We start from the raw sequence: 55,188 nt of genomic DNA on the forward strand, positions 1-55,188 counted from the left end.
CGGCATCTTCATGGCCGCACTCCCTTCCTGAATTCCGCAACGGGTATTTTCGACGCAATAGCCTCTGCGAGGTCGGCGAGCAACCGTGTGGCGTCTGCTTTGCCGACTGACTTAGCGGCAGCTGCCATGGCAGCCATGCGCGCAGGGTCGTCCATGGCGCCACCAACGAGCCCGGCGATCCGCTCGACGGAAAGCGTCGACTGCGGGTGAACTTCGCCGCCGCCGGCCGCCGCCAGGCGCGCTGCGTTTGCGGCCTGGTCGTGGTCGAGCGCATGCGGGTACGGCACCAGAAGTGCCGGACGGCCGATGACCGCGATCTCCGAGACAGTCGACGCGCCCGAGCGCGACATCACCAGATGGGCAGCGGCCATGCGCTGCGCCATGTCATTGAAGAATGGCGACACGTCGGCCACAATGCCGAGCCTGGCATAGGCCGCCTTGACCTTGTCGGCATCCTCGACGCGGGCCTGCTGGGTGATGCGCAGGCGCTTGCGCTGCACTTCGGGCAGCAGGGCTATGGCGCCGGGCACCGCATCGGAGAAAAATTGCGCGCCCTGGCTGCCGCCGAAAACCAGGAGATTGAACTGGTCCGAGCCGCCGGATGCCACATAAGGGGTCTTCGACGCTTCGATCACGGCCGGCCGTACCGGATTGCCTGTCACAACGATCTTGGCGCTGTTGGCGCCGGAGTTCTCCGGCAGGAAGCCGCCCGCGATCGCATCGACCCTGGTCGCCAGCGCCTTGTTGGCGCGGCCCATCACGGCGTTCTGCTCGTGCACCATGGCCGGCACGCCGCGGCGGGTCGCGGCATAGAGCGGCGGCAGCGTCGGATAGCCGCCGAAGCCGATGACCACGGAAGGCTTGATCTTGGCGATCACCTGCGAGGCCTGGCGCACGCCGCGCCAGATGCTCCAGAAGGCCCTCATCAGCGCGATGGGATTCTTCGAGCCGATCGTCGACGAGGAAATCGGATGAATGGCGGCAGCCGGAAACTTGCCGGCGAAACGTTCGGCGCGGTCATCGGTGGCAAGATGCACCTGCCAGCCGCGCGCCGTCAGTTCATGCGCCAGCGCCTCGGCCGGAAAGAGATGGCCGCCGGTACCCCCGGCGGCAAGCATGACAGTCCCCTTGGCCATGTTATTCCGCCGGCACTGCGTGCCGCGGCATGGCGGAAAATCCGGTCGGCCTGAGCTTTTCGGGCTTCTTGCGGGTCAGCGCCAACACCATGCCCATGGAGATGGCGATGGCGATCAGCGACGAGCCGCCATACGAGATGAACGGCAGCGTCATGCCCTTGGCCGGCATCAGCTGCAGGTTCACGCTCATGTTGATGATCGACTGGAAGCCGAACACCACGACAAGACCGGCAACCGCGTAGCGGGTGAAGTCGTCATGTTCCTTCAGCGCGGTACGCAGGCCGCGCAGCACGATGAAGGCGAAGATCGACATGATGATCAGGAGCAGTACGATGCCGAACTCCTCGCCCGCCACCGAAAAGACGAAGTCGGCATGGCTGTCGGGGATGACCCGCTTGACCATGCCCTCGCCCGGTCCGACGCCGAACCAGCCGCCGCTGATGATCGCTTCGCGGCCCATGTCGACCTGGAACGTGTCGCCCTCGCCAGTGAGGAAGCGGTCGATACGGCCCGCCACGTGCGGGAACACAGTGTAGGCAGCAAAGCCGCCGCCGAGGCCGACGGCACCAAGGGTGATGATCCAGAACCACGACATGCCGGCCATGAAGAACATCACGCCCCAGGTACCGAGAACGAGGATCGTCTGGCCGAAGTCCGGCTGCGCCATCAACAGCGCCAGGACCACGCCGAGCAGGATCATCGCAAACAGATTGCCGGGGATGTCTGGATGGCGCTCGTGCTGGGCGAGCAGCCAGGCAGAGATGACGACAAAGGCCGGCTTGAGGAATTCCGACGGCTGGATCGAAAGGCCGGCCAGCGAGAGCCAGCGTCGGGCACCCTTGACCTCGACGCCGACGAACAGCACCGCAACCATCATCACCAGCATGATGCAGAGCATGACCAGCGCCACGCGCCTTATCTGCCGGGTATCGAGGAACGACACCGCGATCATTACTGCCAGCGCCGGGATCGTGAAGATGATCTGGCGCGTGGCGAAGTGGAAGCTGCCGAGCCCGATGCGTTCGGCAACCGCCGGGCTTGCGGCAAATGAAAGCACTATGCCCAGCCCCATCAGCGACAGGAATGCCGCGAGGAACCATCGATCGACCGTCCACCACCACAGGGCGACGGGACTTCTGTCGAGACGGCTGGCCATTATCTTGCCCCTCCGATAGCGCTGACGCCATCAATAGCATTCACAGCTTGCCTGAAGGCTTCGCCGCGAATCTCGAAGTTCTTGAACTGGTCGAAGCTGGCGCAGGCCGGCGAGAGCAGCACCACCGCCTCGCTGGTGTCGTCCTTGGCCGCGTCTTCGGCGGCGTGTTCGACCGCAGCCGCAAGCGTCCCCGAAATCTCATAAGGCACAGCCTCGCCCAGCGTCGCGGAGAATGCCGGAGCGGCCTCGCCGATCAGATAGGCCCGGGCGATGCGCGGAAACAGGCTGCGCAACGGCTCGATACCGCCTTCCTTGGGCAGGCCGCCGGCGATCCAGTAGATGCGCGGGAAGCTCGACAGCGCAGGTGCGGCGGCATCGGCATTGGTCGCCTTGGAATCGTTGACGAACAGCACATGGCCCTTGCGTGCGACCTGCTCCATGCGATGGGCAAGACCAGGGAAGGATTCGAGGCCCGCCTGGATCTCACCGAGATCGAGCCCGACCTTGAGGCAGGCCACTACAGCAGCAAGTGCATTCTGGGCATTGTGCTGGCCACGCAGCGAGCCGATGCCTTCGAGGAAGGCGATGCGGCTGTAGCGGCCGTCGGCCGCCTCCATCAGATCGGCACCGTCGGCGAAATAGCCATCGGTCAGCGGCAGCCGCTTGGAGATGCGCACGACGTTCTTGCCGGCCCGCTCGAGCCGGTCGGCGATCTGGGCGCAATAGATATCGTCGACGCCGATGACAGCGGTATCGCTGCCGGCCACCAACCGCTCCTTGATCGAGGCGTAGTGCTGCATCGTGCCATGACGGTCGAGATGATCCGGCGTCAGGTTGAGCAGGACGCCCGCCGTCGGGTTGATCGAAGGCGCAAGGTCGATCTGGTACGACGAGCATTCGACGACGTAGTGACGATCCGGCTGCGGCGGATCGAGCGTCATGACGGCGCGGCCTATGTTGCCGCCCATCTGCGTGTCGCGTCCGGCCGACTGGAGGATATGCGCCGTCAGCGCTGTCGTCGTCGACTTGCCGTTGGTACCGGTGATGGCGATGAACGGCGCAGCCGATGCCGTAGCGATGCGCTCGCGGGCGAACAGTTCGATGTCGCCGATCACCTCGACGCCGGCGCCGCGCGCCAGTTCCACCGTCCAGTGCGGCTTGGGATGCGTCAGCGGCACGCCCGGCGACAGCACGAAGGACGATATGCCTGCCCACTCGGCGCCGCGCAGATCGCCCGTGGCGATGCCTTCTGCAGCGGCCTTTGCCACGCTTTCGGGATTGTCGTCCCAGGCCAGCACCTCTGCCCCGCCTTCCGCCAGCGCGCGCGCAGTGGCGATCCCCGAGCCGCCGAGGCCGAAGAGCGCTACTCGCTTTCCCTGAAATGAGGTGGCGGGGATCATGGGAACCTCAGCGCAGCTTGAGGGTGGAAAGACCGATCAGCGCCAGGATGACGGCGATGATCCAGAAGCGGATGACGACCTGGCTTTCGGTCCAGCCAAGTTTTTCGAAGTGATGGTGGATCGGGGCCATCAGGAACACCCGCTTGCCGGTCATCTTGAAGAAGCCGACCTGGATGATGACCGACAGCGCCTCCATGACGAACAGGCCGCCGACGATCGCCATGACGATCTCGTGCTTGGTGGCGACCGCGACCGTGCCGATCAGGCCACCGAGTGCCAGCGAACCGGTGTCGCCCATGAAGATGGCCGCCGGCGGCGCGTTGAACCAGAGGAAGCCGAGGCCGGCCCCGATGACAGCACCCAGGATGACGGCGAGTTCGCCAGTGCCTGGCACGAAATGGATCTGCAGGTATTCAGCGAAGACCGCGTTGCCCGAGAGATAGGCGATGACGCCGAACGAGGCCGCGGCGATCATGATCGGAACGATGGCGAGGCCGTCGAGACCGTCTGTCAGGTTCACCGCATTGCCCGCGCCAACGATGACGAAGCAGGCGAACGGGATGAAAAACCAGCCGAGGTTGAGCAGGAAGTCCTTGATGAACGGGAAGGTCAGCGACGACGAGAACGGCGCCTGGCCGTTGTGCATGATGATCCATGCGGCGATGGCGGCAATGACGAACTCGATGCCGAGACGTGCCTTGCCGGACAGGCCCAGATGCGACTGCTTGGTCACCTTGAGATAGTCGTCATAGAAGCCGATGGCGCCGAAGCCGAGCGTGACGAACAGCACCACCCAGACATAGACGGAGGTGATATTGGCCCAAAGCAGCGTCGAGCCGATGATGCCGCACAGGATCATCAGGCCGCCCATGGTCGGCGTGCCGGCCTTCTTGAAGTGCGTCTGTGGGCCGTCGGCGCGGATCGGCTGGCCCTTGCCCTGCCTCAGGCGCAGGGCGTTGATGATCGCCGGGCCGAAGATGAAGACGATCAACGCCGAGGTGATCAGCGCGCCGCCGGTGCGGAAGGTGATGTAGCGGAAGACGTTGAAAAACGACACCTTGTCCGCAAAGTCGACAAGCAAAGTTAGCATGCGTATCCGTCCCCCGAGACCCCGTCAGGTCGCTGTGGTGTTGCCGGCATGCGCCGGGAATGTCTTGACGAGCGCGTCGACGAGCCTGGAAAAACCAATGCCCTTCGACGACTTGATCATGACGGCGTCGCCGGGCTGAAGCGTCTGCAAAAGGACAGCCTTCAACTCTTCGACACCGGTGCGATATTCCGCCCTGAACCCCTCGGGCAGCGTATCGGCAAGCGCCTTCATTTCGGGGCCCGCCATCAGCACCATGTCGGTCCTCGTCGAGCCGATCAGCTCGGCGAGCCCGGCATGCAGCTTGGCCGAATGGCTGCCGAGCTCAAGCATGTCGCCGAGCACGGCGATCCGCCGGCCGGCACCATGGATCGGCGTTGCATCGAGCAATTCGATCGCCGCCTTCATCGAGGCCGGATTGGCGTTGTAGCTCTCGTCGATCAGGGTGATCGGGCCGTTGGGCAGGAGCAGGACATGGCGCTGGCCGCGGCCGCTCTCGGCCGACATCGAGGCAAGTTCCGTGGCGACAGTCGGCACATCAGCGCCGCAGAGATGGGCGGCACCAAGCACGGCGAGCGCGTTCTGCACGATGTGTCGGCCCGGCGCGCCGATGCGAGCGGGCACGTCGCGGCCGCCGATGCGCGCCACGATCATCGAATGGTCGGCCTCGAGCGTGCATTTCAGCAGCCGGAAGTTGGCGCGCGCGTTCTCACCATAGCTCATCACGTTGTCGATGCCGGCGGCGCGGGCGAATTTCTCCAGCAGCTTGAAGCGGCCGTCGTCGCGGTTGAGCAGCACCGCCCCACCCGGCTCGACGCCTTCGAAGATTTCGGCCTTGGCCTTGGCGATCTCGTCGAGATTGCGGAAGAAACCGAGATGGGCGGCGGCAATCAGCGTCACGACGGCGATATGAGGCCGGACCATGCGCACGAGAGGGCTGATCTCGCCCGGATGGTTCATGCCGATCTCGAAGACCGCATAGTCGCAATCCTCCGGCATCCGCGCCAGCGTCAGCGGCACGCCCCAATGATTGTTGAAGGAAGCAGCCGAAGCATGCACCTTGCCGACCGACGAGAGTGCGTGGCGCAGCGCTTCCTTGGTCGAGGTCTTTCCGACCGAGCCAGTGACGGCGATGATGCGCGCCCGCGAGCGGGTCCGCGCCGCAACGCCAACCTTTACAAGGGCTGCGAGCACATCGGGCACGACGATCATCGGCGCGCTCAGACGCCCGAGCGCCGGCAGCTTGCCTTCGGCAACCACAAGCAGGCCAGCGCCTGCCTTGATGGCGGCGGTGGCGAAGTCGTGACCATCCATCGTATCGCCTTTGATGGCGAAGAAGGCTTCGCCAGGCTTCAGGCTGCGGCTGTCTATGGATATGCCCGATATGCCTTCAGGCATTTGGCCAAAGGGACGGCCGCCTGTCGCCTCGACAAGTGCCTCGGAAGTCCACAGCAGGCTCATGCCGAACTCCGGGCGAGCGCGTTGCGCACTTCCTCATGATCGGAGAAATGCAGCGTTTCCGCGCCGATCGTCTGACCTTCCTCGTGGCCCTTGCCGGCAACGATCAGCGTGTCGCCTGCATGGAGCATGCTGACCGCCTCGTGGATGGCCTGCCGGCGGTCGCCGATCTCGATGGCGCCCGGTGCTGCCGCCATGATTGCGGCGCGGATGGTTTCGGGCACTTCCGAGCGCGGGTTGTCGTCGGTGACGATGGTGACGTCGGCCAGTCGCGTGGCGATTTCGCCCATGATCGGACGTTTGCCGCGGTCGCGGTCGCCGCCGCAGCCGAAAACGACGATGACACGGCCTGTCGTGAACGGCCGAACCGCCGCCAGGACATTTTCCAGTGCATCTGGCTTGTGGGCGTAGTCGACATAGACGGGCGCACCGGCAGCCGTCGTGCCGACCAGGTCGAGGCGGCCCGGCGCGCCTTCGAGATATTCCAGTGCCCGGAGCGCCTTGGCGACATCGGTCCCGGTGGCAATCGCAAGACCGGCGGCCACAAGCGAATTGGCGACCTGGAAATCGCCGGCCAGCGGCAGGTCGATCTCGTAGATCATGCCATCGCATTCGATCTCGGCGCGCTGACGGTGACGTTCGTGTTCGACGCGCTTGAGGCTGAGGAAGTCGCCATGGCGGCCGACGGTAAGTACCTTGAGGCCGGCAGCACGCGCCGCAGCGATGGTCGGCTGTGACCACGGATCGTCGGCGAAGACGACCGCCGGAGCGCCCTTCGGTAGCAGCGCATCGAACAGGCGCAGCTTGGCGCGGTGATACTCCTCGACCGTCGGATGGTAGTCCATGTGGTCGCGGCCGAGATTGGTGAAACCGCCGGCGGCCAGCCGCACGCCGTCGAGGCGGCGCTGGTCGAGACCATGGCTCGACGCTTCCATCGAGGCATGAGTCACGCCGGCGTCCGCGAGTTCGGCAAGCAGCTTGTGCAACGCGACCGGGTCCGGAGTAGTCAGCTGTCCGTATTCGTTGCGGCCGGGCGCCACCACACCTGTCGTGCCGATGCTTGCGGCGGCATAGCCGGCATGCTTCCATATCTGTCGCGCGAACGCTGCCACCGAAGTCTTGCCGCTGGTGCCTGTCACCGCAACCATGGTTTCTGGCTGGCGGCCGTAGAATTTGGCGGCGGCCAGCGCCAATGCCTGGCGCGGATCATCGACAGATATCACTGGCACGCCGGCCGAGCCGAGCTGGGCCCCCTTGGCAGCGATGACGGCAACGGCGCCCCGCTTGGCCGCATCGCCGGCATAGGCGGCCCCGTCGGCCTTGCTTCCGGATACGGCAAAAAACAGCGTTCCTGGCATCACCTGCCGCGAATCCGACGAAACTCCACTCACCTCGACATCTCTGGGCAGAACCCCATCGACGGGCAGGATACCGGCAAGGTCAATCAGTTTCATCGAGTTCCGTTCGCTACATACAAAGCGGCGCGCCGCCGGCGCGCCTGCAGAATCAGGGATAAGAAGCCAGAGTTGCACCACCTTCTTGGCCGAATTCTGGCTTGACGCCAAGCAGAGGCGCCGAACGCCGGATAATATTGGCCACCATCGGTGCAGCGGTGAAGCCTGCCGTGGCTGAACGGGTTGACCCCTCCATCTTCGGCTCGTCGATGATGGTCAGCACCAGATATTGCGGATCGTCCATCGGAAAGGCGGCGATAAAGGCGTTGAAGTTCTTTTCCTTCGAGTAGCGCCCGTTGACGACCTTTTCAGCCGTACCGGTCTTGCCGCCAACGCGATAGCCAGGAACCGTGCCGCGCTTGCCGGAACCACCCGGCGCCGTAGCGTTCAGATTGTACAGATAGCGCATTTCTTCGCTGGTCTTTTCGCTTACCACCTGCCTTGAAACAGCCATTGCCTCTTCCAGGGTTCGTGGCAGGAAGGTCGGCGTCATGTAACGGCCGCCATTCATCAGCGCCACCGTGCCGGCCGCAGTCTGCAACGGCGTCGTCGAAAAGCCGTGACCGAACGCAGCGGTGATCGAATGCACCTTCTTCCAGACCTTCGGCTCGGTCGGACGAGCCGTTTCGGGAAGTTCAGTCTGCAGGCGGTCGAGCAGGCCCAGGCGCTTGAGGAATTCGCGGTGCCCTTCGATGCCGACGACGTCGGCCTCCTTGGCCGAGCCGATATTGGACGAATAGATGAACACCTCCGGCACAGTCAGCACCCGGCCCTTGCCGTGGAAGTCTCGGATGGTTTGGCGTCCGATGGTGATCGGACGGCTGGCGTCGACGGTGCTGTTGAGCGTCATCTTGCCCGAATCGAGCGCCATTGACGTGGTGAAGCTCTTGATCGTCGAGCCCATTTCGAACAGACCCGCCGACATGCGGTTCAGGCGGTCCTTGTCCTGGGCGTTGAACGGGTTGTTGGGATCGAAATCGGGAACCGAGCCCATGGCCAGTACTTCGCCGGTCTTGACGTTGATTACGACAGCACCTGCAGCGATGGCACGATACTTTTCGAGCGCGGTGACCAGTTCGTCCCGAACGATGTGCTGGACGCGCAGGTCGATCGACAGCTTGACCGGCTTGAGGTCCTTGGCGATCGCCAGCCCGGAGGCCTGCAGATCGGCGAGCCCCTGGTCGTCGATGTATTTTTCGAGACCGGAAATACCCTTGTTGTCGATGTTGGTCAGGCCAATGATGTGCGAGGTCGTCTCGCCGCCGGGATAGAAGCGCCGCTTTTCGGTACGGAATGCAATGCCGGGAATGCCTAGTTGCATGATCTCGGCCTGCTGCTTGGGCGTCAGCTGCCGCTTCAGCCAGACGAAGCCTGTGCCGCTTTTGAGCTTGAGGTAGGTCTGCTCGACCTCGAGGTCGGGCAGCACGGTCGACAGCTTCTCGATCGCCTCGTCGGCGTCGACGATGCGGCGCGGTTCGGCAAACAGCGATGCGGTCTTGATATCGGTTGCCAGGACCTCGCCATTGCGGTCGACGATGTCGGGGCGTGAGGCGGTGACGCGCGATTCAGGTCCGCTCGACATCTCGGGGTCCTGCATGGCGAGATAGACGAGACGGCCGCCGATCGTCGCGTAGATACCGAAGAACACGGCCATGGTCATGACGACGCGGTTGCGCGTGCGTCCGCCGGTGGCTTTCCGCGCGCTGTCGACGACGATGGAGCTGTCGCCCGCGCTGCGCTTCTTGCCGAACAATCCGATCATTGGGCGATCCCTCCGGTCGTGGTCTGGTCCGGCGCAATTTCGGCAACCCCGCCAAAACGCTCGCTCGTGATGTCTTCGATGGTCAGCGGGCGCACCGGCAGATCCTTGAGACTGACGATCTGGCGGGCATCCACGGACTGAAGCTTGAGTTCCGCCTCATAGGTCTGGGCCAGTTTCTGCAGCCGCGACGGCTGGGTGAGCAGGCTCCAGTCGGCCTTGAGCAGGTCGGTAGTGTCTTCCTCGAAGCGGATTTGCGCCTGGATCTTGCGGACGGCATCGAGCTGGTTCTCGGCCTCGTGCTTGGTCTGGTAAGTGAAGGCGGCAGCGCCGACCATTGCGGCGATCAGCACGATGTCACTGGTGCGGAACATGGGCTCACCTTTCTCCCGACTGGCTGACGTCGGGAAGCTTCGGAAGTCCGAAAATGGAAAAGTCTTCGCCGCGCGGCGCAACGCTCGTGCGGACCGCGGCACGCAGCTTGGCCGACCGCGAACGTGGGTTGATCGCGGTCTCGGCGTCGCCTGGCCCGACCGCATTGCCCGCCTTGGTGAAGGTCGTCGCAATCACTTCGAGTTCCGGCATGTAGCGCGAACGCGACGGCGCGCTGGAGCGATCGGCGATGAAGCGCTTGACGATCCGGTCTTCGAGCGAATGGAAGGTGACGACCACGAGGCGTCCGCCGGGCTTCAGCGCACGCTCGGCGGCAAACAACGCCCGCGCCAGTTCGCCGAGTTCGTCGTTGACGTAAATGCGCAGCGCCTGGAACACGCGCGTCGCCGGATGGATCTTGTCCTTGGGGGCGCGGCCGATATGCGTTTCGATCGCATCCGCCAGGTCGAGCGTACGCTCGAACGGCCGCTTTTCCCTGCGGCTTTCGATCATGCGGGCGATGCGCCCGGCATGACGCTCCTCGCCGAGGAAACCGAAGATGCGCGCAAGATCACCGGCCTTGAAGCGATTGACGACATCGGCGGCACTCGCACCCGCCTGGGCCATGCGCATATCGAGCGGGCCGTCGGCGCGGAACGAGAAGCCGCGCTGTGCCTGGTCGAGTTGCATCGAAGAAACGCCGATGTCGAGCACCACGCCATCGACCAGTTCGACATGTTCATCGAGGCTGGAGAACGGCGCCTGCACCAGGCGCAGCTTGCCGCCCGATTGCGCCTCCAGATCACGGCCGGCAGCGATGGCATCGGGGTCGCGGTCGATCGCCACGACGGAAGCACCGGTCGCCAGGATGGCCTTGGTATAGCCGCCGGCGCCGAACGTGCCGTCGATGACGACTTCGCCCGGCTGCGGCTTGAGCGCGGCCAGGACCTCGGCGAGGAGCACCGGAATGTGGCGGGCCGGTCCGCCGACAGCATGTTGGTCATCGCCGTGACCCGCCATCATTCCGGTCGCTCCCCAGGCTTCGTCCCCTGCCGAAGCTTCAAGAGCCGGGCGCGAACATCCGCGCCATGGCTGCGCAGCCGCTCCGGCTCCCACATTTGGAAAAACTGCCCACGCCCGACAAAGGCCACGTCGGTGGTGATCCCCGTATGCTCGCGCAGGAAATCCGAGACCGAAATGCGCCCGTCCTGGTCGAGTTTCAGGAAGGTGCTGTCGCCATGGATGAAAAAGGACATGTCGTCCGCCGTCTGCAGGAACGGATCTTCTTGTGCGATGCGCTGCTCGTAACGGTCGAGCAGGTCGAGCCCACCGACATCGAGCGCCGGAACGTCGAGCGCCCTCAACGCATAAAGCTCGGCGTATCCGCGCTTCTGCAATACGGCACGGAAATGCGCCGGAACGGAGACCCGTCCCTTCGCATCGATCCTGTTCACCGCATTTGACAGAAACCGATCCATCGCATGATCCGACCGCTTCCGCGGCCGCGCCCCTCGTCGTCATGTCGCCCGCGCCCCAATGGCGCGGCCCAACCGCAAATCCAGACTGCCTCCGTTGATCGACAATGCATCGCCATCCGCAGCCGCCGCGACTGCCGGATCGGCGAACGCCTCACCCTCTACTGGAACGAAATCATGGTTACCGATTTGGGATAACATGGGGTGATATGGGCGTCAACGGGAACAGGGTGCACTTCAATGCCTTGACGGACCTTTCGAGCCCTCTCATGGCATCCCGATTTTTATGATCCCTTAAGGCTAACGAAGGGTTACGAGCGGCTGGCACAAGACGAGTTCCCTTGCCCGGTCGCGCCACTGCCCTTAGCGTCGGATGCCACCTTCACCGAGAGCCCGCAAACCATGACGAATGCATCGAGTTCCCGCGCAGCAAAGCTAGCCCACCTGCGCCGCGCCAGGCTCTCCGTCGGCGACCCCATTCCCCTGCCCTTGACCATGGCGGCAATCTTCCACGCTCCCGGCGACGCCACCGGCTTCAACCAGTACGGTCGCTTCAGCAATCCGACCTGGGACGCGGTCGAAGAAATGCTCGGCCATCTGGAAGACGCGCCCTGCGTGGCGTTCCCATCGGGCATGGGGGCGATCTCGGCGGTGTTTTTCGCCTTGCTCAAGTCAGGCGATCGCATTCTGCTGCCGTCGGACGGTTATCACACCACCCGGATCCTGGCGGACCGCTTCCTCGGTGCCTTTGGCGTTGCCTGCGACGTCAGGCCGACATCGTCATTCCTCGACGGTGGTTTCGACGGCTATCGGCTGGTCTTTGTGGAAAGCCCTTCCAACCCGGCACTCGACATCTGTGATATCGCCGCGGTGGCGGCTGCGGTCCACAAGGCTGGCGGCCAGTTGGTGGTCGACAATACCACCATGACGCCCTTCGGCCAGCGGCCGCTCGACCTCGGCGCCGACATCGTCGTCGCCGCCGACACCAAGGCGCCCAACGGTCATTCGGACGTGCTGTTCGGCCACGTCGCCAGCCGCAACGCCGAAATCGTCACCGCCGTCGCCGAGTGGCGGCAGAATGCCGGCGGCATTCCGGGCCCGTTCGAAGCCTGGCTGGTCCATCGCGGCCTGGAGACGCTCGAATTGCGCTTCGACCGCATGTGTTCGTCGGCGGAAGTCATCGCGCAGAGGCTGAAGCAACATTCGGCTGTCAGCGGCCTCCGATACCCGGGCCTGGCCGACGACCCGTCCCACAATCTGGCGCGCGCCCAGATGGAGCGCTTCGGCTTCCTGATCAGCTTCGACCTCGGTTCGGAAGAAAGGGCCGAGGATTTCATCAACGGCTGCGAACTGATGCATGCGGCGACATCATTCGGCGGCGTCCACACGGTCGCCGAACGCAGGCTCCGCCGCGGCGATGCGGTCACGCCGGGCTTCGTCAGGCTTTCAGTCGGCTGCGAGCCGGTCGAGGAATTGTGGGCTGCGATCGAGGCGTCGCTGGACAGGGTCGGCGGCTGAACGCCTACGAAGCCGTCCGCCTGATGTGCACCGGTTGGCCTCAACGACCTGCTTGGCCAAGCCGCTTGCGCGCTTCGGCCTTTAGCTGATCCATGGTGTCGAACTGCCCCGGCCCGCTATCGATGCCTTCCTGGCAGTTCCTCGATGGTGTAGCCAAAGAGGTCGCGCCGTTCCTTCCAGAGCCGCAATGCGTCGCGAATGACTTCGCTGGCGGAGGCATATTCCCCGGCATCGACCGCGCCATCGACGGCGGCGGCAAGTTCGGGGGAGAGCGTGATGCTGCGTTTGTCGACATGGCCCATGGCTCTGCTCCCGTTTGCCGACAATGGTACGATCAAATCGCACCGACCCAAGAACAGCGGCGGGTTTTGCCCTGGCGGGCGACATCGGCGCCTTTGACTCAAGACACGCGAACATCGTCGCAAGTCGCTGAAGTCATGCGGCTAAAAGGCAGCGCCAGCTGGCCTGTAAGCCGGGTTCTGTATGGCCCCCGCGCCTTGCGGCACGGGAACGTGGCGACCATTCTTCTTGGGCGCATGTTGCCATGCGCCTCACGCAACCTACCCGGGCGGTGAGCCGGAAACAGCCCTGAGGGTCGCCCCTCGTACCGCCCCTATTCGGTTTTGCTCCCGGTGGGGTTTACCGTGCCGCTCCTGTTGCCAGTCGCGCGGTGGGCTCTTACCCCACCCTTTCACCCTTACCGCGGAAACCGCGGCGGTTTGCTTTCTGTGGCACTTTCCCTGGGGTCGCCCCCGCCGGCCATTAACCGGCACCGTGTATCCATGGAGCCCGGACTTTCCTCACCCGCTGCCTTTCGGCAATTGCGGGTGCGGCCGCCCGGCCAGCTGGCAAGGCGTATAGAATGGTTCGCACGGCAAAAGGCAAACAAAAACGTGCGCCGTCCCGGGAACCATCCCTGTCTTCGGGCCGTTAGCCGCCGATACGAGCCTGCACTTTTTTGCAATAGGCGGCAGAAATCGGGTTCATGCGCTTGGCGCCGTGGCCGGCGTTGTATTTGAGGATCGTGCCGCAGGTGGTGCCGCCCGAAAGCTCATGCGCCTTGGCCAGATATTTAAGACCGAACTTGATGTTGGTCTCGGGATTGAACAGGCCCTTCGCCGATCCCGAATAGCCCATCATCCGTGCCGTTGCCGGCTTGATCTGCATCAGGCCGATCTCGCCGGCCTTGCCACGCGCGTTCGGGCGATAGTTGCTCTCGACGCTGATGACGGCATGCGCAAGCGACACTGGGACGCCATAGGACGAGGCATAACGCGCGACGATTTCGCCGAACGGCGCATTCGACTTGGTTGCCCTGGCCGTCTTTCCGGCCTGTTCCTTGACGGTCTTGGCACCCTTGGCGCCGATCGATGCAGTCTTGAAATTGTCGATGGCAGCTTCTTTCTTGGAGCTGCAGCCGAAGAGATAGGGGCAATCGTCCGCCGCCTTGTTCATCTTGGCTTTTGTGGTGGTTTCGATGATCGCCTTCGAGGCCCTGACTGCTCCGTCCTGGGCGTGAGCGGCAAAAGAAGTCAGGCCGGCGGCTAACGCCACCGCAACAACGGTCAAATTCTTCATGTTATCCTTGTTCTCGAACAGGCCGCGCGACAGCCGAAAGCTGTCGTGCAGCATCCCTTCCTCGACGCCGGGGCCCTCTTCGGGGCATGGCAGGATTAGCCGGCGCCTTGCACGGAGATGCATGTGACGGGCGAACTGGCGGGAAAAATGGCCGGGCAAGTCACAAAGGGTGACAGGTTGTAATCTTTGCGAATCAGCTACCTAGGCTAGTCAAGGCTTCCTTCGAGGGACGAAAGCAGCCGCCGCAAGGTCGAAATTGTCGAGGCATCGGCCACCCCGTCAACACAGCTGGTGCGAAAATGTCGTTGAAAAGCTTGGACAGTTACCGCTGTCTGGGCATCGAAATGGCCGGTGATCTCGACACCGTATCCATAGAGCGCCAGCATCGACTGCAGTTCCTCGACAGCGTTGCCGACCTCGCCAGGTTGCATTTCCCGGCGCCCATTGCGCGGCGAAGGTGCGACCCAATGACCTATGCCGGCCTCGTGCAGCGTGCGCCACGAAAACTTCTCACCCGGGTCAACCTTGCGCCCCAGCGCCACATCCGAATGCGCCAGCACACGTTCGGGCGGCACATTGTGGCGCTCGGCAATGCCCTGGCAGAGCGCGATAACCGCCTCCATCTGCCGCCGTGGAAAAGAACGATAGCCGAAGGCATGGCCGGGATTGACGATTTCGATGCCGATCGAACAGGAGTTGATGTCCGTCTGGCCACGCCAGGAGCTCTTGCCGGCATGCCAGGCCCGGTCGCTTTCGCGCACCATCTGCACGATGCGGCCGTCCTCGTGCACAAGGTAGTGCGACGACACCTCGCTCGCCGGATCGCACAGCCAGGCCTCGGCGCCCTCGCCGGTTTCCATGCCGGTGTAGTGCAGCACGATCATGTCGGGCTTCACACCCTCACGCCGCAGCCCGAAATTGGGCGATAGCCGGACCTCGGCATGCGGGTGGTCGGGTTGGAAACCGCTCATGCGTGCCGCAGCCCCCTTTCGATCATTTCGTAGGCCGCATTGATTGCGGCGATGCGCGTCGTGGCGATTCGGATGAACTCTTCCGGCAGGCCGCGTGCAATCAGCTTATCGGGATGATTGTTGGCGACAAGCTTGCGATAGTGCTTGCGCACATCCTCGAACGATTTGCCGCGCTCGATCCCGAGCACCCGATACGGATCGGCCTCGCCGAGATCGAGATGGCGCGCCAGGATCGTCTGGTAGTGGGACTCCTCGATACGGAAGATCTCCGACACCCGATGCAGGAACGTGCTCTCGCGCTGATGCAGCATTCCATCCGACTTGGCGATGTGGAACAGCCCGTCGAGAATGTCCTCGAGCATGCCGCAGTTCGCATGGCCGGAGCCGCACAACCGGGCCATGCGCTGGGCATAGAGCTCGTAGCCGGCAACATCCTGCTGGGCGAGGTCGTAGAGGCGAGCCACGTCGCGCGCATGCTCGGGCGGAACCGCAAAGATCTCGTAGAAGGCGCGAACCTCGTCCTGGGACACCACGCCATCGGCCTTGGCCATCTTGGCCGAAAGCGCGATCATCGCCACCGAAAAAGCGACGCGGCGGCGCAATTCGGCATCGCCTGAAAAGACGGTTCGGACAGCCTCCACGACATCGGCCACGCCGTTTGCCGCCGAGGCCGAGATACGCGCAATGAAGTCGCCGAGGCGGTCCCAAATCGACATGGCCGCTTCTTAGGATGAAACATTCGCAAATGCGAGATGCCATTGCGCTCGACGCATAACTTTGTCGGCACTGCATGCCCTGGACTAAAACTCTGGACCAACGGAAAATCCACGACGAGAAAGCCCGCCCCCGCTAACGGTGCGCTATGGATGCGCGCAACACCACGCAGTCGACCCACAGGCCTTCCCGCGAGACCATCGGGCTCGCTCTGGGAACGCTTGGCGTCGTCATCTTCGGCGGCACCTTGCCGGCGACGCGCGTCGCGCTGACCACATTTACGCCCTGGTTCGTCACCCACGGCCGCGCTGCGATGGCGTCCCTTGCCGCGGCCCTGCTGCTCTTCATCCTGCGCAAGCGCTTTCCGAAGAGCGATGCGCCGGCATTGTTCCTGGCCGGCCTGCTTCTGGTGTTCGGCTTCCCGATCTTCTCTTCGATCGCCATGCAGACCGTGCCCGCTTCGCATGGCGGGGTGGTGCTCGGCGTGTTGCCGCTGACCACCAGTATCTTCGCTGCGATCATCGGCGGCGAGCGGCCATCGGTCTTTTTCTGGATCTGCGGGGTCGCCGGCGCCGTCCTCGTCGTCACTTTCGCCATAAGCGACAGCGGCATGCAGCTTTCGACCGGCGACCTGTTCCTGTTCCTCGCAGCCCTGTCGGCCAGCCTGGGCTATGTCGTCTCCGGCAAGCTTTCGCGCCACATGCCGGGCTGGGAGGTTATCTGCTGGTCCTTGATCCTGACCGCCCCCATCTCCGTCCCCGCGGCGATCTGGAGCTGGCATCCTGAATTCACCCAGGCCACGTCGTCAGAGACCTTCGCGTTCTTCTATCTCAGTTTCGGCTCTATGTTTCTGGGGTTCTTTGCCTGGAATGTCGGCCTCGGCATGGGCGGCATCGCCCGGGTCAGCCAGGTCCAGTTGCTTCAGTCTTTCGTCACGCTGGCCATATCGGCATTCCTGCTCGGCGAACATGTGGGCGCGCATACGGTGCTGTTCGCCCTCGGCGTCATCGCCATAGTCGCTCTCGGCAGGCGCGCGCGCGTCTCGCGCTGAGACCCAACGAAAAAGGCCGGAGCAGTTGCTCCGGCCTTTTCCTCCTCCCGCTCGCTTACTGTGCGGGGGCAGCCGGTTCGACCGGCTTGGGCTGCATCGTGTCGTGGTTCTGCATCTCACCGTCAGTGCCGGTCTCCGGCGTCGGCGTGATGCTCTGGGTGGTCGAGTTGTCGGTGGCCGGAGGGGTCGCCTCGGGCGTTGCGGGCGCCGGTGTAATCGGTGCCGGCTCCTCGGTGGCGGGCGGCTGCACGCTCTGCGTGGTCGTGTCGTCGGTGTCGCTGCAGGCAGCAACACCAAACAGTGCGATGGCAGCGACCGAACCAAGAATGAGCTTCTTCATGACAATCTCCTTTCGAAACGGCCCGTCAGGCGGGCGTCGGAGAGAAAATGCATGGGCGTGGCCGCGGTTTCATAACGTTCGGAGTCCGGCTGTCACATTCCCAGGCAGCCCGGCAATGTCGCACAGGCGTCATTTGGGCGTCACCGCGCTGTCACGCCGGTGCGCTACCCGCTGCGGCCAACAACGAAGCGGGGAATCGCATTTCCATGACCGACGTTTCCGGAGAACTTGTCTTTCGTCGCGGCAAGAAAGTTGGAAAGGCGGTCTACCAGAACCGCCCGCTTTCCAAGGAAGGGCTTTCAGAGCGCCTCTTTGCGCTTCTGTTTTCCGGCCTGGTCTACCCCCAGATCTGGGAAGACCCCGAGGTCGACATCGAAGCGATGCAACTGGCCGAGGGCCACCGCATCGTCACCATAGCCTCAGGCGGCTGCAACATCCTCGCCTATCTCACCCGTTCGCCCGCGCGGATCGATGCCGTCGACCTGAACGCCGCCCACATCGCTCTCAACAAGATGAAGCTGGCCGCCGTCCGCCACCTGCCGTCGCAGGCCGACCTGTTCCGCTTCTTCGGCATTGCCGGCACCGAGCACAACTCGCATGCCTATGACCGCTTCATCGCCCCTCACCTCGACACCGCCACCCGCGGCTACTGGGAGCGCCGCAACTGGCGCGGCAAGCGGCGCATCGCAACCTTCGACAACAATTTCTACAAGACCGGTCTGCTTGGCCTGTTCATCGCCGCCGGCCACCGCGCGGCGAAGCTCTATGGCGTCGATCCGGCCGGTATCATGGCGACTGGCAACAGGGCAGAACAGCGCCGCTTCTTCGACGAATACCTGGCCCCGATCTTCGACCGCCGCGCCCTGCGCTGGATAACGTCGCGAAAGTCGTCGCTGTTCGGCCTCGGCATTCCGCCGGCGCAGTACGACTCCCTGCTGACCTCGGGCGACGGTTCGATGGCGGGCGTGCTCCGGGCTCGCCTCGAAAAGCTCGCCTGCGATTTCCCGCTCGAGAACAACTATTTCGCCTGGCAGGCCTTCGCCCGCCGCTATCCGGAGCCCGGCGAAGCCGCACTGCCCGCTTATCTCGAGCAGGCCAACTATGCGACCATTCGGGACAACGTCGATCGCGTGGCGATCCATCACGCCAATTTCACCGAACTGCTCGCCGGCAAGGATGCCGGTTCGGTCGATCGATACGTCCTGCTCGACGCCCAGGACTGGATGAGCGACGTTCAGCTCAACGCCCTGTGGTCCGAAATCACCCGCACCGCAGCCCCCGGCGCACGCGTCATCTTCCGCACCGCCGCCGAGCCGAGCCTGCTGCCCGGCCGCCTCTCGCCTGCTCTTCTCGACCAGTGGACCTACGCGGACGAGATGTCGCGCGACTTCACCGCGCGCGACCGTTCGGCGATCTATGGCGGCTTCCACCTCTATGTGAAGAAGCCCTGATGAGTGCGCCCGAGCTCTCGGCCAGCCATTCCGGGCTGATGGACCGCGTCTACCGGCATCAGCGCCATATCTATGATCTGACGCGCAAATATTACCTGCTCGGCCGCGACCGGATGATTTCGGAGCTGTCCCCGCCGACGGGCGGAACCGTGCTCGAACTCGGCTGCGGCACCGGGCGCAACCTGATCCTTGCCGCCCGGCGCTTTCCGAACGCCCATTTCTACGGCCTCGACATTTCCGCCGAGATGCTGGCAACCGCCAGGGCATCGATCGCCCGGGCCGGCCTTTCGGACCGCATATCGCTGGCGCAGGCGGATGCAACCTCGTTCGACGCCGCTGCCCTGTTCGGGCGCAGCGGCTTCGACCGGGTGTTCGTCTCCTACGCCCTGTCGATGATCCCCGGCTGGGAGCGCTCGGTTTCCGCTGCGCTCTCGGTGTCAGATGGCTCGCTCCACATCGTCGATTTCGGCCAGCAGGAAGGCCTGCCCGGCTGGTTCCGCAAGCTGCTTCGCGGCTGGCTTGGAAAATTCCATGTTTCGCCACGCGAGAGTCTGGCCAAGGAGATCGCACAGCAGGCCCAGGCTGCCGGCAAGAGCTTTCGCTTCACCTCGCTGTACCGAGGTTATGCCTGGCTCATCGTCGTGGGCGGACCGAAGCCTATTTGAGCGCCGCCACCAGCGCCGCCAGCATGGCCTGTGGCTTGTAGTGCAGCTTCGACGGCGTCAGCCCCATGCGCACCACCACCAGATTGGCCGATGGCACGATCGCCACCGTCTGCCCGTCATGGCCCTGCATCCAGAACGCATCCGCAGGCAGGTCGAAGCCGGCGTCGGGATCTTCGCCTTCGGGCGAGCCGCCTTCGGGGCCGCGCAGCCAGAGCTGGCCACGGCCATATTCGCCGTTCGAGGCGGAAGCAGCCTCCCGCATCCACGCAACATACCCTTCCGGCAGCACGCGCGTGCTGTTCCACACCCCATCCTGCAGCAGGAATTGACCAAAGCGCGCCCAGTCATGCGCCGTGGCATAGAGATAGGACGAGCCGGCGAAAGTGCCGCGCGCATCGGCCTCCAGCACCGCACTTGTCATGCCGAGCGGCCCGAACAGCTTTTCGTGCGGCCAGGCAAGCGCCTTGGCGGGATCGCCGACCGCATCCTGCCACAGCCGCGACAAGAGCAGCGTCGTGCCGCTGGAATAGGAAAACACCTTGCCGACCTCGCCGGCCAGCGGCTTGGCTTCGGCGAAGCTCGCCATGTCGGGCTCCAGATAGAGCATGCGCGTCACGTCGGTGACGTCGCCATAATCCTCGTTGAACGCGAGCCCGCTCGACATCGCCATCAGGTCCGCCAGGCTGATCGCTGCGCGGCCGTCGGCCTTCCACCGCTCGAACAGCCCGGTCTTGTCGACCGACATCCTGCCCTCGCCGACCAGCGTGCCAATGATCGCCGCCGTCACCGTCTTGGTCATCGACCAGCCCAGCAACGGCGTAGCGGCGCTGAAACCCTCGCCATAGCGCTCGCCGGCGATCCGGCCGTTCTGCACCACGACGATGGCCCGCATGCCCGGGCCGGCAAGGCCGGCGTCGTCGAGGATCGCAGCAATGGCCGGGTTCTGCGAGGCATCGACCTTGTCGCCCTCCGGCCACAGCGCATCGCGCTTGGCTGCGGCCGTGGCCGCAACGGTGCCTAGCGCCGCCGCAGCGATGTCGCCATCCGGCACGTTGCTGCAGCCGGCGCCGTCATGCACCACGGCCAGCCCTCGGCCGAAGATGCCGAACAGCCCCGCCCGCACAGTTCCGGCGCTGTCGTCGACATCGACCGACATCAGCCTGAGCAGCGGATGCCCCGGCGCCTGGACATCGTCGGACAGCACCTGACTGGCATCCCGGCCGGCAATGAAGACGTTGGAGCAGACGATCTTGGCGGCATAGCCGGAGCCAACCCGGATCAAATCAGGCGGCGCGAAATAGAGCCAAGCGGAGAGCCCCGCAACCACCACGACGACAAGAACCACCAGCCACTTCAGGACCTTGCCGAGCATGCGCATTGCTGTCCCCGCCCCGCTGTCTTGCTTCCGCCTTGGAATTGCCGTCATTCCTCACGCAAATCTTTGAGGCTGTCGAGCGCAATCAACGGTTTATCAACCATGATCGGCGATCACAGAGGGGGATATGCGGTGTCTCGGGGAAACCGCCGATCCATCAGAACAGTATCTGGCCGCAGGGCCTGCCCCATAAACGATGTGCTCTGGCCGGTTCTGCCGGTCGCAAGGAGAAGTGATGCGCCGCGTTTCGGCTCTTGTGCTGCTCGCCTTTCTCGGCGCCTGCTCGACATCGGACACCCTGTCGCTTGCCCCGACGGGCAAGCCGGTCACCATGGCCAGCGTTTCGGTCAAGAATCCGCGCTTCAGCGACAGCGATCCGCACCAGTGGGAAAGCGGCGCGCCCTGGACCTATGCCGTCCACGGCACCGACGTTTCGAAGTACCAGACCTCGATCGACTGGCAGCAGGCCAAGGGCAGCGGCATCTCATTCGCCTTCATCAAGGCGACAGAGGGCGGTGACCGCGTCGACGACTATTTCGGCGAGCACTGGCGCGAGACCAAGGCTGCCGGCGTGCCGCGCGGCGCCTACCACTTCTATTATTTCTGCCGGCCTGCCGCCGAACAGGCGCGCTGGTTCATCCAGAACGTGCCCAATGAGCGTTCTTCGCTGCCGCCGATCCTCGACATGGAGTGGAACCCGCAGTCGCCGTCCTGCAAGCTGCGGCCACCAGCGGCCACGGTGCGCAGCGAGATGAAGATCTTCCTCGAAATGGTCGAAAACCACTACGGCAAGAAGCCGATCATCTACACATCGATCGATTTCTTCGACGACAACGATCTGTCGACCTTCCGCGGCTATCCCTACTGGCTGCGCTCCGTCGCCGGCCATCCGACCTCGAGATACGGCAGCCACCCCTTCACCTTCTGGCAGTACACCGGCACCGGTGTCGTGCCAGGCATCAGGGGCGACGCCGACATCAACGTGTTCAACGGAACCGAGTCCCACTGGAAGAAGTGGCTCGCCGCCAACACGAGGTAGTATTTTTCCCCGCAGCCCTGCCTGCACCGCCGGGCTGCGTATTTCGCATGGCAGATGCGACAAGAAGAGGGGGTGCGGCCCTCGCCCTGGTTCTGTAGAAGGCGCGGCAAAGACATCGACTTGGCCGTCTGCCTGCATTTCGCCATCCGGCGAAGGCAACAACCCGGAATGACGGGCCAAGCAGGAGACCTGCCCAATGAATCTGCTGAGCAAAGCGCTGGCCGCTGTTCTGTTCGCCACAGCCGCCGCGCCCGCTATCGCCCAGGACACCGCTGCCGTATCCCAGGTCGCGCCTGCGGCAACCTCTGAATGCGGCGACGATTTCGCCACCTGGAAGCAGAACCTCGCCAACGAGGCCCGCGCCGCCGGCGTCGGCGAAAAGGGCCTGTCGGCGCTGGCAAATGCCGTCATCGACCCGAAGGTGCTCGAGCGCGACCGCGCCCAGGGCGTCTTCGCCCAGACCTTCACCCAGTTTTCCGAGCGCATGATCAGCGACTACCGGCTCAAGCACGGCGCTGCCAACCTGCAGAAATACGGCCAGTACTTCGCCAAGGCCGAACAGGATTATGGCGTGCCCGGCCCTGTCATTGCCGCCTTCTGGGCGCTGGAAACCGATTTCGGTGCCGTGCAGGGCAATTTCAACGCGCTCAACGCGCTTGTCACGCTGGCCCATGACTGCCGCCGCCCGACGCTGTTCCGTCCGCAGGTCGTGCCGCTGCTGACCCTGATCGACCGCAACGTGCTGCCCGCCGACGTCAAGGGCGCCTGGGCCGGCGAGATCGGCCAGACCCAGATCCTGCCGTCGGACTATCTGGCGCGCGGCGTCGACGGCGACGGCGACGGCACTGTCGACCTGCGCAACACGCCGGCCGACGTCATCCTCACCACCGGCAAGAAGATCCAGTCGCGCGGCTGGAAGCGCGGCGAGCCCTGGATCGAGGAAGTCCGCGTGCCTGCCGAAATGGCCTGGGAAGAAACCGGCCGGACCAACAAGCAGCCGCTCGCCAGATGGGCGGCGATGGGCGTCACCATGCGCGATGGCACCCCGCTCAAGGACACCGGCCTCAAGGCCGGCATCGTGCTGCCGATGGGCCGCAAGGGCCCTGCCTTCCTGACCTACGACAATTACGACGTCTATCTCGAATGGAACCAGTCGGCGACCTACACGCTGACCGCCGCGATCTGGCGACGCGCCTCGCCGGCCAGCCAGCCTTCGATCGCGGCAATCCGGACGCGGGCCTGACCGGCGACGCCATGAAGCAGTTGCAGCAGAAGCTCTCCGACAAGGGCTACGATGTCGGCGGCATCGACGGCATTTTGGGCACCAACACCCGCGAGGCCATCCGCCAGGAGCAGATGCGCCTCAAGCTGCCGGTCGACGGCTGGCCGACGGACGAGCTGCTGGCGAACCTCTGAGGCGTAGCGAGTAGCGAGTAGGAATACTCGCGCTTCTTCCCTATTCGCTACTCCCTATTCCCTATTCGCTCTCTGGAACAACGAAGCCGCGTCTTGGTGGACCGGCTTCCAGCCAAGCTCGGCACGTGCCTTATGCCCACTCAGCCGCTGGCTGAGGGCATAGCCCCGCGCCCATTCACCCAGCCGCTCCGCCGCAAGGTCGGCGCTGACGATGTGGACTTCGGGATGCTCCGTCCCGATCAACCGCGCCACTTCCGGCACGATCTCGCCGACGGCAAGACCGTCGATGGCCGAGCCGTTGTAGACTGAACCGGGTTTTGCCTTTTCGAGCACCTGCAAGTACAGGTCGGCGAGATCGTCGGCATGGACCAGCGGCCAGACCACCTGCTCCGAGCCGATGACCTCGACCGGCTTGCCCTCGCGCATCGCTTCCATGAACGAGGAAAACACACCGCCTTCGCCCGAATAGACCATCGCCGGATGCACGACGCAGCTGTCGATCTCGCGGGCTTCGAGAACCCGCCTCATATTGGTGATCGTCTCGCTGAACGCCGGTAGCGGATCAAACGGGCTGTCTTCGGATGCCACCCTCTCTCCCGTCGCCCCGAACAGCCAGCAGCCGCCGGTGTAGACAAAGCGCGGCCGCTTCGGCATCGCGCCCAGCACCGGCAACAGCGCATCGAGCAGCGCCATGTCCACCGGCCCCATGTCATCGCCAAAGTCCGACGCGGCATGAATGACCCCATCCACAGTCGGTAGCTTGGCCGCCCATTCCGCCGGCGCGCGCAGGTCGCCGAGCAGCGGCGTCGCCCCGGCAGCCGTCAGGCGATCTGCCGAGGTCTCCGAGCGGGCCAGGCCAATGACCTCATGTCCGGCCTCGACCAGCCGCTGCAACACATGACTGCCGATGAATCCGGTGCCGCCGAGAAGAAAAATGCGCATGCGAATGGTCACTTGGAGAATAGCGAATAGCAGATCGGAGTTTTCGCGCGCCAATTCAAGCCGCTTATCCGCCTTCCCTTTCGCTCCCCCCTCAATCCGCCATCGTCTCCAGGCTGGCGAAGCCGACAGGCGCCTCGCCTTCGTCGAAAGGCGTCGTCACCTCGACGAAGGTGTCGGGATAAAAGCCGTTGAAGCGGGTGCGCAGCGACAGCGAATAGGCCCCAATATGGCCGATCTCGATCCAGTCGCCGGTGTCGATCGTCTCCGGCAGCCAGAACGGCCGCGACAGGATGTCGACGGAATCGCAGGTCGCCCCGCACACCTTGAACGGCACGATGCTGCCGGCATCGCCGTTGCGTGTGCGGATCGCCGGATCCGGGATGAAGCGCGCCGGCAGCGTGATCTTGCCGGTCCACGAATCCGACAGCGACGCCCAGATACCGTCGTTGATGTAGAGCCGCCTGCCCTTGCGCAGCAGCACCCGCACGATCAGCGACAGGCAGCGCGCCACGATCACGCGGCCAGGCTCGGCCACCAGCGGCATCTCGTCGAAATTGTATTCCTTCAGGTCGGCGCGGAAGCGCGACATGATCTGCCCGATTGACGGCATCGCCGGCTTCTTGCTGTTCGGATCATGGCCGTATTCGGCGGGGAAGCCGCCACCGACATCGAGCCCGGCAAGATCGAAGCTGATGCGGTTGCGCACCCAGTCGACCGAGGCAAGCGCGCGCTCATAGGTGTCGGGGTCCTCGATCTGGCTGCCGACGTGGAAGCACAGCCCGACCTTGTAGCCGTTGCGGTTCAGCCGCTCGGCCAGTTCGACGGCATTTGCAGGCCCGGCACCGAACTTCTTCGACAACTCGTAGGCCGCCGATCCCTTGGTCTGTACGCGCACGAACACGGTGATCGCGCCGGGATCGATGTCGAGCGCCCGTACCACGCGGTTGAGCTTGTTGATCTCGTCCTCATGATCGACGGCGATCACCCTGATGCCATAGGTTTCCAGCGCCAGCCTGATGTCGGACTGCGCCTTGACCGGGTGCATGTAGATCATTTCGGCCTCGGCCGTGACCTCCCTGACCGCCGCGAATTCGCCGGGCGATGCCACGTCGAACATCGTCACGCCGGCCTCGACCAGCGCCTTGAGCACGATCAGTTCGCCGTTCGTCTTGACGGCATAGGCCGTCCTGCCGGGGAACATCTCCATGAAGTTCCTGGCATCGGTCTTGAGCACTTCTGGCCGGAAACAATAGACCGGGGCATCCGGACGGAGCGCCAGTGCCGCTTCGCGCGCATTCTCGAATCGCTGCATGGAAGCTCCTCGTTACCGGCCGAAATCTAAACCAAGCCGCCGATGATGCAACCCGAGCGAGTTTGGCAGGAGCGTTGCGTCACCGTTTGGATTCGGGTGGCCCTACCCGAGAATCGCGCGTAGCTGTCGAATGTGACAAAGCGAAGAAGGAAGCCGAAATGAGCGCACGCGACTGGGCAAGACTGCTGCTTCTGGGCGTCATCTGGGGCGGCTCGTTCTTTTTCGTCCATATCGCGGTGGCCGAGATTGCGCCGCTCAAGCTCGTCCTGTTCCGGGTGATGATCGCTGCATGCGCGCTGCACCTCTATCTGCTTGTCCGCGGCCCCTCCTTCCGCCTTGCGCTGCCGCTGGCAGCAACGCTGTTCGGGCTGTCGCTGCTCAACAACGTCATTCCCTTCTCGCTGATCTTCGCCGGCCAGACCGAGATCGGCGCCGGCCTCGCCTCGGTGCTCAACGCCACCACGCCGTTCTGGACCCTGATCATCGCCAACATGATGACATCGGACGAGAAACTGAACTGGAACAAGCTCGCCGGCATCGCGCTCGGCATCGCCGGCACCGCCGTCATGATCGGACCCGGACTGGTCGCCGGCCTCGGCGGGCCGGTCTGGGCCAAGCTGGCGCTGATCGGCGCATCGCTTTCCTACGCCTTTGCGCTGATGGTGGCGCGGCGGCTCAAGGGCGTGCCGCCGGCAGTCGTGGCGACCGGCCAGCTCACCGCTTCCACCATCATCATGATACCGGTCGTGCTCACCGTGCACGGCACCGACGGCCTGTTTGTGGCGAGCAGTGGCGCGTGGATGGCTGTTTTCGCGCTGGCGCTCATTTCAACCGCCTGCGCCTACCTGCTGTTCTTCGGCCTGGTCGCGTCGGCGGGCGCCACCAACACTTCGCTGGTCACCCTGATCGTGCCGGCGAGCGCCATTCTGCTTGGCGTGACATTCCTCGGAGAGCGGCTCGAAGCCTTCGAACTGGGTGGCATGGCTCTGATCGCGTTGGGCCTCGTCACCATCGACGGACGCCTGTTCAGGCGCCGGGCGGCCGCCGCGGGCTAGCTGTTTGCCACAATTTGTCCACAACTGCAGCCAGCCGTTTTGGTAAACAAAACCAAAGGCTAAGGGCGGGGAATGCGTCGCATTTCTCACAATCTTGTCGCAATGCAGCACATTTTTTGCTTGTGTGTGACCGAAATGACCCTAGATTCCGGCCTGTGGCTTGCGCAGAGGAGGCTATGCATGGGACTGACTAGGTCAATCAATGCACTCATGATTTGCGCCGCGTTTGCTTTTATCGGCGCGCTCATCGTTGGAGTTCTTCCATAAAAGGCCGCTAAGACGGCGGAAGACGATAGCACCTCTAAGGTGGACAACTTAAAAAAAAGGCCGGGATCAAAGTCCCGGCCTTTTTGGTTTCTACAGCGCCGCGCCCCCCCACGGACGCGCAAACTACTTTGCAGCTTGTTGAAACCGCTTCAGGCCGCCGCCGCACCCTGTACCACCGGCTGTGGCCGGATGCCGATCATGTGGCACACCGCCACCACCAAGTCGGAGCGATTCATCGTGTAGAAATGGAAGTCGCTGACGCCGCGCTCGACGAGATCGAGCACTTGCTCGACCGCGACTGCCGCAGCCACCAGCGCATGCGTCTGCGGGTCCTTGTCCAGCCCTTCGAAGCGTTCGGCCAGCCAGTTCGGCACATGCGCGCCGCAACGGGCGGAGAAATTCGCCACCTGGGCGAAACTGTGGATCGGCAGCACCCCCGGCACGATCGGGATGTAGATGCCGGCCTTGCGCGCGCGCTCGACGTAGCGCTCGTAAAGGTCGTTGTCGAAGAAGAACTGGGTGACGGCCCGCGTCGCGCCATTGTCGACCTTGCGCTTCAGCATGTCGAAATCGGTAGCGAAATCAGGGCTTTCCGGATGCTTTTCCGGATAGGCCGACACCGAGATGTCGAAATCGCCCTGCGCCTTGAGCGCGCCGACCAGCTCGGCACCGTTGGCATAGCCGCCCGGATGCGGCTGGTAGGCAGCGCCCACGCCTTCCTTGGGGTCGCCGCGCAGCGCCACGAAGCGCTTGACGCCCATGGCGGCAAACTCCGCGATCACCTGGTCGACCTCCGCGCGGGTGGCGTCGACGCAGGTCATGTGGGCTGCCGGCGTCAGCGTCGATTCCTGCAGGATGCGCTTCACCGTGCGCGCGGTACGCTCGCGCGTGGTGCCGCCGGCGCCATAGGTCACCGACACGAACTGCGGCTTCAGCGGCTCGAGCCTGGTCACCGTTTCCCACAGCCGTGCCTCCATCTCGTCGTTCTTGGGCGGGAAGAATTCGAACGAGACCCGGATCTTGTTGCCGATGTCGGAACGCCTGGACAGGGGGTATTGGTTCATCAGGCGGTTTCCCTTGCGGCTTGAATGTCTGGAGTTGGTTCGGCGATCAGCTGGCGGCGGTCATGTGCCAGCCACAGCTTGACGGTCAGGCTGGCCTTGGACGATCCGCGCGGCTCGAACTCCTGGGTATCATCGAGTTCCAGCCCTGCCTCGGCCAGCCAGTCGGCGATTTGCCGGTCCGAGAATCCGAGGCGCGCATGCGCATGCTCGGAGCGCAGGAAATCGAGGCCGTGCGGCGCGAAATCGACGATCACCAGCCGCCCCGACGGGCGCAGCAGGCGTGCCGCCTCCTGGATGGCGCGGGCCGGATCGTCGAGGAAATGCAGCACCTGGTGGACGGTGACGAGATCGAAGGCGTCGCGCTCGACCGGCGGCGAGAAGATGTCGCCCTGGCGCACCTGCGCATGGGCCACCCCGGCCTTGTCGAGATTGGCACGCGCCACCGCCAGCATCTCGCGCGACATGTCGATGCCGACGCCGCGGCGATAGAGCGGCGCAAAGATTTCGAGCAGCCGGCCTGTGCCGGTGCCAAGGTCGAGCATCGACTGGAACGGCCGCTTGCCGACCAGCTTCACCAGCGCGGCCTCGACGGCGCGGTCGGGCGCATGCAGCGAACGGATCTCGTCCCAGCTCGCGGCATTGGCGCTGAAGTAATGTGCCGCCCTCTCCTGCCGCTTGCGCTTGACGTCCACGAGCCGCTCGAAATCGCGCACCACCTGGCCGTCGCCCTTGTCGATGCCAGACACCAGCCCCTGCACGAAGCCACGCGCCTGATCGGCGTCGGACAGTCGGAAGAAAGCCCAGGAGCCCTCCTGGTAGCGGTCGATCAGCCCGGCCTCGAGCAGAAGCTTGAGATGACGCGACACACGCGGCTGCGACTGGCCGAGGATCTCGGTCAGGTCGGAAACGGTGAGGTCGCCGCGCGAAAGCAGCGTCAGGATGCGAAGGCGACTGGATTCGGCGGCCGCCTTCAAGGTATCTACCATGGTGTCGAGCGTAACGTGCATCGGCTTTGGTTCTCGCCAAAAGACATAAACATATCTTTATGTGACGAAGCGAGCGATTGCAACGCCCAATGTCGCATGCGGGCAAGAAAATGGCGCGACCGTGGGAGGGGCCTATGCAGATGTTCGAACAGCGCGAGGGCGAGATTGCGCTGACCGGCGATCCCGCGCAGTCGTCCGACGCCAGCCTTGCCTATATCGGCCGCATCACCTCGCCGTGGAAGCTGCGCGAGGAGTGCCCCAAGAACATGGATGCCGCACGCGAGCGCGGCGGCGGCGCAACCGTCACGGTCGACGAGTTCTACCGGCCGGGCCTCGCCGGGCTGGCCGGCTTCAGCCACGTCGTCATCCTCAGTTGGTTCGAAAAGGCACCGCGGAATCTGATTGTGCAAAAACCGCGCCATGCAACTGAAGCAAAAGGCGTTTTCGCCCTTCGCTCGCCTGCCCGGCCCAACCCCATTGGAATGCATGTCGCCCGCATCGTTGCGCTCGACGTCGAAACCGGGGTGATCGAGCTCGATGCCATTGACGCGCTCGACGGCACCCCCGTCATCGACCTGAAACCCTATTTCGCATCCGTCGACGCCTTTCCGGACGCTTCGCGTCCGAGCAAGGACACCTGAGCATGGCTGCACCCACCGGCCGCCGCCGCGCTGTTGCCAGGTCGCTGACAGCACTGCTGCCGCTGGCGCCCTACGCCGACACCGAGGCCATCCGCGCCGACGCGCTCGCCGTGCATATGAAGACGCTGCCGCCTTCCATCGCCGTCTGGCTGGCGACCGTCGCCCATGTCCGCCACGCCCACAGCGACTACGAAAAGCTCCTGTCGGAAGGCTACGACCGCGATTCCGCCCGCTTCTTCGTCATCGGCCAGATCAACGCCACCCTCACCCGCTGGCGCGCCACGCGGCTGCTCGATCCCGACGACGAGGGCGTCTAGTCACCCGGCCGCGCGTATCCTTGTCCCATTGCCCGCTCGCGCCATCTCTGCTTCCTCCGGCGCATCGCAGCTTGAGAGGAGCAAGCGCATGACCGAAAGCACCGAACCCTATCGCCATCATCACAAGGACGGCAGCCTGTGGGTCGTCGGCCAGTTGCGTGCCGGCCAGGCCGACGGCTATTGGGAATGGTTCCGCAAGGACGGCACGAAACTACGTTCCGGCCATTTTTCCAAAGGCGTCCAGGTCGGCGAATGGACGACCTATGACAAGGCAGGCAAGGTCTACAAGGTCACCACCATCAAGAAGGCGGCCGTCCCAAGCGGGCCAACCCGCTGACTGGCGCAGGCCTCCCCGCTGACGGGCTAGGCCCTGTAGATCCACTGCTCGGGAACCCGCACCGAGACCTCTTCGCCGGCCGCGATCACGCCGGGCTTTTCGACCCAGGCGACCAGCCCGCGCAGGCGCTTTGCGGCCTTGGGGAACATCAGCGAGCCGGCGTCGTGGTCGGCCATGCGGGCATGCTCGGCGATCGAGCGCCCGGCGAGGCGACACGGAGCATTCTGTCCATCGATTTTGATCGTCACGCCACCCTTGAAGAACAGCATGGTGCCGGAAGGCAGCATCGACAGCATCGGCACGCCGTCGAGCAGGAGGTTGGCGCCGATCCACTCCGGCTTGATCTCGGTGAGCCCCATGCGCTCGGCGACGACGGCCAGTTCGTCGGGCGCCACGATGGAAAGCTGCCGCTCGTTGCGCATTTCGGTGCCGCGCGGATACCACGGCTCGCGCCCGCCCGACCGCCTGACATGCCCGGCATGAAAATCGCCGTCGATGCCCTCGAAGCTCAGCGGCAGCGTTCCCACTGCCCGGGTGACAAAATGGTCGAAGGGCGCGGTGTAGACGCCGGCAACGTGCGCGGCGAGCTTCCTGCCGGGCAGGATTTCGGGTTCGCCTTCCCTGCGCATCGTCGGATCGAGCATCTTTCGCCTCTCAATTTGAGGCGGCACATTGCCAATCAGCCCACAGAAAATCCAGACAAAAAGCCTGATCCCGGCATCACCCGGACTGATGCGTCAGTGCATCCGCACCAGGGCGCCGCCGATCGAATAGCCGGCGCCGAAGGCGCAGATCAGCCCGTGCTCGCCCGCCTTCATGTCCTCGTGGTTTTCCTTGAGCGCGATGATGGCGCCGGCCGCGGCCGTGTTGCCCAGCCGCTCCAGCACCATCGGTGCGGTGTCCTGGTCGGCCTCGTGGCCGAGCGCCAGCTTCAGGATCATCGCGTTCATGCGCGCATTGGCCTGGTGCAGCCAGTAGCGCCTGACGTCTGATGGCGTCATGCCGTGGTCGGCGAGGAAGGCGGTGATGAAGCGGTGCGCGGCATGCGTCACCTCCTTGAACACCTTGTTGCCAACCTGCTTGATCATGTTGCCCTCCATCTCGACGACGGAGGTGTTTTCCTGGCCGGCGCGCAGCAGGAAGCCGAAATTGGTGCGGATATTGTTGGAGAACTGCGTCCAATTGCGCGTATCGATGATCTCGAAGCGCCCGGGCCGCATCTCCTTCGGCCCAATCGCCTCTACCACCATCGCCACCGAGGCATCGCCGAAGATGAAATGCGTCTGCCGGTCGCGGAAGTTGAGATGGCCGGTGATGATCTCGGGCGTGACGATCAGCACGCGCTTCTGCCCGCCCGAGCGCACCAGGTTGAAGGCGACATGCAGCGCCGCCGCCGACGACGAGCAGCCGAGGCTCATGTCGAAGGCCGCACCTTCGATGCCCAGTTCCTTCTGGATCTCGATCGATATCGCCGGATAGGGCCGCTGCTGGTGCGAGGCGGCACAGATCACCATGTCGATGTCGGCGCCAGTCAGCCCGGCATGGTCGAGCGCCTTGCGCGCCGAGACGACGCCGAACTCGGCTTCGACAGACAATGCGTCGTCGGCGCGTGGCGGAATGCGTGGCGCCATGCGTTGGGGGTCGAGAATGCCGTCAAGCGTGTGGACGTGGCGGTTTTTCACCCCCGAGGCATAGACGATGAACTCGCTGTCCGACTTGCGGACCAGTTCCTCGCCGGCGGCCTGCCTCCTGGCGTTCTCGATGTCGACCCAGGCGTTGAAGCTCTCGACCAATTCGTCGTTGCTGATCGACGCCTCGGGGATTTCAACGCCGATACCGCTGATGATGACGCGATGCATGAAGTACTGTCCGTCCAATTCTCGTGCGGTCACTGGAACACCGCCTGCACAATCTTACTGACGTCTAGCGCATCGACTGCAATTCCGGAATCGGTTTCGCATCGCCATCATCGTCGGCCTTCTCGCATTTGAATACCAACTTTTCGCTGAACTAGGTCAAGCCGATGCGCGGAATACGCGAACCTGCTTGAGCTGCCAAGTTGAATCCGCTACGAGAAGTGAGCTCTACATGCACAGCAGCCGCCAATGCTAAAGATCCATCACGATCCCGACCGAGCTGATGTATACCTGAGCATGCATCCGTTTCGTTTCGACGAAAAGTTAAGATGTATATGCGTTTTCGATAAAAATCTCATATCCAAAATATTTCGATCGGATCGATTCAAGGTTATCGCTTTTGCCGATCATTATCGCCAGATAGCAGATCGCACCAAGTTCAATTTCGATGCGAGCATCGCAGCACTTGACCATGTCCCGCTGGCAAATGAGGGCAGCCGCCACCGACATCTCCGCGGACAGGTCGCGTCGGTCGTGGGCGCGGATTCCCGCAGCAAGTTGCGTGCTATCGAAAATTTCATTGCCGGGCTGGCAACGAATACCTTCACCGGCGGACGTGATGTCGATCTGGTGCATGACGTTGCGGGGCCGATCTTCAACAAATTGTTCTCACTCTGGTTCGGCCTAGAGCAGGCTGAACTTGTCGGGCATATGAATGTTTCGCAAGTCTTCGACATGGTGCTGAGTCTGAACCGCCGCAAAGGCGTGAATGATCAGGTTGCGGCCATGACCTGCGCTTTTGCCTCGCAGGAAACCCGGCTACCGACGACGCCGGAGATCGCCGTCGCCATGAACATACTTGGCAACGACGCCCTCATTGGCTCGATTGCGCTGTCGTTGTGGCACACACTGGCGCGCAACGCCGGCAAGCGTCTCGATGAAATCGACTATCCCGACAATTTGCCCTCGACCGGCGTCCCGTACATCGAAAGGGTAGCGGCCGAGGACGTGGAAATCGGCGGCTTGATCGTGAGCAAGGGGCAACGCGTACGGCTGATGATCGACGCGACCGCCTACCATGTTTCCGAAGACCAGGCAGATCTGCTGTTCGGCAAGGGGCGTCACCTTTGCTTGGGAAAGCCGGCAACCCTCACGATCTGGAGCAGCCTGATCAAAGCCTTGTCGGCCAACTCACGGAAATTCACCGTTGGTGAGATCAAGATGAGAACGGGCGACTATGCCTTCAGCTTCCCCGAATTTGCGCGAGTCACCATCCATGACTGAAGATGTTCGCCTGGTCTGCGTCGAGATGTTCCGCGACATAGCCGGCTTGAACAGCTCAAGCCACGGCGGCGGCATATCGGATGCGCAGATACTGTCCAATCCGATAGAATCTTTCGACGTCGACAGCCTCACCACCATGGAATACGTGATGGGCTTGGAAGAGCGCTTCGACGTTGTGCTCGACGAAGAAGCCGTCAACGGCTGCGCCAATGTCGGCGAGCTTGCAGCCCTCATCTCGACTGCGCGTGTTTAAGTTCCGCAGACGATCCGCTTCGGAAGTCGCCGCCGAAGCGGCTTCGCCCAGCTTTGGGTTGAGGTTGCCGCGCAGCAACGGGATCGTGAAGAATCTTGTCCGTTTCGGCCTGTTGAGCTCGGGCGAACCGCCGCTGACGCGCTTCTCGCGCACGGAAATCGCAACGCACGTCAATCTCTACTCTGCCGGGCGCAGCGCGCCCAATCTCATCGTCGGCTTCGCTACCAAGCATGGCTTCATCATGATGGGCGCGGCGCTGTTCCTCGAAGATCTGGACGATGCCCAGCATGACTTCCTGCAACTGGCCGATCCCAGGCGTGAATTCTTCGACGGCGGCATCGAGGGATTTGCTTCCTCGATGCGCGATCTGGCATTGCGCGTCGGCAACCTGGCCCGCGAACGCGGCTATCGGTCGATCATGACCTACGGCACCAGCATGGGCGGATTTCCTGCCATTCGGGCCGGCAACCTCATGAGCGCCGATCGGGCGATCAGCGTCGGTGGCAGATATGCCTGGCATCCCGGGTCGATGGCAAAGGGCCTGCGGGTTGGCGCGTTCGACACGCTCTGCAACTGCCGCTCGCCACTGACGACGCGCTGCTATCTCCTGTACAGTGTGGGCTGCCGCGAAGACCTCGACCACGCGGCCAAGCTCGCGGCAATCGCACCCGCAAGCCACAGAATTGGCGTACCCGGCCGCAAGCACAACTTTCCCATGGTCCTTAAAGACAAGGGAAAGCTTGGCGGCTTTCACACCGAGATATTCAATCTCGCCCGCGAACCTGATCCGTCCCGCATCGCCGCATTAATGGGTTGACCGGCCTGGTTTCCGCACACCAAACCAATTGCGCCCCGCTTTTGGCGGGGCGCTTGGAATGGTCTGGAGCTTAGCGCGTCAGGCGCTTGTGGCTCATCCGGTGCGGGTTGGCCGCATCGGCGCCAAGGCGGCGGATCTTGTCCTTCTCGTATTCCTCGAAGTTGCCTTCGAACCACTCGACATGCGCGTCGCCTTCATAGGCCAGCATGTGAGTAGCCATGCGGTCGAGGAACATACGATCGTGGGAGATGATGACGGCGCAGCCGGCATAAGCTTCGAGTGCATCTTCGAGCGCGCCCAGCGTTTCGGTGTCGAGATCGTTGGTCGGTTCGTCGAGGAGCAGAACATTGCCGCCGTTCTTCAGCATCTTGGCGAGGTGGACGCGGTTGCGCTGACCACCCGACAGGTTGCCGACGCGCTGCTGCTGGTCGCCGCCGCGGAAGTTGAACGACGAGCAATAGGCGCGGCTGTTCACTTCATGCTTGCCGAGCTTGATGACTTCGGCACCGCCGGAGATCTCTTCCCACACGGTCTTGGTCGGGTCGAGCGCGTCGCGGCTCTGGTCGACATAGCCGAGCTTGACGGTCTCGCCGACACGGATCGAGCCGCTATCGGGCGTTTCCTGGCCGGTGATCATCCTGAACAGCGTGGTCTTGCCGGCGCCGTTGGGGCCGATGACGCCGACGATGCCGCCGGGCGGCAGCTTGAAGTTCAGGTTTTCGATCAGCAGTTCGTCGCCGTAGCCCTTGTTCACGCTATCGACCTCGATCACCACGTTGCCGAGGCGTTCGCCGGCCGGAATGACGATCTGCGTGTCGGTCGGACGACGCTGATCCGCCTTCTCCACCAGTTCCTCATAGGCCTTGATACGCGCCTTGGACTTGGTCTGGCGTGCCTTGGGCGAGGATGCGATCCACTCGCGTTCGCGCCAGATCGCCTTCTGGCGGGAATCGTCCTCGCGGCCTTCCTGGATCAGGCGCTTGGCCTTGGCGTCGAGATACTTGGTGTAGTTGCCCTCATAGGGGATGCCGCGGCCGCGATCGAGTTCCAGGATCCAGCCGGTCACGTTGTCGAGGAAGTAGCGATCGTGGGTGATGATCAGCACCGAGCCCGGATAGTCGCGCAGGTGCTTTTCCAGCCACGCCGTGGTCTCGGCATCGAGATGGTTGGTCGGTTCGTCGAGCAGCAGGAGGTCAGGCTGTTCGAGCAGCAGTCGGCACAGCGCGATGCGGCGGCGTTCGCCACCCGACAGCTGGGTCACTTCGGAGTCGGCGGGCGGGCACTGCAGCGCGTCCATCGCCATCTCGACCTGCTGTTCCAGGTCCCACAGGTTGAGACGGTCCATCTCGTCTTGCAGCTTGGCGCCCTCGTCGGCGGTCTCGTCCGAGTAGTTCATCATCAGCTCGTTGTAGCGCTCGATGATGGCGGTCTTCTTGGAAACGCCGTCCATGACGTTTTCGAACACGGTCTTGGCAGGATCGAGATGCGGCTCCTGCGCCAGGTAGCCGACGGTCGCGCCATCAGCCAGCCAAGCCTCGCCGGACCATTCCTTGTCGAGGCCAGCCATGATCTTGAGCACCGTCGACTTGCCGGCGCCGTTGGGGCCCAGGATGCCGATCTTGGCGTCGGGGTAGAACGACAGGTTGAGATTATCCAGCACCTTCTTGGTGCCGTAGGACTTGGTCAGTCCCGACATGTGATAGATGAACTGGCGTGCCACGCGCGCGTATCCTGCTTCTCAAGTGATAGGAGTTGGGCGCTATGTAGGCCATCCCACCCCAAACGGCAAATGCTTTTGGGTGAGCCAAATCAGCGCCAACAGACGCTCCCGGAGCGTCGTCGCAGCCGCAAAGCAAAATTTAACCATATTTGTCCATCCTTTCTCCATCGTTCTGTCGAGTTGGGGACATTCCGGAAATCACGCACTGCGGTCGCTCGCCGGCCGTAGACGTTGCGAGACAACTGGTCTGCTACGCGTTAGTGAGTAAAACCGTTTGTTTCCGGCCTTTGCGCCGTCTTTTGCGTCCATTGCTGATCGCTTCCCTTGGCACCGCTTTTGCCGGCGCGGCCGCGTGGTCGATGGCCGGCGTGGTGGCGATGGGCAATGTCAGCGCCTTCGATGCGTCCCACTTTGCGCCCAAGCCACCGGTCCAGGCGGTCAAGGTCCCCAAGGCGCGTCTGACGGCCTATGTCAGTACCGACAAGGCGTCGCGGCTGACCGCACCAAGGCAGAGGCCCGTTATCGCCAACGCCGCGCAGCCCGTTGTGACCGCGAGCCTGGTTTCTGGCTCAGGCAAATCCCCCCGGCATGTCGATGTTGCAGCTATTGCACCCCCAACCGGCCATTCCGCCCGCTTCGACACCATCGCCAGGCAGGCCGACCTCAGCTCGAAAAAGCTCGCCAGCCTGTTCGGCTCGGCCGATGCGGCCGCGCCGCAACGCCTCGCCGCGGACGCCACAACGTCCAGCCCGGACGTGCCGCTGCCCGCTTCGGTCGAAGAGCGCCCGACCATTCTCGCTTATGCCGATCCGTCGCCGGGTGCCGCCGCCGACACGGCGCTGTCGACCTTGCTGACGGGCCCCACCGATGAGGAACGCACCGCGGCGCAGGCTGAAGCGGAAGCAGCCGCCCTGCCCGACTATGCCGAAACCCCGTCTGCGGCCCCCCGGCCCGAACTTCGCCCGGAAGCAACCGCCCGGCCCGCCGACGCCGGCAAGCCGGACGCTGGCGAGGCCGCTGAGCCGAAGGCAGCCGACAAGCGCGAAACGCAGAAGCCTCAGAAGCTCGCCTATGCCCGTCGGGAAATCCCGGAAGACAAGCCAGGCAGCACCCTTGGCCAGTCGTTGCGCAACATGTTCGGCGGCAAGACCAGGGCAGGCAACGGCGTCGCCGTCTACGACATCAGCGCCGCCAAGGTCTACATGCCCGACGGCAGCGTGCTCGAGGCCCATTCCGGCATCGGCAACATGGCCGACAATCCGCGCTACACCCATGTCAAGATGAACGGCCCGACCCCGCCGCATACCTACAATCTCAGGATGCGTGAAAAGCGCTTCCATGGCGTCGAGGCGATCCGCATGCTGCCCGTCGATGGCAAGAACAAATTCGGCCGCGATGGCTTCCTGACCCATAGCTACCTGCTGCGCGGCGGCCGCGAGGAGTCGCATGGCTGCGTTGCCTTCGCCGACTACAAGCGTTTCCTCACCGCCTTCAAGCAGGGCAAGGTCAAGCAGATCATCGTCGTGCCGAGCGGTGGGCGCGAAAGCTTCCGCCTTGCCTCGAACGGCAAGTCCATCTGACGGGCAAGCCAATCCCGGGGCCGCGGGTGCTTTCGCCAAGGCAATGAACCGCCGCCACAGTCGATAGACATCGCGGCAGCGCCATTCCATAACCGGCGACATGCTCAGCGAAACGAAAGTCCTTCGAATTTCCATCGCCGTGACCTTCGTCGTCGCGGTTTTCGGCATTGCCTTTGGTGTCTTGAGCGGTTCGTCCTCGATCGCTTTCGATGGCGCCTATTCCCTTGCCGATGCGACCATGACGATCCTGGCGCTGATCGTCGCGCGGCTCATCACCAGCAATGCCAACCACAACCGCCGGCTGCACAAACGCTTTTCGCTCGGCTTCTGGCACCTTGAGCCCATTGTTTTGGGCATGAACGGCATCGTCTTGATGAGCGTGTCGATCTACGCCCTGATCAACGCCATCGCCAACCTGCTGGCCGGCGGCCGCCAGCTCGAGTTCGACTTCGCCATCGTCTATGCCGCGGTGACGCTCGCCGCCTGCCTGACCATGGCGTTCATCGGCAGCCGCGCCAACCGGACGATCCAGTCCGACTTCGTCACCCTCGACGTCACCGCGTGGATGATGTCCGGCGGCATCACCGCAGCGCTGCTGGTTGCCTTCATCGGCGGCAGCCTTGTCGAAGGCACCGAACTGAGCTGGGTCGCGCCATATGTCGACCCTGCAGTGCTGGCGCTGGTCTGCCTGATCATCATCCCGATGCCCATCGCCACCGTCCGCCAGGCATTTTCCGACATTCTGCTGATCACGCCGGAAACGCTCAAGACGCATGTCGACGAGGTCGCCCGCGCAACCGTGAAGAAACACGGTTTCGTTTCCTATCGCGCCTATGTCGCCAAGGTCGGCCGTTTGATGCAGGTCGAGCTTTACTTCATCGTGCCGCCCGGCCTGCCCGCGAAAACCATCGAGGAATGGGACCGGCTGCGCGACGAGATAGGCGACGCCCTTGGCGATGAAGGCCCTGATCGTTGGCTGACCATTGCCTTCACCGCCGACAAGGAATGGGCGGAGTAGCTCAGCCTGCTTGCGCCTCTTCCATGAGCCAGGCAACGAAGCGCGCGATCGCGGGGCGTTCGGCGACATGCGGCAAGGTGACGGCATAATAGGCGAACGCGGTTGGCCATGGGCGCTCGATGGCGACAGCGAGCCGGCCGGAGGCGATCTCTTCCTTGGCATAGATGTCACGAATGAGCGCGATGCCCTGCCCGGCTTCAGCCGCGCGGATCAGCAGAAAATCATCGTCGAATGAAGGCCCGCGTTCGATGCGCGCGTCGCCTTCGATCCCCATTGCCTTGAGCCAGAGCCGCCAGTCGGCCCGGTCCGAGTCCTGTAGAAGGGGGTAGGCAAGACAGTCGCCAGGCTCCTTTATTCGAGGTCCGCCGACAAGCAGCGCAGGGCTCGCCACCGGTATCAGTTCGGGCGCCATCAGGTGGATGGCATCGAGGCCGGGATAGTCGCCGAGGCCGTGGCGGATCGCGATATCCACCCTTCCCTTGCGCAGATCCACCAGTTCGGATGATGCCTCGACCCGGACCTCGATCTCAGGATGCCGGCTAGTAAACCGGCCGAGACGAGGAACGAGCCAGGATGCCGCGAAGGATGGCACGGTGCAGATGGTGATCGATTGCGCAGCATTTCTGGCCTCGAGCAGGTCAAGGCCATGTTCGATCTGGTCGAAGGCACGCAGGACTGCCGGATGGACGCTTGCGCCGACTTCCGTCAACTCGACGCCGTATCGTGTTCGCGAAAACAGCGGCGCGCCAGTGCGCTCCTCGATCAACCTCAATTGTTGGCTCACCGCGCCGGAAGTCACCCCCATCGCTTCAGCCGCACGCTTGATGCTGCCGTGGCGTCCGGTTTCGGCAAAGGCCCGTAGTGCCAGCAAAGGGAGAACCCTGCCCATGAGAGACGCCCGATCCAGATATGAAATTAGCTAAACTCTATTGAGGCGCCGTCCTCATCGTCAATTACCATGGGGCGCGGCATGCATCCATATATCATATAGAGCGATTCACGGCAATTCGCCATAGTGAAGCCCCTTTAGAATTTAGCTGAACTACCTTCTTAAACGAGAATTCATCGTTTCCCTCACTTGTCCGGGTTTCGTAGCGTGCTGCCAGGTTAGCGCTGCAAAAGCGCAAGCTCCCACTGCCGGGCCTCCGCCAGGCTCGGGAAAGAACCCACGACAAGGAAACTTCTGCCTATGAACATCGCCGCCCCCCGAACAGATCGTTCGACCGCCCATTCCGGCGCATCCAGTGAAGCTTTTGCCGGGCACCCCGGCTATCGGCGCATGTTCGCTCCGGACCGGCTGACCGTCGGCATCTTTCTGCCCTTGCGCTTCTATGAGGGCGACATGGCTGTGCTGGAAGGCCAGGCTGAACTGGTCGAGGACATCGACCGCCGCGGCTTCGCAAGCATCTGGGTCCGTGACGTGCCGCTTTTCGATCCGGGCTTCGGCGATGCCGGCCAGCTTTTCGACCCCTTCACCTATCTTTCCTATCTGGCGGCGCGGACGCATAAAGTCGCGCTGGCCACGGGAAGCGCCATCTTTTCCCTGCGTCATCCCATCGATCTGGCCAAGGCGGCAACCACGATCGATCACCTTTCCGGCGGCCGTCTCGTGCTGGGAATCGCGTCCGGCGATCGCCCGGCCGAGTTTCCGGCCTACGGCCTGGACATGGACGATCGGGGCAGGCGATTTGCGGAAGCGGTGGCCTATTTCCGGCAACTGATCGCACCCGGCCGGCCGTCCATCAATTCAAGGCTCGGAACGATGACAGGCATCGACTTCCTGCCCAAGCCGCCGGTAGGTCGTATTCCGCTGATCGTCACCGGATCCAGCCGGCAGACGCCGGCATGGGTTGCCGAACATGCCGATGGCTGGCTGACCTACCCGCAGCCCACCCACATAGCGGAGGGCCCGAAGCGGCTGGCGCAGAACATTCGCGCCTGGCGGGACCAGATTCCGGATGGTGGCTTTCGCCCGCATATGACCAACGAGTGGCTCGATCTCTCCGACGATCCCAACGTCCCTCGCACCCCGATGCGTGGCGGGTTCGTGTTGAAGACCGGCCGCAAGGGGCTGATCGACCTGCTCGGAGAATGGCGCGAGGCCGGCGTCAACCACGCAGCGCTGGGGATGCAGTTTTCCGACCGCCCGGCTGGCGAGATCATCCAGGAGCTTGCCGAAGAGGTCTTGTCACACTTCCCGTCGCTGGAGGGGCCTTCGCCGCTTGCTGCAAGATGGTAGGCGTCGCAGAGCGGCCAGCGATATTGCCGCCTGACGCCCTCAAGTCGGCCTTCGCGCAGATACCGACATCTGTTGCAGTCGTCACGACAGGCAGCGGATCGGAGCGCTATGGTGCAACGGTTGGCACGCTGAGCGCACTGTCCCTCGGCCCGCCGATGCTGATGTTCGCGATGAAACAGACCTCCAGCCTGCTGCAGCGGCTGGAGGTGGGAAGGCCTGTCGGCATCAACGTTCTCGCCGCCCATCAGCACGACATAGCGCGCCGCTTTGCCACGCCAGGCATAGATCGGTTCGGCGACACGCGATGGTGCGAGGAGCACGCGCTTCCCCGCATCGACGAGACGCTGCTGTGGATCGCGGCCCGCGTCCGCGACCAGCTGCCGCTTGGCGACCACATGCTGGTCACGGCGATCATCGAGCACACCCAGACGGAAGACCTCGCACCGCTGGTATTCTGGCGGCGCGGCTTTTCGGCGATCTCGAACGACAGAGGAGTCTGAGTTCGGCTAGGCGTCCTCGCTGCGGCTGCACCGAAAAGTCTTTGGCGTGCAGCCGCATAAGCCAGCCGATTGTTGTCTTCCTAGCCTACGCCTTGATGCGCCAGCCGGTCCTGAATATCCACCAGACCGCAATCAGGCAGGCAACGAGGAACACCAGCGTCATGCCGAGGCTGATGCCGACATTGACGTCCGATATGCCGAAGAAGCTCCAGCGGAAGCCGCTGACCAGATAGACCACCGGGTTGAACAGCGACACGGTGCGCCAGAACGGCGGCAGCATGTCGATGGAGTAGAAGCTGCCGCCAAGGAAGGTCAACGGTGTGACGATCAGCATCGGCACCAGCTGCAATTGCTCGAAATTGCCGGCCCAGATGCCGATGATGAAGCCGAACAGGCTGAAGGTGACCGCCGTCAGCACCAGGAACAACAGCATCCAGCCGGGATGCTGTATCTGCAGCGGCACGAACAGGGCGGCTGTCGCGAGGATGATCAGCCCGAGGATGATCGACTTCGACGCTGCCGCCCCGACATAGGAGATGACGATCTCGAGATAGGACACCGGCGCCGACAGCAGCTCGTAGATGGTGCCGACGAATTTCGGGAAATAGATGCCGAACGAGGCATTGGAGATGCTCTGGGTCAAAAGCGACAGCATGATCAGCCCGGGCACGATGAACGCGCCGTAGCTGATGCCGTTGATCTCGCTGATGCGCGAGCCGATGGCAGCACCGAAGACGACGAAATAGAGCGAAGTCGAAATGACGGGCGAAACGATGCTTTGCAGCAGCGTGCGCCAGGTGCGCGCCATTTCGAACAGGTAGATTGCGCGGATCGCGTGAAAATTCATCGCCGTTCACTCACCAGATTGACGAAGATCTCCTCCAGCGAACTCTGGCTGGTCTGAAGGTCCTTGAAGCGGATACCGTTGTCGTTGAGGTCCTTGAGCAGCGCCGTGATGCCGGTTCGTTCACCCTGCGCGTCGTAGGTGTAGACGATTTCGTGGCCGCCGTCGGCCAGCTCCAGGCCGTGGCTGGCGAGCGCCGGCGGCAGGCTGTCGAGCTGGCTCTGCAACTGCAGCTTCAATTGCTTGCGGCCCAGCTTGCGCATCAGCTCGGCCTTCTCCTCGACGAGGATGATCTCGCCCTTGGAGATGACCCCTACCCTGTCGGCCATCTGCTCGGCCTCCTCGATGTAGTGCGTGGTCAGGATGACGGTGACGCCGGTTTCGCGCAGCGAGCGCACCACCTCCCACATGTCGCGCCTCAGCTCGACGTCGACGCCGGCGGTAGGCTCGTCGAGAAACAGGATCTGCGGTTCGTGCGACAGCGCCTTCGCGATCATCACGCGCCGCTTCATGCCGCCCGACAGCGTCATGATCTTGCTGTCCTTTTTCTCCCACAGCGACAGATCCTTGAGGATCTTCTCGATATGCGCCGGGTTCGCCGGCTTGCCGAACAGGCCGCGGCTGAAGCTGACCGTCGCCCATACGGTTTCGAAGGCGTCGGTGGTCAGTTCCTGCGGCACCAGCCCGATGCGCGAGCGCGCGTCACGGTAGTCGCGAACGATGTCGTGCCCATCCGCCAGCACCATGCCCTCGGTCGGGTTGACGATGCCGCAGATGATGCTGATCAGCGTCGTCTTGCCGGCGCCGTTGGGCCCGAGCAAAGCGAAGATCTCGCCGCGGCTGATGTCGAGATTGATGTTCTTCAGCGCCGAAAAGCCCGACGCATAGGTCTTGGAAAGATTGGAAACGGAAATAATCGGCTGCATGGCGATCATCGCTTGAGATTTGAATGGAAATGAAGGGCAAAACCGGCTGGGGGCACGCCGGCGCTGGGGTTAGCGGAATATATGGGCTGATATCGCGCGAACAAGGGGCACGCCGCCGCCTCCTGACATTGTCGTGTGCACCACCGGCCGCCGCCCTTGACGCGCAAGGGTGGCGCCCTCAACAGTTCCGATCGAGGGGAGACAACAATGCCGTTCGACAGTCGCATTCCGCTCGCATCGCCCACGGGCGCCCATATCAATGTGTTTGTCCGCCGCGCCGAGGCACCTGCCCGGGCGGTGGTTCAGATCAACCACGGCTTGGCCGAACATGCCGCACGCTACGGCCGCTTCGCCGATTTCCTCGCCGCCCATGACTGTCACGTCTACGCCCATGACCATCGCGGTCATGGCGCGACGTCGGCGCCCGATGCGGCTACCGGGCGTTTCGCGGCCAAGGACGGTGTCGACCGCGTCCTGGCCGATGTCGGCGCCGTGCATGACTTCATCGCAGTCCAGCACCCTGATCTGCCGGTTGTGATCTTCGGCCACTCGATGGGTGGGCTGATCGCGCTCAATTTCGTGCTGCGCCATTCCGAACGCGTGGCAGCGGCGGCCATCTGGAACGCCAATTTCTCCGCCGGCATCCTCGGCCGGCTGGCACAGGCCATCCTTGCCTTCGAGCGCTTCCGGCTCGGGTCGGACGTGCCCTCCCGCATCCTGCCCAGGCTGACCTTCGGCGACTGGGCAAAGAAGATCCCCGGCCGCCGTACCGAATTCGACTGGCTCTCGCGCGATCCGGCCGAGGTCGATGCCTACATCGCCGACCCGCTCTGCGGCTGGAACGCCTCGGTGTCGATGTGGATCGACATTTTCGATCTGGTCATTGCCGGTGCCGACGACGGCAACTTCGCAAGCGTGCGCAAGGACCTGCCGTTCAACCTCGTCGGCGGCGCTCACGACCCGGCAACCGACGGCGGCAAGGCGGTCGAGGCGCTGGCTTCGCGCATGCGCCAGATGGGCTTTTCGAATCTCGCTTCAAAGGTTTACGCAGAAACCCGCCACGAAAGCCTGAACGAGGTCAATCGCGATGCCGTCATGGCCGATTTCGCCGGCTGGCTCGACCTGACGTTTCCGCGGTGAACATGCTTGCTGGCCCATTGCAACGTGGTGGCGGGATATCGGGACTCCTGATAGATCGTGGCGCGACCGAAATGATCTCTGGTGCCCCATGAGCAATCCGCCCCTCCACGGCGTCCGCGTCATCGAACTCGCCCGCATCCTCGCCGGCCCCTGGGCCGGACAGTTGCTCGCCGATCTCGGCGCCGATGTCGTCAAGGTGGAAAACCCCGACGGCGGCGACGACACCCGCAAATGGGGCCCGCCCTTCGTCACCTCCCATGACGGCGAGAACCTGTCGGCCGCCTATTATCACGCCTGCAATCGCGGAAAGCGCTCGATCGCGCTCGACTTCTCGACGCCTGAAGGTGCGGACATCGTGCGCAAGCTGGTCGCCGGCGCCGACGTCCTGATCGAGAACTTCAAGCTTGGCGGCCTCAAGAAATACGGTCTCGACTATGACAGCCTGAAGAAGATCAACCCCAGGCTGGTCTATTGCTCGATCACCGGCTTCGGCCAGTCCGGCCCTTATGCGCCGCGCGCCGGCTACGACTTCATCGTCCAGGGCATGTCGGGCCTGATGTCGATCACCGGGCCTGCCGGCGGCGAGCCGCAAAAGGTCGGCGTCGCCGTCACCGACATCTTCACCGGGCTTTATTCGGTCATCGCCATCCAGGCGGCTTTGCGCCACGCCGAGGCCACCGGCCAGGGCCAGCATATCGACATGGCGCTGTTCGACGCCCAGATGTCGGTGCTCGCCAACCAGAACCTCAACTATCTCGTCTCGGGCAATTCGCCGGTGCAGATGGGCAACGCCCATCCGAACATCTCGCCTTACGAGGTGCTGCCGGTGCGCGACGGGCATTTCATCCTCGCCGTCGGCAATGACGGCCAGTTCCAGAAATTCTGCGCCATCGTCGGCCTCGACGATCTCCCCGCCGACCCGCTCTTTGCCACCAATTCCGCCCGCGTCGCCAACCGCGTCGCCTTGCGCGAGAAGATCGTCGCCGCGCTCGCGGCCTTCGACCGCGAAACCCTGCTCGCCCGGCTCGAGGCTTCAGGCGTGCCGGCAAGCCCCATCAACAATATCGGCCAGGCCTTCGCCGATCCGCAGGCGATCGCCCGCGGCATGCGCATGGACCTCGACGATGGCCACGGCAATGCGCTGCCCTCAGTGCGCGCGCCAATGATCATGTCCGAGACACCTCTTTCATATGTCAGACCTTCGCCGCGGCTCGGGGAACACACCGCGGAAATCCTTGCCGAACTGGAGAAGAACGAAAAATGAAGACCGGCGGACAACTGATCGTCGACGCGCTCGAGGCCAACGGCGTCGACCGCATGTACTGCGTGCCGGGCGAATCCTATCTCGCGGTACTCGACGCGCTGCATGATTCCAAGATCCGGAGCATCGTCTGCCGCCAGGAAGGCGGTGCGGCGATGATGGCCGACTGCCACGGCCGCCTCACCGGCAAGCCGGGCATCTGCTTCGTCACCCGTGGCCCTGGCGCCACCAACGCGTCCGCCGGCGTGCACATCGCCATGCAGGATTCCATCCCGATGATCCTGTTCATCGGCCAGGTGGCGAGCCATGCCAAGGAGCGCGAAGCCTTCCAGGAGGTCAACTACCGGCGCTTCTTCGGCGATATCGCCAAGTGGGTGGTCGAGATCGACGATGCCGCGCGCATTCCCGAACTGCTCACCCGTGCCTTCTCCGTCGCCACCTCGGGCCGCCCAGGTCCCGTCGTCATCTCGCTGCCCGAGGACATGCTGACCAGCGAGGTCGAGGCCCCGGCCGCCCTGTCCGCCGTCGCGGTCGAAACCCGCCCGGGCGACGAAGAGCTGGCCAAGCTCGAGGCCCTGCTCAACAGCGCCAGGAATCCGTTCGTCATCCTCGGCGGCACGCGCTGGAATGCCGAGGCTGTCGAGCGCATGAAGAAGATCTCGGAAGCCTGGTCGCTGCCGGTCGGCGTCTCCTTCCGCCGCCAGATGCTGTTCGACCACCTCCATGAAAACTACGCTGGCGACGTCGGCATCGGCGTCAACCCGAAGATCGCAAAGGCGATCAAGGAAGCCGACGTGGTGCTGCTGGTCGGCGGCCGCTTCGGCGAGATGCCATCATCTGACTACACACTGATCAAGAGCCCCTATCCGGATCAGAAGCTCGTGCATATCCATGCCGACTCTGACGAACTCGGCCGCGTCTACCGCCCGACCGTCGCCATCAATGCCTCGCCGGCGGCCTTCGTCGAGGCTTTCGCCAGGCGCAAGCCGGCCGCAAAGCCGGCATGGACCGAAAACACCAGGGCGCTGCACGCTGCCTATCTCGAATGGTCGACCCCGCCGCTCGCCGGCCCGGGTGCGGTCCAGATGGGTCCGATCATGAACTGGCTGGAAAAGGTCCTGCCCGAGGACGCCATCCTCACCAACGGCGCCGGCAATTACGCCACCTGGGTGCACCGATTCCACCGCTTTCGCCGTTTTGCCACCCAGGGTGCGCCGACGTCGGGCTCGATGGGCTACGGCACGCCAGCAGCGGTTGCAGCCAAGGGCCTGTTCCCCGAGCGCGAGGTCATCGCCTTTGCCGGCGACGGCTGCTTCATGATGAACGGCCAGGAGTTCGCCACCGCGGTGCAGTATGGCTTGCCGATCATCGTCATCGTCGTCAACAACGGCATCTACGGCACCATCCGCATGCACCAGGAGCGCGAGTATCCCGGCCGTGTCGAGGCGACCGACCTCAAGAACCCTGATTTCGCAGCGCTTGCCCGTGCCTATGGCGGCCATGGCGAGACGGTGCGCGAGACCGACGAATTCGCGCCCGCCTTCGAGCGCGCCCGTGCCAGCGGCAAGCCGACGATCATCGAGATCAAGCTCGATCCGGAGGCCATCACGCCGACCCGCACGCTGAGCGACATCAGGGACAAGCGCTGATCCCTGCCCCGGGGACAAGCGGGATCCTTGACTTGGGGAAAGCGCAAGCGTCGTGGCAAATGCGTGGCTTTGATGCTATTGAGGCCGCGCATTTCACCATCCTGACGTAACACTTCCCCAGGCAAGCTGATGATTTCAATCGTCATTCCGTGCAAGAACGAGGCCGAGAACCTGCCGATCCTGGTCGGCGAGGTCCACGACGCCATGGCCGGCCGCGACTACGAGGTCATCGTCGTCGATGACGGCTCGACCGATCGCACGGCCGACGTTCTCGCCGAGCTGGCGCGCAGCGCCGGTCGCCTGCGTCATGTCAGGCACGACCGCTCGGCCGGCCAGAGTGCCGCCGTTCGTTCCGGCGTCTTCGCGGCGCGGGGCAGCATCGTCGTCACCATGGATGGCGACGGCCAGAACGATCCCGCCTATCTGCCCAAGCTCGCCGACGCACTGATCGCCGCCGGCCCGTCGGTCGGCGTCGCCGCCGGCCAGCGCCTCAAGCGCACCGACACCAAGCTCAAGCAGCTGTCGTCGCGTTTCGCCAATGGCCTGCGCGAGATGATCCTGCGCGACGGCACGCGCGATTCAGGCTGCGGCCTCAAGGCGTTGCACACCGATCTGTTCCGCCAGCTGCCGTTCTTCGACGGCTGGCATCGTTACCTGCCCGCACTTTCACTGCGCGAGGGCCGCGGCGTCGTCCATGTCGACGTCGTCGACCGCTCGCGCCGCCACGGCAAATCCAATTACGGCATCCTCGATCGCGGCCTGCGCGGCATCCTCGACCTCACGGGCGTGTGGTGGCTGCGTCGCCGCCGCAAGGTCGTGCCATCGGTCACGGAGCTTGGCCAATGAACCTCATTTCCGAACTCGGCACCTGGCTGCACGATGTCTTCGTCGCCCAGTTCAACGGCTGGATCCTGCTCGGCTTCGTCGCCCAGGGCATGTTCACCATGCGTTTCGTCGTGCAATGGCTCGCTTCGGAACGCGCCAAGCGCTCCGTCGTGCCCGTCGCCTTCTGGTTCTTCTCGCTCGGGGGCGGCGCCCTGCTGCTGATCTATGCCATCCAGCGCCAGGACCCGGTGTTCATTGCCGGCCAGGGCCTCGGCCTGTTCATCTACATCCGCAATCTCTGGCTGATCGCCAATGAGCGGCGCGCCGCCATGGCCGACACCGAGTAGTGGGCATGCTGGCAACCGGAATCAAAACCACAGAGACCCAGCACAAGTCTTTGTCTCTGTTCAGCTATCTCCTGCTCGCAGCACTCTGCCTGTTTGCCTTCGCACCCGGCATTTCCACCCTGCCGCCGACCGACCGCGACGAGTCGCGCTTCGTCCAGGCCACCAAGCAGATGGTCGAGAGCGGCGACTATGTCGACATCCGTTTCCAGGACGTGCCGCGCTACAAGAAACCAGCCGGAATCTACTGGCTGCAGTCGGCCGCCGTCCTGGTCAGCGGAAAGGGCAGCGATGCCCCGATATGGGTCTACCGGCTGGTTTCGGTGCTGGCCGGCACCTTCTCGGTCCTTGCCCTCGCCTTCGTCGGCGACCGCATGTTCGGCCGCACGGCAGGCGTCGTTGCCGGCCTCGGCCTCATGGGTATCCTCATGCTCGGCGTCGAGGCACGCATCGCCAAGACCGACGCGACTTTGCTCGCCACCGCCCTGCTCGCCCAGGGTGCGCTCGCAGCCGTCTATCTCGGCCACAAGGCCGGCCGGCCGCAGGGCAAAGCCAACTGGCTGTTCTGGATCGCCCACGGCCTTGCCCTGCTGATCAAGGGCCCGGTCATTCCGTTCCTCAGCCTGCTCACGGTCGCCACCATCGCCATCCTCGACCGCGACCGCTCATGGCTGCGCAAGCTCCGCCCCTTCACCGGCATCCTGGTGACGCTGCTCGTCGCAGCTCCGTGGCTGATCCTGATCACCATCAAGACCGGCACCGAATTCTGGCAGGAATCGGTCGGCAAGGACCTGTTGAGCAAGGTCGGCTCCGGCCAGGAATCGCATGGCTTCCCACCCGGCTACTACTTCCTGACCTATTCCGTGTTCATGTGGCCCTTCGCTTTGGTGGCGCTCGAAGGCGGGCTGAAGGCGCTCAAGCACTTCCGCGACGACCCCCGGCTTTTGTTTTGCCTCGCCTGGTACCTGCCCTACTGGATCGCCATCGAGCTGATCCCCACCAAGCTGCCGCACTATGCGATGCCGGCCTATCCCGCGCTGCTCCTGCTGATGGCCTGGTCGCTGACCGATCCGTCCGCCGCAGGCATCGAGCTGTCGCGCTGGCAGCTCTGGATCCGCAGGGCCTGCGCCTTTGGCGTCTTCGGCATCAGTGCCGGCCTTGCTGCCATCGCACTCGGCATCACGCCCTATTTCCTCGGTCAGTTCTCCTGGTGGGGCCAGTTGGCCGGTCTGCTTGTTCTGGTTGCCGCTACCCTCGGCGCCGGCATGCCGAGCGACATGTCGCCGCTCAAGCGCACCGGCATTGCCGCGGCTGCTGCCGCCGCAGCCTTCGGCGTGCTGACCCTGAAGGTCCTGCCGCCGCTCAAGCCTTTGTGGCTTAGTCCGCAGATTGCCGAGCAGTTCGAGAAACTGAAGCCCTGCACCACCTCGGTGCTCGCTTCCGCCGGCTACAGCGAGCCGAGCCTGGTCTTCCTCGCCGGCACCTCGACCCAACTCACCAATGGCAAGGGCGCGGCAGCGGCCCTGGCGGCCGATCCCGCATGCGCCATTGCCGTGGTTTCGGCGGCCGAAAGCAAGGCCTTCCTCGCTGCCGTGCCGGGCGGCGCAGCAGCGCTCAGGGAGCGCGGCCGCATCGAAGGCACGAACTATTCCAAGGGCGAGTCGCGCACGCTGACCTTCTACGTGGTGGCGAAGTAGCGGCAGCCCCCTTGCCAGTGGCTTGGGCGTGCGTCCTTTGAGGCTCGCCCAAGACAAGTCAGCCCCAAGCCGTCAGCGGTCAGGGCGGGGCTCGCACCTCAGGATGAGGACCGTTGCGCTGACCTCCCTCATCCTGAGGAGCCCGCGAAGCGGGCCTCGAAGGACGCACCTCAAACTCCAACCTCGAAAAAGAAAAAGGGGCGGTTACCCGCCCCCTTTCCAGATCGTCCGGTCATCCAGATCTTATTTGATCGCCTTGTCGGTGATCGTGGACGTCCAGGCGCCCGAAGGCTCCTTGGTGATGATCTTCTGCGCCAAAAGCGCTTCTGCTGTTCGCTTGTAGGCCGCCTCGATCAGCTTGCCGTCGGCATTGTCGATCAGCTTGGCCACTTCGCCCATCATGCGCTTCTGGTGGTTTTCGTCCTGGCCGCCATTGTCGACGACGATGCCGGCTGCCTCGTCAGGATTGTCGACGGCGTATTTCCAGCCCTTCATCGAGGCGCGCACGAAGCGAACCATCTTGTCTTCGAAGGCCGGGTCCTTGAGCTTGTCTTCCATCGCATAGAGGCCGTCTTCGAGCAGGTCGTTGCCCATCTCCGTATAATTGAAGACGGTCAGTTCTTCGGGCTTGAAGCCGGCATCGATCAGCTGCCAGTATTCATTGTAGGTCATGACCGAGATGCAGTCCGCCTGCTTCTGGATCAGCGGCTGCACGTCGAAACTCTGCTTCAGCACGGTCACGCCATCGGCGCCGCCTTCGGTCGACAGGCCGAGCTTGTTCATCCAGGCGAAGAACGGATATTCGTTGCCGAAGAACCAGACGCCCAGCGTCTTGCCCTTGAAGTCGGCTTCGGTCTTGACCGGCCCGTCCTTCGGGCAGACCAGCTCCATGCCCGCCTTCTTGTAGGGCTGGGCGATGTTGACCAGGCCGACACCCTTTTCGCGGGCCGCCAGCGCGCCGCCCATCCAATCGACGATGACATCGGCGCCGCCACCGGCGATCACCTGCTCCGGTGCAATGTCAGGGCCGCCCGGCTTGATGTCGACGTCGAGGTTTTCCTCGCCGTAGAAGCCCTTTTCCTTGGCGACGTAGTAGCCGGCGAACTGCGACTGCGTCACCCACTTGAGCTGCAGCGTCACCTTGTCGGCGGCAAGTGCCGCCTGCGCGGCGGCCAGCGACATCGCTCCCGCCATCAACGATATCATCAGTCTCTTCATCTTCTTTTTCCCTCTGAAGTTGGACCGCGGCCCCGCCCAAGGAGCTCAGGTCACGCCCGCCCACCACGGACAGACGGATGCCAGAAAGTGGTGGCCCTCTCGATCAGGGCGACCACGCCATAGAAGACGGAACCGGCCAGAGCCGCAACAGCGATCTCCGCCCAGACCATGTCGACATTCATGCGCCCGATCTCGGTCGAGATGCGGAAGCCCATGCCGACGATCGGCGTGCCGAAGAATTCGGCGACGATGGCGCCGATTAGCGCCAGCGTGGAGTTGATCTTCAACGCATTGAAGATGAAGGGTGCGGCCGCCGGCAGGCGCAGCTTGAACAGCGTCTGCCAGTAATTGGACGCATAGGTGCGCATCAGGTCGCGCTCCATGTGCCCCGAGGCCGCGAGGCCCGCGACCGTGTTCACCAGCATCGGGAAGAAGGTCATGATGATGACCACGGCAGCCTTCGACTGCCACTCGAAGCCGAACCAGATCACCATGATCGGGGCGACGCCGATAATCGGCAGCGCAGACACCATGTTGCCGATGGGCAAAAGTCCTTTGCGCAGGAACGGCACGCGGTCGGCCAGGATCGCCACGGCGAAGCCCGAGGCACAGCCGACGATGTAGCCGAACAGCACCGCCTTGAAGATCGTCTGGCGCACGTCGGCCAGAAGGATCGGCAGCGAATTGCCGATGCGCGCGGCGATCGCACTTGGCGGCGGCAAAAGGATGAACGGAACGCCCGCCCCCCGCGTCACCGCTTCCCATATGATCAGGATCCAGGCGCCGAAGATCGCCGGGATCAGCAGGCGCAGCAACGTCCTGGCCTGCGTCGACACCGGCCGGATGGCCGACAGCACCGCAACGCAGCGCCAGGCCAGCAGCCAGGCGGCGGCAAGCAGCAGGAAGTACGGCATCCGCGCCGTGCCTTCATTGCCTGCGATGCCAGATATCAGCAGCCAGGCAGCGCCATGCGCTCCGACGAAAAGCACAGCGGCGCTGGCGAGTCCGGAAAACATGGCGAAAGAGGCCACGGCAGGCAAGGCGATGAGGCCGACGACAAGCGACGTCATGCCGCTCGACATCGGCGCGGTAGCTTCGGCCGTCAGCATCGGCACCGTCGCCATGGCGACGGCGCACAACGCCAGCGCCAGCCCGGCTTGCCAGGACGGTTTGGAGTTCATCATGCCGGCCGCCCTCCCATCGAACGTTCGACAACCTTGCCGACGATCCCCACCAGTACAACCAGCATGGCCGCCACCACCGAGCCGGCGACGAGTGCCGCCCACATGTCGATGGTCTGGCTGTAATAGGATCCGGCGAGCAGTTTCGCGCCGATGCCGGCGACAGCACCTGTCGGCAACTCACCGACGATGGCGCCGACGAGGCTCGCTGCCACCGCCACCTTCATCGAGGCGAACAGGAACGGCACCGAGGCCGGCACGCGCAGCTTCCAGAACGTCTGAGACGCGCTCGCATTGTAGGTGTGCATCAGGTCGAGATGCATGAGATCGGGGGAGCGTAGCCCCTTCACCATGCCGACGGCGACGGGGAAGAACGACAGGTAGGTCGAGATCAGCGCCTTGGGGATCAGCCCGGTGATTCCGATGGCCGCCAGCACCACGATGATCATCGGCGCCACGGCCAGGATGGGAATGGTCTGCGAGGCGATGATCCACGGCATCAGGCTGCGGTCGAGCGCGATGACATGGACGATGCCGACCGCGATCAGGATGCCGAGTGCCGTTCCGAAGGTGAAGCCAAGCAGCGTCGACGACAGCGTCACCCACGAATGATAGACGAGGCTGCGCGCGCTGGTGACCTTCCTCAGGAAGGTGTTTTCGAAGAAGTTCTGCGCCACCTGGTGCGGCGCGGGCATGGTCGGCTTGGGCTGCGACAGCGTCTTGCCGACGAATTCCACGGTACCTGGCGTCAGGCCTGCCCGCCGATCGAGGTCGCGCTGGAACGGCGCGTTCATGTAGACGGCAAACGCATACCAGGCGGCGACGATGACCAGCAGGATGGTGATAACGGGAATAATCCGGTCTCTGAGGCGGTCCATCGCGGCTCAATCCTCGTAGGAATGGCCGGCGCGCAGCCCGTCGCGGACACGCGCGGCGATCGCCAGGAATTCCGGGCTCTCGCGGATGTCGAGCGGTCGCTCTGTGGGCAGCGTCGACTCGATCACGTCGGTGACACGCCCGGGCCTTGGCGACATCACCACGATGCGCGTCGACAGATACACGGCCTCGGGAATCGAGTGGGTGACGAAGCAGATCGTCTTGTTGGTCTGCCGCCACAGCCGGAGCAACTGTTCGTTGAGATGGTCGCGCACGATCTCGTCGAGCGCGCCGAACGGCTCGTCCATCAAGAGCAGATCCGCGTCGAAGGCCAGTGCGCGCGCAATCGAGGCGCGCTGCTGCATGCCGCCCGACAGCTGCCAGGGATATTTCTTCTCGAAGCCGGAGAGATTGACCAGGTCCATCGTGCGCTTGATGCGCTCTTGCTGCTCTGCCTTCGAAAGACCGATGATCTCGAGCGGCAGCCCGACATTGCTTTCGATCGTGCGCCACGGAAACAGCGCTGCCGCCTGGAACACATAGCCGTAGGCCCGGGCCTCACGTGCCTGTTCGGGCGTCATGCCGTTGATCGAGATCTTGCCTTCCGTCGGCTGCTCGAGATCGGCGATGACCCTGAGGAACGTCGTCTTGCCGCAGCCCGAAGGGCCGATGAAGGAGACGAACTCGCCCTTGTTGATGGTCAGATTGACGTCCGCCAGCGCCCGCACCGGGCCGTCATTGGTCTGGAAGGTCAGCCCCAGTTGTCTGGCTTCGACGACGGCGTTCTGATCGACGCTTGTCGCCGTGGCTTGATTGACTGTCATGAGCATTGCCCGACTTTACCCCACATCATGCCATCCTCTCCGAAGATGAGGCGGGCGTCCACTTGATCGGGATGTTTTTGCTGGCCTTGAAACCGGACGTCTTTCCGGCGCCATCCTTGCGGCCGCAAGGCGCGGCCGCCATCCCTGTTCGGTACACGGAAATTGCCTGCGAACGCGCAGGTGCTCACACCCCGGTCGCCGGGATGCCTGTGCGTTCGACCTTGCGCGGCGCGGTGATCTCCTTCCACTGCGACAGCGCCCGATTGACGGCGGCATGCGGTTCGCGGGCGACGAATTCGCCGTGGCCGGGATTGGCCTTCACCTCGTGCTCCTGGATCGCCAGCTCGCCGCGCGTGAAGACGAAGCGCGGCAGTCCGGTCACCTCGATACCCTCGAAGACGTTGTAGTCGATGACCGACTGCTGGCTCTTCGCCGCGATCGTCTTCTTGCGCTTGGGGTCCCACACGATGACGTCGGCATCCGCGCCTTCGACGATCGCGCCCTTCTTCGGGTACATGTTGAGGATCTTGGCGATGTTGGTCGAGGTCACCGCCACGAACTCGTTCATCGTCAGCCGGCCGGTGTTGACGCCCTTGGTCCACAGCACCGGCATGCGGTCTTCGAGCCCGCCGGTGCCGTTGGGGATCTTGGTGAAGTTGCCGACGCCGGTGCGCTTCTGCTCGGTCGTGAACGAGCAATGATCCGTCGCCACCACCTGCAGCGAACCCGCCTGCAGGCCGGCCCACAAAGAATCCTGGTGCAGCTTGTTGCGGAAGGGCGGGCTCATCACCCGGCGCGCC

54 protein-coding genes, 1 other RNA gene and 1 pseudogene (2 of these 56 running past the window's edge) are annotated in these 55,188 nt (G+C 63.8%); 23 read left to right on the forward strand and 33 right to left on the reverse strand.

Going from position 1 to position 55,188, the window contains the following annotated elements:
* The 11 genes in view from murC to mraZ are tightly spaced (at most 52 nt apart) and all read right to left on the reverse strand, a layout consistent with a single transcriptional unit that may run on beyond the window.
* Positions 1 to 12: the start of a UDP-N-acetylmuramate--L-alanine ligase gene (gene murC / locus WHT83_RS19860; RefSeq protein ID WP_406872165.1), read on the reverse strand. 1,395 nt of this gene lie to the left of the window's left edge; only the first 12 of its 1,407 coding nucleotides appear in the window; it begins with the start codon at positions 10 to 12; the stop codon falls past the left edge of the window.
* A complete protein-coding gene (gene murG, locus WHT83_RS19865) occupies positions 9 to 1,136 on the reverse strand; it encodes an undecaprenyldiphospho-muramoylpentapeptide beta-N-acetylglucosaminyltransferase (protein ID WP_406872166.1) in 1,128 nt (375 codons plus the stop codon). The genes murC and murG overlap by 4 nt, the downstream gene beginning before the upstream one ends.
* Before the next feature lies 1 nt (position 1,137).
* Positions 1,138 to 2,292 carry a putative lipid II flippase FtsW gene (gene ftsW, locus WHT83_RS19870; RefSeq protein WP_183260359.1) on the reverse strand — a complete coding sequence of 385 codons (1,155 nt, stop codon included), beginning with the start codon at positions 2,290 to 2,292 and terminating at the stop codon, positions 1,138 to 1,140.
* The gene (gene murD, locus WHT83_RS19875; RefSeq protein WP_406872167.1) at positions 2,292 to 3,692 is read right to left on the reverse strand and encodes a UDP-N-acetylmuramoyl-L-alanine--D-glutamate ligase; all 1,401 of its coding nucleotides are present in this window, start codon (positions 3,690 to 3,692) and stop codon (positions 2,292 to 2,294) included. Before murD ends, ftsW begins: the two co-directional genes overlap by 1 nt.
* Before the next feature lie 7 nt (positions 3,693 to 3,699).
* Complete coding sequence (gene mraY, locus WHT83_RS19880) at positions 3,700 to 4,782, reverse strand: phospho-N-acetylmuramoyl-pentapeptide-transferase (RefSeq protein WP_108607624.1); 1,083 nt, start codon at positions 4,780 to 4,782, stop codon at positions 3,700 to 3,702.
* Between the two features lie 24 nt (positions 4,783 to 4,806).
* Complete coding sequence (locus WHT83_RS19885) at positions 4,807 to 6,240, reverse strand: UDP-N-acetylmuramoylalanyl-D-glutamyl-2,6-diaminopimelate--D-alanyl-D-alanine ligase (RefSeq protein WP_108607623.1); 1,434 nt, start codon at positions 6,238 to 6,240, stop codon at positions 4,807 to 4,809.
* Positions 6,237 to 7,691, reverse strand: a complete 1,455-nt coding sequence (locus tag WHT83_RS19890) for a UDP-N-acetylmuramoyl-L-alanyl-D-glutamate--2,6-diaminopimelate ligase (protein WP_406872168.1) — start codon at positions 7,689 to 7,691, stop codon at positions 6,237 to 6,239. Before WHT83_RS19890 ends, WHT83_RS19885 begins: the two co-directional genes overlap by 4 nt.
* Before the next feature lie 52 nt (positions 7,692 to 7,743).
* Positions 7,744 to 9,453, reverse strand: a complete 1,710-nt coding sequence (locus WHT83_RS19895; RefSeq protein WP_108607621.1) for a penicillin-binding protein 2 — start codon at positions 9,451 to 9,453, stop codon at positions 7,744 to 7,746.
* Positions 9,450 to 9,824 (reverse strand): hypothetical protein, encoded by a 375-nt coding sequence (locus WHT83_RS19900; protein ID WP_108607620.1) that lies wholly within the window; start codon positions 9,822 to 9,824, stop codon positions 9,450 to 9,452. Before WHT83_RS19900 ends, WHT83_RS19895 begins: the two co-directional genes overlap by 4 nt.
* A 4-nt stretch (positions 9,825 to 9,828) precedes the next feature.
* Positions 9,829 to 10,845: a 16S rRNA (cytosine(1402)-N(4))-methyltransferase RsmH gene (gene rsmH, locus WHT83_RS19905; RefSeq protein ID WP_108607619.1), complete on the reverse strand. Its 1,017-nt coding sequence runs from the start codon at positions 10,843 to 10,845 to the stop codon at positions 9,829 to 9,831.
* Positions 10,842 to 11,300: a division/cell wall cluster transcriptional repressor MraZ gene (gene mraZ / locus WHT83_RS19910; protein WP_055969736.1), complete on the reverse strand. Its 459-nt coding sequence runs from the start codon at positions 11,298 to 11,300 to the stop codon at positions 10,842 to 10,844. The genes rsmH and mraZ overlap by 4 nt, the downstream gene beginning before the upstream one ends.
* A 399-nt stretch (positions 11,301 to 11,699) precedes the next feature.
* Between mraZ and WHT83_RS19915 the strand changes: the two genes are divergently transcribed.
* The gene (locus tag WHT83_RS19915) at positions 11,700 to 12,815 is read left to right on the forward strand and encodes a cystathionine gamma-lyase (protein ID WP_406872169.1); all 1,116 of its coding nucleotides are present in this window, start codon (positions 11,700 to 11,702) and stop codon (positions 12,813 to 12,815) included.
* Positions 12,816 to 12,931: 116 nt separating this feature from the next.
* Here WHT83_RS19915 and WHT83_RS19920 read toward each other — a convergent pair whose 3' ends face one another.
* The 5 genes from WHT83_RS19920 to WHT83_RS19940 all read right to left on the reverse strand — a co-directional run bounded on the left by WHT83_RS19920 (position 12,932) and on the right by WHT83_RS19940 (position 16,080).
* On the reverse strand, positions 12,932 to 13,117 hold the full coding sequence (locus tag WHT83_RS19920; RefSeq protein WP_406872170.1) for a type II toxin-antitoxin system ParD family antitoxin: 186 nt from the start codon (positions 13,115 to 13,117) through the stop codon (positions 12,932 to 12,934).
* A gap of 150 nt (positions 13,118 to 13,267) precedes the next feature.
* Positions 13,268 to 13,664: RNase P RNA component class A (gene rnpB / locus WHT83_RS19925), an RNA gene on the reverse strand.
* 81 nt (positions 13,665 to 13,745) lie between these two features.
* Complete coding sequence (locus tag WHT83_RS19930) at positions 13,746 to 14,447, reverse strand: lytic transglycosylase domain-containing protein (protein ID WP_245439343.1); 702 nt, start codon at positions 14,445 to 14,447, stop codon at positions 13,746 to 13,748.
* A 152-nt stretch (positions 14,448 to 14,599) separates the two neighbouring features.
* Positions 14,600 to 15,364 (reverse strand): N-acetylmuramoyl-L-alanine amidase, encoded by a 765-nt coding sequence (locus WHT83_RS19935; protein ID WP_318761238.1) that lies wholly within the window; start codon positions 15,362 to 15,364, stop codon positions 14,600 to 14,602.
* Positions 15,361 to 16,080 carry a TerB family tellurite resistance protein gene (locus WHT83_RS19940; protein WP_406872171.1) on the reverse strand — a complete coding sequence of 240 codons (720 nt, stop codon included), beginning with the start codon at positions 16,078 to 16,080 and terminating at the stop codon, positions 15,361 to 15,363. Before WHT83_RS19940 ends, WHT83_RS19935 begins: the two co-directional genes overlap by 4 nt.
* Positions 16,081 to 16,226: 146 nt before the next feature.
* Between WHT83_RS19940 and WHT83_RS19945 the strand changes: the two genes are divergently transcribed.
* Positions 16,227 to 17,129 (forward strand): DMT family transporter, encoded by a 903-nt coding sequence (locus WHT83_RS19945; RefSeq protein WP_108607615.1) that lies wholly within the window; start codon positions 16,227 to 16,229, stop codon positions 17,127 to 17,129.
* Between the two features lie 55 nt (positions 17,130 to 17,184).
* Here WHT83_RS19945 and WHT83_RS19950 read toward each other — a convergent pair whose 3' ends face one another.
* Positions 17,185 to 17,469: a hypothetical protein gene (locus WHT83_RS19950; RefSeq protein ID WP_108607614.1), complete on the reverse strand. Its 285-nt coding sequence runs from the start codon at positions 17,467 to 17,469 to the stop codon at positions 17,185 to 17,187.
* A gap of 206 nt (positions 17,470 to 17,675) precedes the next feature.
* Here WHT83_RS19950 and WHT83_RS19955 point away from each other — a divergent pair, with 206 nt between their 5' ends.
* Entirely contained in the window at positions 17,676 to 18,920 is a 1,245-nt protein-coding gene (locus tag WHT83_RS19955) for a DUF3419 family protein (RefSeq protein WP_406872172.1), read from the forward strand.
* The gene (locus WHT83_RS19960; protein WP_406872173.1) at positions 18,920 to 19,585 is read left to right on the forward strand and encodes a class I SAM-dependent methyltransferase; all 666 of its coding nucleotides are present in this window, start codon (positions 18,920 to 18,922) and stop codon (positions 19,583 to 19,585) included. The genes WHT83_RS19955 and WHT83_RS19960 overlap by 1 nt, the downstream gene beginning before the upstream one ends.
* On the opposite strand, the gene WHT83_RS19965 is transcribed toward WHT83_RS19960, so the two are convergent.
* Positions 19,578 to 20,963 (reverse strand): serine hydrolase domain-containing protein, encoded by a 1,386-nt coding sequence (locus WHT83_RS19965; protein ID WP_406872174.1) that lies wholly within the window; start codon positions 20,961 to 20,963, stop codon positions 19,578 to 19,580. The genes WHT83_RS19960 and WHT83_RS19965 overlap by 8 nt on opposite strands.
* A 232-nt stretch (positions 20,964 to 21,195) precedes the next feature.
* Between WHT83_RS19965 and WHT83_RS19970 the strand changes: the two genes are divergently transcribed.
* Together WHT83_RS19970 and WHT83_RS19975 are read left to right on the forward strand one after the other, a co-directional pair.
* Entirely contained in the window at positions 21,196 to 21,999 is an 804-nt protein-coding gene (locus tag WHT83_RS19970; RefSeq protein ID WP_406872175.1) for a GH25 family lysozyme, read from the forward strand.
* 196 nt (positions 22,000 to 22,195) lie between these two features.
* Positions 22,196 to 23,415: pseudogene (locus WHT83_RS19975) on the forward strand (lytic murein transglycosylase).
* Positions 23,416 to 23,469: 54 nt separating this feature from the next.
* Here WHT83_RS19975 and WHT83_RS19980 read toward each other — a convergent pair.
* A complete protein-coding gene (locus WHT83_RS19980; RefSeq protein ID WP_406872176.1) occupies positions 23,470 to 24,411 on the reverse strand; it encodes an NAD-dependent epimerase/dehydratase family protein in 942 nt (313 codons plus the stop codon).
* A gap of 37 nt (positions 24,412 to 24,448) precedes the next feature.
* Entirely contained in the window at positions 24,449 to 25,669 is a 1,221-nt protein-coding gene (locus tag WHT83_RS19985; protein ID WP_108607607.1) for an alanine racemase, read from the reverse strand.
* Positions 25,670 to 25,827: 158 nt separating this feature from the next.
* On the opposite strand from WHT83_RS19985, the gene WHT83_RS19990 reads away from it, so the two are divergent.
* Complete coding sequence (locus WHT83_RS19990) at positions 25,828 to 26,724, forward strand: DMT family transporter (RefSeq protein WP_406872177.1); 897 nt, start codon at positions 25,828 to 25,830, stop codon at positions 26,722 to 26,724.
* A gap of 416 nt (positions 26,725 to 27,140) precedes the next feature.
* On the opposite strand, the gene metF is transcribed toward WHT83_RS19990, so the two are convergent.
* Complete coding sequence (metF, locus tag WHT83_RS19995; protein ID WP_406872178.1) at positions 27,141 to 28,055, reverse strand: methylenetetrahydrofolate reductase [NAD(P)H]; 915 nt, start codon at positions 28,053 to 28,055, stop codon at positions 27,141 to 27,143.
* On the reverse strand, positions 28,055 to 29,062 hold the full coding sequence (locus WHT83_RS20000) for an ArsR/SmtB family transcription factor (RefSeq protein WP_406872179.1): 1,008 nt from the start codon (positions 29,060 to 29,062) through the stop codon (positions 28,055 to 28,057). The genes metF and WHT83_RS20000 overlap by 1 nt, the downstream gene beginning before the upstream one ends.
* A 119-nt stretch (positions 29,063 to 29,181) precedes the next feature.
* Between WHT83_RS20000 and tsaA the strand changes: the two genes are divergently transcribed.
* The 3 genes from tsaA (at position 29,182) to WHT83_RS20015 (ending at position 30,336) form a co-directional block, all read left to right on the forward strand.
* Positions 29,182 to 29,682, forward strand: coding sequence for a tRNA (N6-threonylcarbamoyladenosine(37)-N6)-methyltransferase TrmO (tsaA, locus tag WHT83_RS20005; RefSeq protein WP_406874018.1), 501 nt, complete (start codon positions 29,182 to 29,184; stop codon positions 29,680 to 29,682).
* 2 nt (positions 29,683 to 29,684) lie between these two features.
* Complete coding sequence (locus WHT83_RS20010) at positions 29,685 to 29,999, forward strand: DUF2293 domain-containing protein (RefSeq protein WP_406872180.1); 315 nt, start codon at positions 29,685 to 29,687, stop codon at positions 29,997 to 29,999.
* Between the two features lie 88 nt (positions 30,000 to 30,087).
* Entirely contained in the window at positions 30,088 to 30,336 is a 249-nt protein-coding gene (locus WHT83_RS20015; RefSeq protein ID WP_406872181.1) for a toxin-antitoxin system YwqK family antitoxin, read from the forward strand.
* A gap of 26 nt (positions 30,337 to 30,362) precedes the next feature.
* Here the strand turns inward: WHT83_RS20015 and WHT83_RS20020 are convergent, their stop codons facing one another.
* Together WHT83_RS20020 and WHT83_RS20025 are read right to left on the reverse strand one after the other, a co-directional pair.
* A complete protein-coding gene (locus tag WHT83_RS20020) occupies positions 30,363 to 30,980 on the reverse strand; it encodes an MOSC domain-containing protein (protein ID WP_406872182.1) in 618 nt (205 codons plus the stop codon).
* 93 nt (positions 30,981 to 31,073) lie between these two features.
* Positions 31,074 to 32,195 (reverse strand): beta-ketoacyl-ACP synthase III, encoded by a 1,122-nt coding sequence (locus WHT83_RS20025; RefSeq protein WP_406872183.1) that lies wholly within the window; start codon positions 32,193 to 32,195, stop codon positions 31,074 to 31,076.
* Positions 32,196 to 32,441: 246 nt separating this feature from the next.
* On the opposite strand from WHT83_RS20025, the gene WHT83_RS20030 reads away from it, so the two are divergent.
* Genes WHT83_RS20030 through WHT83_RS20040 form a run of 3 tightly spaced genes read left to right on the forward strand, consistent with a single transcriptional unit; the run spans position 32,442 to position 34,546 of the window.
* Positions 32,442 to 33,476: a hypothetical protein gene (locus tag WHT83_RS20030; protein WP_406872184.1), complete on the forward strand. Its 1,035-nt coding sequence runs from the start codon at positions 32,442 to 32,444 to the stop codon at positions 33,474 to 33,476.
* Positions 33,469 to 33,729 (forward strand): acyl carrier protein, encoded by a 261-nt coding sequence (locus tag WHT83_RS20035; protein ID WP_183260316.1) that lies wholly within the window; start codon positions 33,469 to 33,471, stop codon positions 33,727 to 33,729. Before WHT83_RS20030 ends, WHT83_RS20035 begins: the two co-directional genes overlap by 8 nt.
* Complete coding sequence (locus WHT83_RS20040) at positions 33,686 to 34,546, forward strand: hypothetical protein (protein ID WP_406872185.1); 861 nt, start codon at positions 33,686 to 33,688, stop codon at positions 34,544 to 34,546. The genes WHT83_RS20035 and WHT83_RS20040 overlap by 44 nt, the downstream gene beginning before the upstream one ends.
* Before the next feature lie 70 nt (positions 34,547 to 34,616).
* Here the strand turns inward: WHT83_RS20040 and ettA are convergent, their stop codons facing one another.
* The gene (gene ettA, locus WHT83_RS20045; RefSeq protein WP_108607598.1) at positions 34,617 to 36,266 is read right to left on the reverse strand and encodes an energy-dependent translational throttle protein EttA; all 1,650 of its coding nucleotides are present in this window, start codon (positions 36,264 to 36,266) and stop codon (positions 34,617 to 34,619) included.
* Between the two features lie 308 nt (positions 36,267 to 36,574).
* On the opposite strand from ettA, the gene WHT83_RS20050 reads away from it, so the two are divergent.
* Together WHT83_RS20050 and WHT83_RS20055 are read left to right on the forward strand one after the other, a co-directional pair.
* Complete coding sequence (locus tag WHT83_RS20050) at positions 36,575 to 37,846, forward strand: tlde1 domain-containing protein (protein ID WP_406872186.1); 1,272 nt, start codon at positions 36,575 to 36,577, stop codon at positions 37,844 to 37,846.
* A gap of 100 nt (positions 37,847 to 37,946) precedes the next feature.
* The gene (locus tag WHT83_RS20055) at positions 37,947 to 38,864 is read left to right on the forward strand and encodes a cation diffusion facilitator family transporter (protein WP_108607597.1); all 918 of its coding nucleotides are present in this window, start codon (positions 37,947 to 37,949) and stop codon (positions 38,862 to 38,864) included.
* Between the two features lies 1 nt (position 38,865).
* Here WHT83_RS20055 and WHT83_RS20060 read toward each other — a convergent pair whose 3' ends face one another.
* On the reverse strand, positions 38,866 to 39,753 hold the full coding sequence (locus tag WHT83_RS20060) for a LysR substrate-binding domain-containing protein (protein ID WP_406872187.1): 888 nt from the start codon (positions 39,751 to 39,753) through the stop codon (positions 38,866 to 38,868).
* 300 nt (positions 39,754 to 40,053) lie between these two features.
* Here WHT83_RS20060 and WHT83_RS20065 point away from each other — a divergent pair, with 300 nt between their 5' ends.
* Both WHT83_RS20065 and WHT83_RS20070 read left to right on the forward strand, forming a co-directional pair.
* Positions 40,054 to 41,103, forward strand: a complete 1,050-nt coding sequence (locus WHT83_RS20065) for an LLM class oxidoreductase (protein WP_406872188.1) — start codon at positions 40,054 to 40,056, stop codon at positions 41,101 to 41,103.
* A gap of 23 nt (positions 41,104 to 41,126) precedes the next feature.
* Positions 41,127 to 41,603: a flavin reductase family protein gene (locus WHT83_RS20070; protein WP_406872189.1), complete on the forward strand. Its 477-nt coding sequence runs from the start codon at positions 41,127 to 41,129 to the stop codon at positions 41,601 to 41,603.
* 85 nt (positions 41,604 to 41,688) lie between these two features.
* Here WHT83_RS20070 and WHT83_RS20075 read toward each other — a convergent pair whose 3' ends face one another.
* On the reverse strand, positions 41,689 to 42,450 hold the full coding sequence (locus WHT83_RS20075; protein ID WP_183260306.1) for an ABC transporter permease: 762 nt from the start codon (positions 42,448 to 42,450) through the stop codon (positions 41,689 to 41,691).
* On the reverse strand, positions 42,447 to 43,373 hold the full coding sequence (locus WHT83_RS20080) for an ABC transporter ATP-binding protein (RefSeq protein ID WP_183260304.1): 927 nt from the start codon (positions 43,371 to 43,373) through the stop codon (positions 42,447 to 42,449). The genes WHT83_RS20075 and WHT83_RS20080 overlap by 4 nt, the downstream gene beginning before the upstream one ends.
* Positions 43,374 to 43,580: 207 nt before the next feature.
* Between WHT83_RS20080 and WHT83_RS20085 the strand changes: the two genes are divergently transcribed.
* From WHT83_RS20085 to WHT83_RS20110, 6 genes are all read left to right on the forward strand, one after another.
* Positions 43,581 to 44,513 (forward strand): alpha/beta fold hydrolase, encoded by a 933-nt coding sequence (locus WHT83_RS20085; protein ID WP_406872190.1) that lies wholly within the window; start codon positions 43,581 to 43,583, stop codon positions 44,511 to 44,513.
* A gap of 88 nt (positions 44,514 to 44,601) precedes the next feature.
* Positions 44,602 to 45,777, forward strand: a complete 1,176-nt coding sequence (locus WHT83_RS20090) for a CaiB/BaiF CoA transferase family protein (protein ID WP_406872191.1) — start codon at positions 44,602 to 44,604, stop codon at positions 45,775 to 45,777.
* On the forward strand, positions 45,774 to 47,423 hold the full coding sequence (locus tag WHT83_RS20095) for a thiamine pyrophosphate-binding protein (protein ID WP_406872192.1): 1,650 nt from the start codon (positions 45,774 to 45,776) through the stop codon (positions 47,421 to 47,423). The genes WHT83_RS20090 and WHT83_RS20095 overlap by 4 nt, the downstream gene beginning before the upstream one ends.
* Positions 47,424 to 47,552: 129 nt before the next feature.
* Positions 47,553 to 48,269: a glycosyltransferase family 2 protein gene (locus WHT83_RS20100; protein WP_108607589.1), complete on the forward strand. Its 717-nt coding sequence runs from the start codon at positions 47,553 to 47,555 to the stop codon at positions 48,267 to 48,269.
* The gene (locus WHT83_RS20105; RefSeq protein WP_108607588.1) at positions 48,266 to 48,595 is read left to right on the forward strand and encodes a lipid-A-disaccharide synthase N-terminal domain-containing protein; all 330 of its coding nucleotides are present in this window, start codon (positions 48,266 to 48,268) and stop codon (positions 48,593 to 48,595) included. The genes WHT83_RS20100 and WHT83_RS20105 overlap by 4 nt, the downstream gene beginning before the upstream one ends.
* 5 nt (positions 48,596 to 48,600) lie before the next feature.
* Positions 48,601 to 50,289: an ArnT family glycosyltransferase gene (locus WHT83_RS20110; protein ID WP_406872193.1), complete on the forward strand. Its 1,689-nt coding sequence runs from the start codon at positions 48,601 to 48,603 to the stop codon at positions 50,287 to 50,289.
* Positions 50,290 to 50,532: 243 nt separating this feature from the next.
* Here the strand turns inward: WHT83_RS20110 and WHT83_RS20115 are convergent, their stop codons facing one another.
* The 5 genes from WHT83_RS20115 to hydA form a co-directional block, all read right to left on the reverse strand.
* Complete coding sequence (locus WHT83_RS20115) at positions 50,533 to 51,507, reverse strand: ABC transporter substrate-binding protein (protein ID WP_108607586.1); 975 nt, start codon at positions 51,505 to 51,507, stop codon at positions 50,533 to 50,535.
* Positions 51,508 to 51,557: 50 nt separating this feature from the next.
* Entirely contained in the window at positions 51,558 to 52,691 is a 1,134-nt protein-coding gene (locus WHT83_RS20120; RefSeq protein ID WP_199914465.1) for an ABC transporter permease, read from the reverse strand.
* Complete coding sequence (locus WHT83_RS20125) at positions 52,688 to 53,566, reverse strand: ABC transporter permease (RefSeq protein WP_108607585.1); 879 nt, start codon at positions 53,564 to 53,566, stop codon at positions 52,688 to 52,690. Before WHT83_RS20125 ends, WHT83_RS20120 begins: the two co-directional genes overlap by 4 nt.
* A 6-nt stretch (positions 53,567 to 53,572) precedes the next feature.
* Positions 53,573 to 54,394: an ABC transporter ATP-binding protein gene (locus WHT83_RS20130; RefSeq protein ID WP_406872194.1), complete on the reverse strand. Its 822-nt coding sequence runs from the start codon at positions 54,392 to 54,394 to the stop codon at positions 53,573 to 53,575.
* A gap of 178 nt (positions 54,395 to 54,572) precedes the next feature.
* On the reverse strand, positions 54,573 to 55,188 hold the 3' end of the coding sequence (hydA, locus tag WHT83_RS20135; protein WP_406872195.1) for a dihydropyrimidinase. The gene runs 836 nt beyond the window's last position; 616 of the gene's 1,452 nt are visible here — the last part of the coding sequence; its start codon lies beyond the right edge, outside the window — the gene reads right to left on this strand; the stop codon is at positions 54,573 to 54,575.

It is taken from the genome of Aminobacter sp. P9b, assembly GCF_045345995.1.
Classification (GTDB): Bacteria; Pseudomonadota; Alphaproteobacteria; order Rhizobiales; family Rhizobiaceae; genus Aminobacter; species Aminobacter niigataensis.

Excerpts from the sequence above, each read along its gene's own strand:
- murG (WP_406872166.1), bottom strand. The coding sequence starts at position 1,136 with ATGGCCAAGGGGACTGTCATGCTTGCCGCCGGGGGTACCGGCGGCCAT.
- ftsW (WP_183260359.1), bottom strand. The coding sequence starts at position 2,292 with ATGGCCAGCCGTCTCGACAGAAGTCCCGTCGCCCTGTGGTGGTGGACG.
- murD (WP_406872167.1), bottom strand. The coding sequence starts at position 3,692 with ATGATCCCCGCCACCTCATTTCAGGGAAAGCGAGTAGCGCTCTTCGGC.
- mraY (WP_108607624.1), bottom strand. The coding sequence starts at position 4,782 with ATGCTAACTTTGCTTGTCGACTTTGCGGACAAGGTGTCGTTTTTCAAC.
- WHT83_RS19885 (WP_108607623.1), bottom strand. The coding sequence starts at position 6,240 with ATGAGCCTGCTGTGGACTTCCGAGGCACTTGTCGAGGCGACAGGCGGC.
- WHT83_RS19890 (WP_406872168.1), bottom strand. The coding sequence starts at position 7,691 with ATGAAACTGATTGACCTTGCCGGTATCCTGCCCGTCGATGGGGTTCTG.
- WHT83_RS19895 (WP_108607621.1), bottom strand. The coding sequence starts at position 9,453 with ATGATCGGATTGTTCGGCAAGAAGCGCAGCGCGGGCGACAGCTCCATC.
- WHT83_RS19900 (WP_108607620.1), bottom strand. The coding sequence starts at position 9,824 with ATGTTCCGCACCAGTGACATCGTGCTGATCGCCGCAATGGTCGGCGCT.
- rsmH (WP_108607619.1), bottom strand. The coding sequence starts at position 10,845 with ATGATGGCGGGTCACGGCGATGACCAACATGCTGTCGGCGGACCGGCC.
- mraZ (WP_055969736.1), bottom strand. The coding sequence starts at position 11,300 with ATGGATCGGTTTCTGTCAAATGCGGTGAACAGGATCGATGCGAAGGGA.
- WHT83_RS19915 (WP_406872169.1), top strand. The coding sequence starts at position 11,700 with ATGACGAATGCATCGAGTTCCCGCGCAGCAAAGCTAGCCCACCTGCGC.
- WHT83_RS19920 (WP_406872170.1), bottom strand. The coding sequence starts at position 13,117 with ATGGGCCATGTCGACAAACGCAGCATCACGCTCTCCCCCGAACTTGCC.
- WHT83_RS19930 (WP_245439343.1), bottom strand. The coding sequence starts at position 14,447 with ATGCTGCACGACAGCTTTCGGCTGTCGCGCGGCCTGTTCGAGAACAAG.
- WHT83_RS19935 (WP_318761238.1), bottom strand. The coding sequence starts at position 15,364 with ATGAGCGGTTTCCAACCCGACCACCCGCATGCCGAGGTCCGGCTATCG.
- WHT83_RS19940 (WP_406872171.1), bottom strand. The coding sequence starts at position 16,080 with ATGTCGATTTGGGACCGCCTCGGCGACTTCATTGCGCGTATCTCGGCC.
- WHT83_RS19945 (WP_108607615.1), top strand. The coding sequence starts at position 16,227 with ATGGATGCGCGCAACACCACGCAGTCGACCCACAGGCCTTCCCGCGAG.
- WHT83_RS19950 (WP_108607614.1), bottom strand. The coding sequence starts at position 17,469 with ATGAAGAAGCTCATTCTTGGTTCGGTCGCTGCCATCGCACTGTTTGGT.
- WHT83_RS19955 (WP_406872172.1), top strand. The coding sequence starts at position 17,676 with ATGACCGACGTTTCCGGAGAACTTGTCTTTCGTCGCGGCAAGAAAGTT.
- WHT83_RS19960 (WP_406872173.1), top strand. The coding sequence starts at position 18,920 with ATGAGTGCGCCCGAGCTCTCGGCCAGCCATTCCGGGCTGATGGACCGC.
- WHT83_RS19965 (WP_406872174.1), bottom strand. The coding sequence starts at position 20,963 with ATGCGCATGCTCGGCAAGGTCCTGAAGTGGCTGGTGGTTCTTGTCGTC.
- WHT83_RS19970 (WP_406872175.1), top strand. The coding sequence starts at position 21,196 with ATGCGCCGCGTTTCGGCTCTTGTGCTGCTCGCCTTTCTCGGCGCCTGC.
- WHT83_RS19985 (WP_108607607.1), bottom strand. The coding sequence starts at position 25,669 with ATGCAGCGATTCGAGAATGCGCGCGAAGCGGCACTGGCGCTCCGTCCG.
- WHT83_RS19990 (WP_406872177.1), top strand. The coding sequence starts at position 25,828 with ATGAGCGCACGCGACTGGGCAAGACTGCTGCTTCTGGGCGTCATCTGG.
- metF (WP_406872178.1), bottom strand. The coding sequence starts at position 28,055 with ATGAACCAATACCCCCTGTCCAGGCGTTCCGACATCGGCAACAAGATC.
- WHT83_RS20000 (WP_406872179.1), bottom strand. The coding sequence starts at position 29,062 with ATGCACGTTACGCTCGACACCATGGTAGATACCTTGAAGGCGGCCGCC.
- tsaA (WP_406874018.1), top strand. The coding sequence starts at position 29,182 with ATGTTCGAACAGCGCGAGGGCGAGATTGCGCTGACCGGCGATCCCGCG.
- WHT83_RS20010 (WP_406872180.1), top strand. The coding sequence starts at position 29,685 with ATGGCTGCACCCACCGGCCGCCGCCGCGCTGTTGCCAGGTCGCTGACA.
- WHT83_RS20015 (WP_406872181.1), top strand. The coding sequence starts at position 30,088 with ATGACCGAAAGCACCGAACCCTATCGCCATCATCACAAGGACGGCAGC.
- WHT83_RS20020 (WP_406872182.1), bottom strand. The coding sequence starts at position 30,980 with ATGCTCGATCCGACGATGCGCAGGGAAGGCGAACCCGAAATCCTGCCC.
- WHT83_RS20025 (WP_406872183.1), bottom strand. The coding sequence starts at position 32,195 with ATGCATCGCGTCATCATCAGCGGTATCGGCGTTGAAATCCCCGAGGCG.
- WHT83_RS20030 (WP_406872184.1), top strand. The coding sequence starts at position 32,442 with ATGCTAAAGATCCATCACGATCCCGACCGAGCTGATGTATACCTGAGC.
- WHT83_RS20035 (WP_183260316.1), top strand. The coding sequence starts at position 33,469 with ATGACTGAAGATGTTCGCCTGGTCTGCGTCGAGATGTTCCGCGACATA.
- WHT83_RS20040 (WP_406872185.1), top strand. The coding sequence starts at position 33,686 with ATGTCGGCGAGCTTGCAGCCCTCATCTCGACTGCGCGTGTTTAAGTTC.
- WHT83_RS20055 (WP_108607597.1), top strand. The coding sequence starts at position 37,947 with ATGCTCAGCGAAACGAAAGTCCTTCGAATTTCCATCGCCGTGACCTTC.
- WHT83_RS20060 (WP_406872187.1), bottom strand. The coding sequence starts at position 39,753 with ATGGGCAGGGTTCTCCCTTTGCTGGCACTACGGGCCTTTGCCGAAACC.
- WHT83_RS20065 (WP_406872188.1), top strand. The coding sequence starts at position 40,054 with ATGAACATCGCCGCCCCCCGAACAGATCGTTCGACCGCCCATTCCGGC.
- WHT83_RS20075 (WP_183260306.1), bottom strand. The coding sequence starts at position 42,450 with ATGAATTTTCACGCGATCCGCGCAATCTACCTGTTCGAAATGGCGCGC.
- WHT83_RS20080 (WP_183260304.1), bottom strand. The coding sequence starts at position 43,373 with ATGCAGCCGATTATTTCCGTTTCCAATCTTTCCAAGACCTATGCGTCG.
- WHT83_RS20085 (WP_406872190.1), top strand. The coding sequence starts at position 43,581 with ATGCCGTTCGACAGTCGCATTCCGCTCGCATCGCCCACGGGCGCCCAT.
- WHT83_RS20090 (WP_406872191.1), top strand. The coding sequence starts at position 44,602 with ATGAGCAATCCGCCCCTCCACGGCGTCCGCGTCATCGAACTCGCCCGC.
- WHT83_RS20095 (WP_406872192.1), top strand. The coding sequence starts at position 45,774 with ATGAAGACCGGCGGACAACTGATCGTCGACGCGCTCGAGGCCAACGGC.
- WHT83_RS20100 (WP_108607589.1), top strand. The coding sequence starts at position 47,553 with ATGATTTCAATCGTCATTCCGTGCAAGAACGAGGCCGAGAACCTGCCG.
- WHT83_RS20105 (WP_108607588.1), top strand. The coding sequence starts at position 48,266 with ATGAACCTCATTTCCGAACTCGGCACCTGGCTGCACGATGTCTTCGTC.
- WHT83_RS20110 (WP_406872193.1), top strand. The coding sequence starts at position 48,601 with ATGCTGGCAACCGGAATCAAAACCACAGAGACCCAGCACAAGTCTTTG.
- WHT83_RS20115 (WP_108607586.1), bottom strand. The coding sequence starts at position 51,507 with ATGAAGAGACTGATGATATCGTTGATGGCGGGAGCGATGTCGCTGGCC.
- WHT83_RS20120 (WP_199914465.1), bottom strand. The coding sequence starts at position 52,691 with ATGATGAACTCCAAACCGTCCTGGCAAGCCGGGCTGGCGCTGGCGTTG.
- WHT83_RS20125 (WP_108607585.1), bottom strand. The coding sequence starts at position 53,566 with ATGGACCGCCTCAGAGACCGGATTATTCCCGTTATCACCATCCTGCTG.
- WHT83_RS20130 (WP_406872194.1), bottom strand. The coding sequence starts at position 54,394 with ATGCTCATGACAGTCAATCAAGCCACGGCGACAAGCGTCGATCAGAAC.